Genomic DNA, 57,671 nt, shown 5'->3' with positions numbered 1-57,671 from the left:
TGGCTGGCTGTGGCGCAGGGCATTGCCGATCAGGTTGTCGAGCACCCGCTCGATCTGCAGCGGGTCGATCTGCAGTGGCGGAAGCTCGGCCAGCAGCTGGGTGCTGATGGCCACTCCCAGTTCCTCGGCCTGGGCGCTGAAGCGCTGCTGCGCCTGGCGCAGCAGGGGCTCCAGAGTCTGGCTCGACAGTTTCAGGCTCTGCAGGCCGTTCTGATAGCGCGAGAAGTCCAGCAGGTCGTTGATCAGCCGCAGCAGTCGGTGCATTTCCTCGTCGAGGGTGCTCAGCAGATCCGCTTCGCGCGAGGCCTGCGGGAAGTCCAGGCGCTCCTGCAACAGTGACAGGGCCATCAGCATGCCGGTGACCGGGGTGCGCAGTTCGTGGGAGGCGCGTAGCACGAACTCGCTGCGCACCCGATCGAACATGCGCTGTTCGGTGACATCGCGCAGCACCATCACCGCGCACATAAAGCCGCCCTCGGCGTGACTGACCGCCGACAGGCTGTAGGCCAGCAGGCGCTTTTCGCCGGCGACCTCGATCTGCAGGTCGTCCAGTTCGCCATCCAGGCTTTCGCCCTGCAAGACCTGCTGCAGTTGCGTGCTCAGCTCGGGACGCTGCAGCGCCTCGCCGAGTTCGCGGCCCAGGTACTGCGCGTCCCAGCACAGCTGCCGTCGCGCCACCGGGTTGAAGTGTTCGATGCGGCCCTGGCAGTCGAAGATCAGCAGGCCATCGTCGATGCTGTCGAGCACCGCCTGCAGGCGGTGCTGTTCGGCCTGCAAAGCCTCGACATCGCTGTTCTTGAATTCGCGCAGGGCCTCGGCCATCAGGCCGAAGCGCTGGCTCAGGGCGGACATCTCCGCCACCGGGGTGACGGGCAGGGTGACCTGAAAGTCGCCCTGGCCAATCTGGTCGGCGGCGCGCGCGAGCACCTCGATCGGCTGGCCGAAGCGCTCGGCCACGCCGTGGGCGCTGGCGAAACCGATCAGCAGCATGGCCAGGCCAATCAGCCCCAGTAGCGCGGCGATCAGCCAGGCGCGCTGGCGCGAACTGGCCTCTGCCTGCTCCACGGCGGCGACATAGCGCAGCTGCACGGCATTGATGCGTTCACTGAGGACATCCATGGCCTGGCCGAACTGATCGTTGTTGAGCAGCTCGCGGCGCACGGTCAGCGGCTTGGCCAGCAGCTCGTCGAACGGGGCGTAGGCGTGCTTGATCTGGGCAATGGCCTGGCGATCGCTGGCATCCATGGCGCTGTCGTCGGCGCGCTGCAGCCATTGGCGGAAGCGCTGGTCGGACGCCTCGAGCGCGACGCGGTCGAGGTCTTCGGCCAGCAGCAGGAGTACCTGCTTGCCCTGTTCCTGACGCAGGCCCAGGCTGGCATCGATGATCTGCAGGTTGCGTTGCATCGCCTGGCTTTGCACCTGAGTCAGCTGCAGCACGCTGAAGATCCCCAGCAACAGGCCGACCAGCGCCACCGTCAGCAGCGCGCCGCTACTCAGCAGCAGGCGATTGCGCAGGGTCACAGGCTCAGCTGCTTGCGCTTGCGGTACAGGGTCGAGGCGTCGATGCCGAGGGTTCTGGCGGCCTGATCGAGGCTCTCGCAATTGGCCAGAATGGCGCTGATATGGGCCTTTTCCAGGGTCTCCAGGCTGAACGGATCGCCGATCTGCGGCTGGCTGTGGTTGTGGGGCACGCTCAGCCCCAGATGGCTGACCTGCACCAGCGCCTCGGTGCAGATAATGCTGGCGCGCTCGATCACATTGCGCAGTTCGCGGATATTGCCCGGCCAGGGGTACTCCAGCAGCGCCGCCCGCGCTTCGTCGCTGAAGTTGCGGGCGGGGCGGGCATACTCGACCACGAAGCGGGCGAGAAACCGCTCGGCCAGGTCGGGGATGTCCTCGCGGCGCTCGCGCAGCGGTGGCAGGGTCAGGGTGATGACGTTCAGACGGTACAGCAGGTCTTCGCGAAAGCGCCCCTCGCGCACCATTTCGTCGAGGTTGAGGTTGGTGGCCGCGAGTATCCGCACGTCGGCCTGGCGGGTCACCGGGTCGCCGACGCGCTCGTAGGCCTTGTCCTGGATAAAGCGCAGCAGCTTGGGCTGCAGGATCAAGGGGAAGTCGCCGATCTCGTCGAGAAACAGGCTGCCGCCATCGGCCTGGCTGACCCGCCCCAGGGTGCTCTCGCTGGCCCCGGTAAAGGCCCCGCGGCTATGGCCGAACAATTCACTCTCGAGCAGTTCGGCGCTCAGCGATGGGCAGTTGATGGTCACGCAGGACTTCTTCGCGCGCTTGCTCCAGCGATGAATGGCCTGGGCCAGCTCGCCCTTGCCGGTGCCGGACTCGCCGAGAATCAGGATATTGGCATCGGTGTCGGCCACCTGCCGGGCGGTCTGTAGCACTGCCATCAGCGCCGGGCTCTGCGAGTCGAGGTCGGTGCCGGGCTTGTGCACATAGCCTTCCAGGCTCTCGAGGCGCTCGACCATCTGCCGCGCTTCCAGCTGCTTGGCGGCGGCCAGGCGCAGCTGCTCGGGGCTGCAGGGCTTGACCAGATAGTCGGCGGCACCGGCCTGGATGGCATCCACCGCGCTGTCCACCGCCGAATGGGCAGTGACGATCACCACCCGCATCCAGGGGGCCTGCAGGCGCATCTGCGCCAGCACTTCAAGGCCATCGTCCGCGCCCAGGCGCAGGTCGAGAAAACACAGGTCGAAGACCTGGCGCAGCAACAGGGCATAGGCCTGGGCCGCGGTGGTGGCCGTGCTGACCCGATAGCCCTGGTCCTCCAGGCAATAACGGAAAGTTCGCAGAATGGCCGACTCGTCATCGACCAGCAGAATGCGCCCGTTGTTCTGTTCCATCGCCGTTGCGTGCATGTCCTTCTCCATAACCCGAGTGCAGAGGGTTAGTCCGCGGGAAGTCGTGCAAGTTGCACGGCGCTGCCTGGGCGATCATGCAAGCTGCATGCAGGAGGTATTTGCATGAATATCTAAGTAATTGAAAATAAAGAATATATTTTGTTTAAAAGGCTGGCACGGGGCTTGCGAAGTATGGGTAACGGCTGCAGTAAGCGGCTGACTGATCGCTACTCATTGGAGCAACTGCCATGCATAAATTGAAAACTCTGGCCCTGGCCACCGCAACCGCCGGCCTGATCGGTCTGGTGCCCTTCAGTGCCTTCGCCGCCGAGGGCGATACCAGTCGTCAGCTAAACGAGGCTCGCCAGGAAGGTTCGATCTGGACCACCTTCGCGCTTAATCGTCACCTCAATCCCTTCACCATCGACGTGGACGTGGAAAACGGCAGCGCCAAGCTCACCGGCAATGTCGAAACCGCCGTCGAGCGCGACCTGGCCGAGCAACTGGCCCTGGGCATCGAAGGCGTGACCAAGGTCGACAACCAGCTCAAGGTCGACCCCAACGTGGAAAGCCAGGTCAGCAGCAAGCCGACCATGGCGCAGCGTTTCGACGACGCCACCACGGTGGCTACGGTGAAATCCAAGCTGCTGTGGAACAGCAATACCGAGGGCCTGGATATCAAGGTGCAGGCCGACAACGGCAACCTCACCCTTAGCGGTGATGCCCAGAGCCAGGCCGCCAAGGACCTGGCCGGCAGCCTGGCGAGCAACACCGATGGCGTGCGCAAGGTCGATAACCAGATCCGCGTCAGCGGCGACGCCACTGCCGCGGCTAAGACCCAGAACGCCGCCGATGATGCCGGTCAGGCCATCAGCGACGTCTGGATCACCAGCAAGGTGAAGTCGAGCTTTATCTACAGCCGCAACCTGGACGGCCTGGACATCTCGGTTACCACCAAGGATGGCCAGGTCAGCCTCGGCGGCAGCGTATCGAGCAGTGCGCAGAAGCAACTGGCCGTCGAAACCGCGCGCAATATCCGCGGCGTTCGCGGGGTCAATGCCGATGCCATGAAGGTTGCCGGCTAACTCATCCGGACAGCGGCCCCCTGGCCGCTACAACCCGCCCAATAGCGTGCAAGCCATGCACGCCCAAGGAGCTACAAGATGACCGACAAGACCGCACAACTGAACGAGCTGATCGAAATCACCCGTGACGGCCAGCAGTTTTATCAACACGCCCACGACGAAGTGAAGGATGTGCGTCTGCAGGTGCTGTTCCGCGACATGTCGCAGAGCAAGACCGAGCTGATTCGTGCGCTTTCGGTAAAGGTCGCCGCCAACCAGGAAACCCCGGCCAGCGGTGGCACTTTTATCGGCAAACTGCGTCAGGTCTATGCTGACACCAAGGCGAGCCTGACCAGCGACAAGGAAGCCACTTACGTGGCTCAGCTGGAAGAAGCCGAAGACCGCATCCTGCATGCCTTCGAGGATGCCCTGGAAAGCGCCGAGCCGGACGTGCACGCACTGCTGACGGTAGAAATGCCCAAGGTCCGTGCCAACCATGACCGCATGCGCGCCCTCAAGCACTCCCTGCAGTAACCTCTGGCGGGGCGGCCCGCCGCCCCGTTCGTCAACAGGCCATCGCGGCCAAGGAGCAAGACCATGTTAAGTTGGGCCATTACCTTTCTGATCATCGCCATCGTTGCCGCCGTATTGGGCTTCGGCGGTATCGCCGGCACGGCTACGGGTATCGCGAAGATTCTCTTCGTGGTGTTTCTGGTGCTGTTTGTCGTGTCCTTTATCATGGGCCGTCGCCCTCGGGGCTAAAGCCACGGGCCGCCAGCGGACCCGCCTATCACCGCCAAGCACGCCCGGTCCGGCCGCGCTATCATCGCGCCCATCGCATTAAGGGGGATGGGGCATGCTTAACGGCTTGTGGCTGGGCTTTTTCGTGGTCGCGGCGTTCGCCGCGCTGACGCGCTGGCTACTGGGCGACGACCCGGCGGTGTTCGCCGCCATGGTCGAAAGCCTGTTCGCCATGGCCAAGCTGTCAGTGGAAATCATGGTGGTGCTGTTCGGCACCCTGACCCTCTGGCTGGGCTTTCTGCGCATCGCTGAAAAGGCCGGCCTGGTCAATCTGCTCGGCCGCGCCCTTGGCCCGCTGTTTGCGCGGCTGATGCCGGAAGTCCCCCGCGGCCATCCGGCGCTAGGCTTTATCACCCTCAACTTCGCTGCCAACGGCCTGGGCCTGGACAATGCCGCCACCCCGATTGGCCTCAAGGCCATGCGCGCCCTGCAGGAACTCAACCCCAGCCCGAGCGTGGCAAGCAACGCGCAAATCCTCTTTCTGGTGCTCAACACCTCATCCCTGACCCTGCTGCCGGTGTCGATCTTTATGTACCGGGTGCAGCAAGGCGCGGACGATCCGACTCTGGTGTTTCTGCCGATTCTGCTGGCCACCTGCGCCTCCACCCTGGCCGGGCTGCTGGCTGTAGCCCTGGTCCAGCGCCTGCGTCTGTGGGATCCGGTGGTGCTGGCCTACCTGATTCCCGGGGCGCTGCTGCTGGGCAGCTTTATGGCGTTGCTGGCGGGGCTGTCGAGCACGGCCCTGGCGGCTCTGTCCTCGCTGCTCGGCAACCTCACCCTGTTCGGCCTGATCCTGCTGTTTCTCGTGGTCGGCGCGTGGCGTCGGGTGCCGGTCTACGAGAGCTTTATCGAAGGGGCCAAGGAAGGCTTCGATGTAGCCAAGAGCCTGCTGCCCTATCTGGTGGCCATGCTCTGCGCCATTGGCGTATTCCGCGCTTCCGGGGCCCTGGATTTCGGCCTGGACGGAGTGCGCAGCCTGGTCCAGTGGCTGGGCTGGGACACCCGCTTTATCGACGCCCTGCCCACCGCGCTGATGAAACCCTTCTCCGGCAGCGGCGCGCGGGCCATGTTGATCGAGACCATGCAGACCTTCGGTGTCGACAGCTTCCCCGCCTTGTTGGCCGCGACGGTACAGGGCAGCACCGAGACCACCTTCTACGTGCTGGCGGTGTATTTCGGCGCGGTCGGCATCCAGCGCGCTCGCCATGCCGTGGGCTGCGCGCTGCTGGCGGACTTTGCCGGGATACTCGCAGCTATTGGCGTGTGCTACTGGTTCTTCGGCTAAGCGGCGCAGCCCCGCCAGGGGCGCGCTCCGGTGCAGGCGAGACACGGGTGGGAGGGGTTTCTGCCGCGATCAAGGGCGCTGCGCGCCAACGCCGCTAAAGCGCCTCCCACGGTCACTTTGCAGTGCTCCACCTACCCGCTACTCCGCCACCTTGAAACGCAGCACGCCGATCATCTGCCCGGCCTCGGTCAGCACCTGCACCTGCCAGTTGCCCGCCGGTTCCCCGGGGAAGTTCTGCTTGTGGGTCCAGGCGCGATAGCCCTCCTTGCGCCCACCCTGGATATCCAGGGCAATCCGTTCGATCTCGCGGCCATTGTGCCGCCAGACGTGGTAGATCCGCTCGCTCAGGCCGCGCGGGGCGTTGATCGCGGTATAGGCATACAGCCCCTCGCTGCGCAGCTGGTCGACGCTGATCAGCTTGAGGCTCTGCCCCGGGGCTCGGTTCTTGTTATCCAGCTGGATGGTCACGGCCACCTCGGTCAGCCACAGGGTCGCTGGCGGCACCCAGACCCGCGCCAGCCAGCCGCCCGCCGCCAGCACCAGGGTCAGGCCGACCAGCAGCAGGCCGCGCCACCAGCGCTGCACGGTGATGATGGCGAACAGCGAGGGGAACGACAGCACCGCCGACGCCGCCAGCGCCAGCTGGTAACTCTGCGGGGTGGTCAGCTGGAAGATGATCGGCAGCGCCGTGAGCAGCACCGCGAACAGCGCCAGGCTGTGATAGGCGAGAAACAGCCAGCGCTTGGGGGCCAGCCAGCGGTAATACAGCGGGTCGATGATCGACAGCAGCGCGGCGATCCCCAGCAGGCCGGTGAACAGGGCCTGGCCGCTGTTCCAGGTGGTGGTGATAAAGAAGAACGGCAGGACGAAGAACAGACTTTCCTGGTGAATCATCTGGGTCGCATAGCGCAGCAGGGGCGGCGGCAGCTCGAAACCGAACCACTGGGCAATGCGCTCGCGCAGGATGTTTTCCAGCATCAGCCACAACCAGCTGACCAGCATCACCGCGGCCAGCACCTGGGCCAGTTCGGCATGGCGTTCGACCAGCAGAAAACTCGCCAGTCCCGAGGCAAAACCGAAGATCGCCACCAGCCCGGGGTGACGCTGAACCAGGGCGATCAGGCTTGGCAGCAGCGCTCTCCAGATCATCAGCGAGCACTCGGCATGGCGTTCGTACGGTCAACGGCTTGCCAGCGGTGCATGGCGCTACTCCTGGAACGGGCAGATAGGATGAGGCGCAAAGCATAGCGCGCTGCACCGGCAAAAGATCCAACCCCTTGGCGCAAATAGTCACGGCCACTGGCCCGGCCTGCCACTGCCGCCTGGCAGCTGTCGTTCTAGGCTGCACGGACACCCCACAAACCCACGATCAAACCAGCGCAGGACAGCGCCCGGAGTATTGCATGCGTGTCTTGATCACCGGCGCGGCCGGCTATATCGGCCAGCAACTGCTTAACCAGCTGGCCATCCAGCAGCCGCACTGGACGCTGATCGCCGCCGATATCCGCGGCCAATCCAGTGCCGCCCTGCCGGCCAATGTCGAACCGGTGCTGCTGGATATCAGCCAGACGCTGGCGGTGCAGCAGTGCGTGGCCCGCCACAAGCCCCAGGCCATCGTCCACCTGGCCTCGGTGATCACCCCGCCGCCGGGCATGAGCGAGACGCAGCTGCACGCCATCGATGTCGGCGGCACCCGGGCGATCGTGCAGGCGGCCGTGGCCCAGGGCGTCGAGCAACTGACTGTCACCAGTTCCGGGGCCGCCTACGGCTATGACCCACGCAATGCCGAATGGCTGGACGAAGACCAGCCCCTGCGCGGTCATGCCCAGTTCGCCTATGCCCGGCACAAGCTCGAAATCGAACAGTTGCTGGCGGAGGCGCGTCTGCACCAGCCGCAGCTCAAGCAGCTGGTGCTGCGGCCGGGCACCATCCTCGGCAAGCAGGTCAACAACCCGATCAGCGACCTGTTCAAGAAGCCCGCGGTGCTGGGCATTCGCGGCAGCGACAGCCGCTTCGTGTTTATCTGGGATCAGGACGTGATCGACATCATCTGCTGCGGCCTGCGCGAGCGCCGTGAGGGGATCTTCAACCTGGCCGGCGATGGTGCACTGTCGCTGCGGGAAATCGCCGCGCTGCTCGGCAAACCCTACCGCGCCCTGCCGGCCTGGCTGGTACGCGCCGCCCTGAGCCTGCTCAAGCCCCTGGGGCTGAGCCAGTACGGCCCGGAACAGCTGGATTTTCTGCGCTATCGCCCGGTGCTGAGCAATAACCGGCTGAAACAGGACTTCGGCTTTAGCCCGCGCTACAGCTCGCGGGAGGCGTTTCTGGCGTTTCTCCAGGCTCAGGGCATGGCCAGCCGCAGCTGATCCTAGTCGGGCTGTTGCCGGCTGCGATATTCCCCCGGCGTTAGCCCGGTCCATTGACGAAATGCGCGGAAAAATACGCTGGGCTCGGAGTAGCCCAGCAGCAGGGCTATTTCCGCGGCTGGCAGTTTGCCGCTGTTCAGGTGGTACTCGGCTAACTGGCGGCGGGTGTCGTTAAGCAGTTGCTGGTAATTGCAGCCCTCATCCGCCAGGCGTCGCTGCAGGGTGCGTTCGCTCAGGTGCAGGTGGCGCGCCAGCTCGGCACGATCCGGTTCGCCGCGGGCCAGCTGTTCGCCGAGCAGGGCCACCACCCGGGCGCTCAGGCCGGCGCTGGGCAGGCGTGCGAGCAGGGCTTCGGCATGCTGGCGCAGCAGGTTCTGCAACGGCGGGTTGGCCTGGATCAGCGGGGCGTCGGCCAGGTATCTGGGCAAAACCAGGCCGTAATCGGTGGCGGCAAATTGCAGCGGGCAGGCGAACACGGCTTGGTAGGCCTGCAGGTCCGCCGGCTGGGCGTGGACGAACTGCGCCCGGAGTAATTGCCACTCATTGAGCAGCGGTTGGAACATTTGCACCCAACAGGCCATCAAAGCCAGAACCCGGGTGCGAGTGGCCGGCAGGTCCGGGTGCAGGGGGCGATACAGCAGCTGCAGCTCATCGCCCTGTTCGCGCAGTTGCACTTCGCCGCCTTCGCCGACCAGACGCTGGTAACGCAGCCCGGCCGCCAGGGCATCGCCCAGGGTTGGGCTACTCTGTAGCAGGTATCCGAGCACGCTGAACGGGCCGGGGGCGAGGTTGCTGCCCAGGGCCAGCCCGGGTTCGCCGTGGGGCATGCGGCTTAAGGCCTGCCACAGGCGCTCCTGGGTGCTGAAGGGTACGCGGGCGTCGGGGTCGCTGAGCTGGTTGTCGCTGAGGCCACATTCGCTCATCAGCTGGCTGCGCACCAGGCCCATGCGGCTGGCGGCATGCAGTACGGCCAGGGTGATGCTGGCGCTGACGGAGGTGTGTTGCGAGTCGAGTGGTGAGTTTGCCATCGCCCGATTCTGCCCAAAGCTGTGGCCTGAGGGTAGTTTTTAGACGTCTAGCTGCACAGGACGTTGCACAAGCCGGCAGCAGGGCCGAGAACGGGCCATGCACGGTAACAGCTGCAGGCCGCTCAGGCGGCCGGTTAATACTCGGTAACCAGCGCGGTGCTATTACGCCGTGCAACTTCTGACCGAGCGGTTAGACTCTCGTCCCTCCGGTTGCGGCCCACAAGGTTCGACCGGTTTTGATAACAAACAGAAAAGGAGAACACCCCATGAAAGGCAAATCCCTGGCATGGGCCCTGTCCGCCGCACTCGCAGGTATCACCCTGAGCAGCGCGGCACAGGCCGAAGAGAAATTCGTGACCATCGGCACCGGCGGTCAGACCGGCGTTTATTACGTCGCTGGGCAGTCGATCTGCCGCTTCCTCAACCGTGGCGCAGCTGACCACGGCATCAAGTGCAACGCCCCCGCCAGCGGCGGCGGTGTGGCCAACGTCAACGGCATCCGCAGTGGTGAATTCAACTTCGGCATCATGCAGTCGGACCACCAGTTCAAGGCCATGAAGGGCGTCGCACCGTTCGAGAAGGAAGGCGCGATGGATGACATCCGCGCGGTGTTCTCGCTGCAGAGTGAGGTGTTCACCATCCTCGCCCGCCGTGACGCCAAGATCACCAGCTTCGATGACCTCAAGGGCAAGCGCGTCAATATCGGCAACCCGGGTTCCGGTCAGCGCGACACCCTGGAAGAGATCATGCAGGTCAAGGGCTGGGACCGTTCCGCCTTCTCCCTGGCCGCCGAGCTGAAGCCGGCCGAGCAGGCTTCTGCCCTGGGCGACAACAATATCGATGCGATGACCTACTTCGTTGGCCACCCTAACGGTGCCATCCAGGAAGCCACCACCACCACCGACGCGGTACTGGTGCCGGTGACCGGTGCGGAAATCGACAAGCTGCTGGCTGAGAAGAGCTACTACACCAAGGCCGATATCCCCGGCGGCGTGTACAAGGGCAACGACGCGCCAACCCCGTCGATCGGCGGCAAGGCGGTGCTTTCCACCTCGGCTTCGGCCAGCCCGGAAGTGGTCTATCAGCTGGTCAAGTCGGTATTCGACAACATCGACCGCTTCAAGCGTCTGCACCCTGCATTTGCCGACCTGAAGGAAGAAGACATGATCAAGGTCGGCCTCAGTGCCGAGCTGCATGAAGGCGCAGTGCGCTACTACAAGGAACGTGGCTGGATGTAAGCCCCGTATGTAGCCGGACAAGTGCCAGCGTAAGCCGGGATCGCGTTACCCGGATTGCGCCTAGGCTTATTCGGGCTACGTGACTGCCCATGCAACGGGCTAGTGTTTCCAGATAAGCAAACCCGCAGCTGCACGGCTGCGGGTTTTGCCGTTTTCCGTACTCTCGAATGCAGGTTCAACCCATGCATGACAAGCAACTGTCCACCGAAGAACTGATTGCCCAGGATGTCGGTGCCCGCCTGCCTGTGGGCCCCATGGCCCAGGCGATTGCCGGCCTGGCCCTGCTCTGGTCGCTGTTCCAGTTGTGGATCGCCTCGCCACTGCCGTTTGTCTTCGGCATCGGTGTGCTCAACGACACCGAAACCCGCTCCATCCACCTGGCGTTTGCCCTGCTGCTGGCCTTTCTCGCCTACCCGGCGTTCAAGCGCTCGCCGCGTGACCGCGTGCCCCTGATGGATATCGCCCTTGGCCTGGTGGCTGCCGCCAGCGCCGCTTACCTGTTTATCTGCTACCAGCAGCTTGCGTTACGTCCGGGCAGCCTGACCACGGCCGACCTGGTGACCGCCTGCATCGGCATCCCCTTGCTGCTGGAAGCCACCCGCCGCGCCCTCGGCCCGCCGCTGGCGATCATCGCCCTGGTGTTTCTTATCTACAGCCTGGCCGGGCCCTATATGCCGGGGATGCTGGCGCACCGTGGGGTCAGCTTCAACGCCATGGCCAACCACCAGTGGATTACCACCGAAGGGGTGTTCGGCATCGCCCTCGGCGTATCCACCAGCTTCGTCTTTCTCTTCGTGCTGTTTGGCGCATTGCTCGAACGGGCCGGCGCAGGGCATTACTTTATCCAGCTGGCGTTCAGCATGCTCGGCCACTTCCGCGGCGGCCCGGCCAAGGCGGCCGTGGTGGCCTCGGGGCTGACCGGGCTGATTTCCGGCTCGTCGATTGCCAACGTGGTGACCACCGGCACCTTCACCATTCCGATGATGAAGCGTACCGGCTTCTCGGCCGAGAAGGCCGGCGCGGTGGAAGTGGCGTCGTCGGTCAATGGCCAGATCATGCCGCCGGTGATGGGCGCTGCCGCCTTTCTGATGGTCGAATACATCGGCATGCCCTATGTCGAGATCATCAAGCACGCCTTCCTGCCAGCGGCGATCTCCTATATCGCCCTGCTGTATATCGTCCATCTTGAATCGCTGAAGCTCGGCCTGCAGCCGGTGCCCGGGCATCAGCCCAAGCCCTGGCTGCGCCGCCTGACCGGTTTCGCCTTTGGTGCGGCGCTGATCAGCGGCCTGTCGCTGGCGGTGTACTACGGCCTGGGCTGGCTCAAGCCGGCGCTGGGTGAATATGCCCTGCCGGGTATTGGCGCACTGCTGGCGCTGGTTTACCTGGGCCTGCTGAAAATTGCTGCCAGTGTGGCGGTGCTACCTGCCGAAGACCCGGACGCGCCGCTCGACAAACTGCCGCAAACCCGCGCCGTGCTGCTCTCCGGCCTGCACTTTCTGCTGCCGGTGGTGGTGCTGGTCTGGTGCCTGATGATAGAGCGTCTGTCCCCAGGCCTGTCGGCCTTCTGGGGCAGCGTGATGCTGGTGATCATCCTGCTCACCCAGCGCCCGTTGTTGAGCTGGCTGCGCACCGATGGCACGCATGCCCACGGCTCGTTTATGGACGGTGTGATCGACCTGCGTGAGGGGCTGATTGCCGGCGCACGCAATATGATCGGCATCGGCATCGCCACCGCGGCGGCCGGGATGATCGTCGGTGCGGTGTCGCAGACCGGGGTCGGTCTGGTGCTGGCCGATCTGGTCGAGCTGCTGTCGATGGGCAACCTGCTGCTGATGCTGGTGCTGACGGCGATTTTCAGCCTGGTACTGGGCATGGGCCTGCCGACCACCGCCAACTACATTGTGGTGTCCAGCCTGCTGGTGCCGGTGATCGTCACGCTTGGTCAGCAGAACGGCCTGATCGTGCCGCTGATTGCGGTGCACCTGTTCGTCTTCTACTTCGGCATCATGGCCGACGTCACCCCGCCGGTAGGCCTGGCCTCGTTCGCGGCGGCGGCGGTATCCAAGGGCGATCCGATCAGTACGGGGATTCAGGCGTTCTACTACAGCCTGCGCACGGCGGTGTTGCCGTTCCTGTTTATCTTCAACACCGACCTGCTGCTGATCGACGTGGATTTCTGGCACGGTGTGCTGATCTTTGCCATCGCCACCGTTGCCATGCTGATCTTCGCGGCCGGTACCCAGGGCTATTTCCTGGTGCGCAGCCGCTGGTACGAGAACCTGCTGCTGTTGCTGGTGGCCTTCACCCTGTTCCGTCCGGGTTTCTGGATGGACATCGTGCACGACCCTTACCGTGACATCCCGCCGGCACAGCTGACCCAGGCTCTGGGTGATGTGGCCGATGGCAGCCAGCTGCGTTTGCGCATCAAAGGTGAAGATGCGGTGGGTGATCCCCGCGAGTTCAGCCTGCTGCTGCCAGTGCCGGAAGGTGCCAGCGGCGAAGAGCGCCTGGAGAAGCTTGGCCTGCTGACCTATGAAGAGGGCGGCAAGGTGCTGGTCGACAGCGTCACCTTCGGCAGCCCGGCGGCCGAGGCGGGTCTGGAGTTCGATCAGGAAATCCTCAACGTCCGCGCCCCGACGGATCGCTGGACCAAGGAGCTGATGTGGATTCCGGGCTTTATGCTGTTTGGCCTGGTGGTCTGGCTGCAACGGCGGCGACGCGAGCCTGAGGTGAAAGCCGTACAGGCCTGAGTGGCGCGCCAGCGCGCTCCGGGGCTTTGTCCCCGGGCGCGCTGGCGGTCGATATCTTGTTTAGGCGCATATGCAGTCGCGCCCGGCCCGCTCGGGCCTCACTCGCCCCCCGTCTCCTCGGCGTTCAGGGCTCCGCTTTCCCCGGCCTCGAGCACCACATAGGCGCTTGAGCAGAACATCGAGTTAAGCCGTTTCATATCGCCGATCAGGTCCAGGTGCAGGGAGCTGGTTTCGATGCTCTGCACCACCTGGCGGTGCAGGCGGCCGACATGGGCGTGGGCCAGGCGGCGTTCCTGGGCGCGGAAGCGGCGCTTCTCGCGCAGCAGCTGGCGGGCGCTTTCCTTGTCGCCGGAGAGAAACACCGTAAGCCCCAGGCGCAGGTTGGCCAGCAACTGCGCATGCAGGCTGTTGAGTTCCTCCAGGCCGCTGTCGGAGAAAGAGTGACGCTGGGCGGTCTTCTGGTCCTGCACCTTGCCGAGCATGCGTTCGATAATGTCGCCGGCCTGCTCCAGGTTCACCGCCAGCTCGATGATCTCGGCCCAGCGCCGGCTGTCGTGTTCGCTCAGGACCTCGCGCGGGACCTGGGCCAGGTACAGCTTGACCGCGCTGTACAGCGCATCGACATCATCGTCCAGGCGACGCAGTTCCTTGCTCAAGGCCGGCTGGTTGCCCTGCAGCACCTGCAGCAGATGGCTGAGCATGGTTTCCACCAGGTCGCCGATGCGCAGCGTCTCGCGCACCGCATTGGCCAGGGCCAGGCTCGGGGTGGTCAGGGCGGTGGGGTCGAGGTGCCGTGGGCGGGCCACGCCGCCGGTCTCGGCACGATCCGGCAGCAGCCAGTTGCAGAAGCGCGCCATCAGTTCCACCGTGGGCAGCATCAGCAGGCAGCGCAGGCTGTTGTAGAGCAGGTGAAAGCCGATCACCAGCCCCTCGGGCCGCCAGTTCAGACTGTCCATCCAGTTGGCCAGTGGGTCCAGGAACGGCATTACCAGGAGCAGGCCGATCAGCTTGTACAGCAGGCTGCCCAGGGCCACACGGCGGCCGGCCGGGCTTTGCAGGCTACTGGTGAGAAAGGCCAGCACGCCGCTGCCGATATTCGCGCCGATCACCAGACCGATGGCCACCGGCAGGCTGATCAAGCCGGCACCGGTGAGCGTTGCGGTGAGCAGTACCGCGGCCAGGCTGGAATAGGAAATCAGGGCGAACAGCGCGCCAACCAGGGCATCCAGCAGCAGGTCGCCTGTCAGTGAGGCGAACAGCACGCGGATGCCCTGCTCCTGGGTGATCGGCGTGGCGGCGGCGACGATCAGCTCCAGTGCCAGCAGCATCAGGCCCAGGCCGATGGCCACCCGGCCGAGCTGGCCGGCGCGGGTCTGCTTGCGCGAGAGGAAGAAGATCACCCCGAGGAAGATCAGCAGCGGGCTCAGCCAGCTCAGGTCGAAGGTCAGCACCCGGGCCATCAGTGCGGTGCCGACATCCGCGCCGAGCATGATCGCCAGGGCCGGAGCCAGCGCCATCAGGCCCTGGGCGACGAAGGAGGTGACCAGCAGGGCGGTGGCGTTGCTGCTCTGCACCAGGGCGGTGACGCCGATGCCGGCGGCAAAGGCCAGCGGCTGCTTGCTGACGTTATGGCTGAGCACCTTGCGCAGGTGCGAGCCATACACCCGCAGGATGCCGCTACGGACGATATGGGTGCCCCAGATCAGCAGGGCAACGGCAGACAGAAGATTAAGCAGGGTGAGCATAACGGCAGCCTCCCTGGCCCGGCGATTATTGGCTGCCGGCAACGGGTGACGTCACCGGCAATATTTCTGCGCCCTTGTATTGAGCTATAGCTGCTAATCGGCGAGCTGTCAGCGCGGTGTGCGCTGAAACGGCAGTGGCCTGCTAAAAATCGCGCATCACCTTGTGCTCGTTGTCTTCCGCGCTGAAGCCGCGTTCCAGTTTGACCTTGAGGCTCAGGTCGGTGCGCGAGTCGGCGAACTTGAGTGCCTCGCTCAGGCTGATCCGCCCACTTTCCAGCAGCCGGTAGAGGTGCTGGTCGAAGGTCTGCAGGCCCTGCTCCAGGGCACGACCGGTAGCCTCGCGCAGGTCGCTGAGCTGGTCGCGCTGGATCAGATCGCGGATATAGGGGGTGCCGAGCATCAGCTCGATGGCGGCCACGCGCTTCTGCTGCAGGCCCGGCACCAGGCGCTGGCCGATCACCGCCAGAAGGTTCTGCGCCAGGTCGGCCAGCACCTGCTTGCGTGCCTCGTCGGGGAAAAAGCGCACGATCCGCTCGATGGCGTGGCTGCTACTGGTGGCGTGCAGGGTGGCCAGGCACAGGTGGCCGGTTTCCGAGTAGTGCAGGGCGTGCTGCATGGTCGCCGCGTCGCGGATTTCGCCGAGCATGATCACGTCCGGGGCCTCGCGCAGCACATTGCGCAGGGCGTCGGCAAAGCTGTGAGTATCCAGGCCCACCTCGCGCTGGTCGATGATCGACTGCTGATGGCTGTGGAGGAACTCGATAGGGTCTTCGATGCAGACGATATGCCCGCCCTTGTGGCGATTGCGAAAATCCAGCATGGCCGCCAGGGTGGTGGATTTGCCCGAACCCGCTGCGCCCACCACCAGGATCAGGCCGCGGTCCTGCATGCTGAGTTTCTCCAGCAGCCGGGGCAGGCCCAGGGCCTCGAAATTGGGGATGCTGCTCTTGATCAGGCGTACCACCATGCTCACTTCGCCGCGCTGGTAGTAGAGGTTGACCCGAAAGCGCCCGGCGTTCTGCACGCTGACCGCCAGGTTCATCTCCAGGTCGCGCTCGAACTCCATGATCTGCTTCTGGTTCATCAGCTGATAGGCCAGCTGTTGCACCTCGCCCTGCTTGAGCACGCGCTGGTCCAGGGCCTGGCTGATGCCCTCAAGCTTCATATGCGCCGGTGCGCCGACACTGAAGAACAGGTCGGAGCCGCCACGCTCGTAAAGCTGCTGCAGATAAGGGAACACATCCACCGCGCCGACTTCCTCTGTATCGCTCATCACACCTCCTGCTGGTATGCACTGAATCCTAGCAGCAAGGGCCTGTTGCCGTTTCATTCGCGGCAACGCGGCTCGCGATGAAGCGGCAACAGACCCTAAGCGCGACACCGGCTGTCGCGCCACACTGCCAGACTGGTTAACCTAGCGCTTCGCAAAGGACGCCATGCTGACCATGCTCAATCTTTATCACGCTCCCGACCTGGAAACCCTCGGCGCACTGGCCACTCGCCTGCTCGCCACGCCGATGCGCGAGCCTTTTGCGCCGGCACTGGTGGTGGTGCCGAGCCAGGGCATGGGGCGCTGGCTGACCCTGGAGCTGGCGCGCAAGCAGGGCATCGCCATGCAGCTGGAGGTGCAGCTGCCGGCCAAGTTCGTCTGGGATATGTCGCGTCTGGCCCTGGGTCAGCTGCCGGAGCAATCGGCCTTCAGCCCCAGCAGCCTGAGCTGGCGGCTGTATGACTGGCTGTGCGAGCCGGCCAACCTGGCCGAGGCATCGCGCCTGGCACATTATCTGGAAGGCGGTGATGAGCGGCGAAGGCTGTCGCTTGCCGTGAAGATCGCCGACGTATTCGACCAATACCTGCTGTATCGCGACGACTGGCTGGCCGCCTGGGAGCGCAACGAGCTGCAGGACCTCGGCCCGGACGAAGCCTGGCAGGCGCTGCTCTGGCGCGAGCTGACCCGCGACGGCCACCCGCACCGCGCCCGCCTGCTGGAGGAGTTGCTGGCCCGTCTGCATCAGCCCGAGCCCATCGCCGGTTTGCCCGAGCGGGTAGTGGTATTCGGTATCAGCTCGCTGCCACCGCACCATATGCGCGTGCTCGAAGGCCTGGCGCGGCACACCGAAGTGATCATTTTCGCCCTTAATCCCTGCCGCGAGGCCTGGGGCGAGATTCGCGACATCCGTGAGTTGGCCAGGCAGCCGCAAAGCGCAGCGGATAATCAAGAGATAAGTCAGGATGACTGGTACCTGGATGTCGGCCATCCGTTATTGGCCAGTCTGGGCAAGCAGGGCCGCGACTTCTTCGACAGCCTGTTCAGCCTGGCCTCCAGCGAAGGCAGCCAGGAAATCGGCCTGTATTCCGAGGATGCCGACCTGCACGATGCCAGCCTGTTGCAGGCACTGCAGAACGATATCCTGCGCCTGCGCACCCGCTCGGCCGATGAGCGTCTGCTGCTGCGTGAGGACGACCGCTCGCTGGAGCTGCATATCGCCCACTCGCCGCTGCGCGAGGTGGAAATCCTGCATGACCAGCTGCTCGCGCGCTTTGCCGCCGACGGGCAGCTGACCCCGGATCAGGTGGTGGTGCTGACCCCGGATATCGAGCGTTATGCGCCCTATATCGAAGCGGTGTTTGCCCCCCGCGAGGGCGTACCGCGGATTCCCTTTAGCCTGGCCGATCGCAGCCTGCGCGCGGAAATTCCCCTGATCGAGGCCTTCCTCAATCTGCTGGCGCTGCCGGACAGCCGCTTCGCCGCCGAGGAAATTCTCGCCTGGCTGGAACAGCCGGCCATCGCCCGCCGCGCTGGTATCGAAGCCGAAGATCTGCCCCTGCTGCGCGACTGGCTGCGCGAAGCCGGGGTGCGCTGGGGCCGCGATGGCGCGCACCGCGAGCAGCTGGGCCTGCCGGCCGATGCCGCCTTTACCTGGCGGCAGGGCCTGGATCGCCTGCTGCTGGGCTTTGCCGCGCCGCCGCAGCTTGCTGGCCTGGACGCACCGCTGCTGGGGGCCAGCTGGCCGCTGGATGCTCTGGAAGGCGGTCGTGCGCAACTGCTCGGTCGCCTGGCCGGCTTTGTCGAACGCCTGGCCACCCTGGCGCTGAGCCTGCAACGGCCACGGCCTTTGCGCGAATGGGCCGAGAGCCTGCAAGTGTTGGTCGACCAGCTGTTCGACGAGCGCGAGGCCGGCGACACCCTGTTGCTGCTGTCCAAGGCCTGCGCCGCGCTCAAGGAGCAGGCCGATGCGTCCGGGGTCGAGCGGCCGATCGAACTGGCGCTGATTCGTCAGCAGCTGACCGCCGCTCTGGAGCAGGGCAGCGCCGCCTCGGGTTTCCTCACCGGTGCGGTGACCTTCTGCACCATGGTGCCGATGCGCAGCCTGCCGTTTCGTCTGGTCTGCCTGCTCGGCCTGGACGACGGCGCACTGCCACGGCGCACCCCGGCCGCCGGCTTCGACCTGATCGGCCAGAAACCCCGGCGCGGCGACCGCGCCCGCCGTCTGGACGACCGCTACCTGCTGCTGGAAACCCTGCTCTCGGCCCGTGGCGGCCTGTACCTCAGCTATGTCGGCCGCGACCCGCGCAGCAACGCCGAGCTGCCGCCCTCGGTGCTGGTCAGCGAGCTGCTGGATGTGGTCGATCTCACCGCCGCGTCCATTGCCGAGCAGCCGGCCAGCGCCCATATCACCCATCACCACCCGCTGCAGCCCTTTGCCCCCGGCAACTTCGCCGGCAACCGCCATGCCGGCTTTGCCGCGCCCTGGTTCCGCGCGGCGCAGCGTTTAAGCCAGGCGGTGCAAGCCCCCGCGCCCTTTGCCAGCGCTCTGGATGCGCCAGATGCGGGCGGGCCGGGCGGCGCTCCGCTCAGCATCGAGCCAAGCCAGCTGATCCACTGCTTCAAGCACCCGGCGCGCTACCTGCTGGAACAGCGTCTCGGCCTGCGCCTGGCGCAGAGCGAGGAAACCCTGGCCGGCGACGAGCCGTTCAGCGTCGAGTGGACCAGCCAGCATGGCCTGCGCCAGCTGGCGCTGCAGGCCATCGAGCAGGGCTGGAGCGAGCGCCAGGAGCGCGCCGTGGCCGCCGCCTCCGGCTGGCTGCCGGTGGGCGAGCTGGGTCAGGCGCACTGGGGGCAGATACGCGGGCCGATCCGCGCCTTCGCCCCGACCCTGTTCGACGAACGCCCGGAGGATGCGCCGCAACCACTGCTGGTGGACCTGGAACTGGCCGGCGTACGCATCCATGGCTGGCTGGATGGCGTGACCAGCGCCGGCCTGTTCGACTATCGCCTGCGTGATCTGGGCGCCTGGGAGCTTGCGCCGTTCTGGCTGCGTCATCTGCTGCTTAACTGCGCCGCCACGCCTGGTATCAATCGCGACAGCCGACTGCTCTCGCCGAAAAGCGAATGGCGACTGGGGCCGCTGGCGGATGCCCGAGGGCTGCTGTTGCCCTGGCTGGAGGCCTACAAAAGCGCGCTGTGCGAGCCGCTGCCGCTGTTCGCCAAATGCAGCCACGGGTTTGCCCGCAAATGGCGCAACCCCGGGCGCAAGGAACCGATTGACGCCGCCCGCAGCGAAGCGCGGCTGATGTGGCAAGGCAACGACCATATGACAGGCGAAGGCCAGGACCCCTGGAATGCCCTGGCTTTCCGCGACCGCGAGGCGCTGGATGAGCGTTTCGAGTCCCTCGCCGAGCAGCTCTACGGCCCGGCCCTGGATGCCCTGCACGGCAGTGAAGAGGACGAAGCATGAGCAGCGCCAGCCTTAACCTGCTGCAGGACAGCTTCAGCGGCCGCTCGCTGATCGAGGCCAGCGCCGGTACCGGCAAGACCTGGACCCTGACCGCGCTGTACGCCCGTCTGTTGCTGGAGAAGCGGCTCAGCGTCAGCCAGATTCTGGTGGTGACCTTTACCACCGCCGCCACCGCCGAGCTGCGCGAGCGCATTCGCAAGCGCCTGGCCGAGCTGCTGGCGGTGTACGACAACGGCCCGGGCGATGATCAGTTGCTGAATGATCTGCGTGCCCAGTATCCGGATGCGGCCAGCCATCGGCGTTTGCTGCTGGCGGTGCATGGCTTCGATGAGGCGGCGATCTTCACCATTCATGGTTTCTGTCAGCGTGCCCTGCAGGATGCCGCGTTCGAGGCCGGTGGTGATTTCGACAACGAGCTGACCCATGACGATCGCGAGATCATTGATGCCCTGCTCGCCGACCTCTGGCGGCATGAGCTGGCGGCGGCCGAGCCGGAATGGGCGGCGTTTCTGGTGCAGCAGAAGATCACCCCGCAGGTTCTGCGCCAGCGTTTGCGCAATCACCTGGGCAAGCCTTATCTGCGTATCGAGCCGCAACCCGGTGCCAGCAGCGAGATGAGCACCCTGCGCGCCGCCTGGCAGCAGGCGCGCGACAGTTGGCTGAGTGAAAGCGCCGCCTGGTTGGCGCAGCTCAAGGCCTTCGACGGCTTCAAGAGCAATATGTGCAACCCGGCCAAGCTGGGCGTCTGGCAGGCTGAGCTGGATGGTTATTTCAGCGATGCGGCGGCACTGTTCAGCAAGACCGAAGCGCATCGTCGCCTGGCCCGCGAAGGCCTGAACAAGGCCAGCAAAAAGGGCTGCGAAGCCCCGGCCAATCCCCTGGCTGCCGCGTTGCAGGAACTCTGCGATGCGCTGGATGCGGCGCAGCCCGAGGCCGAGCAACGCCTGATCGACCTGCAGGTACGCCTGATCGGCCAGCTCAACGAGCAACTGCCGGCACGCAAGGCGGCCCAGCGCCTGCTGGCCTTCGACGACTTGCTCAACAAATTGCAGCAGGCGTTGCAGGGTGAGGGCGGCGAACACCTGGCTGGTACCTTGCGTACGCAGTATCCGGTGGCGCTGATCGACGAGTTTCAGGACACCGATCCGGTGCAATACCGGGTGTTTCACCGTATCTATTCAAACCCTGGCGTAGCGAGCGACTTGCTGGCAAGGAAGGCTCCGAGCGAAGGGCGAGACAGTACTGGCTGTACGGCGAGCCCTGAGCGAGGAACTGACGCAGTCAGCGAGGCGCGCAGTAGCCAGGCTGGTGATCTGTGTTTTGTCGGCGACCCCAAGCAGGCCATCTATGCCTTCCGGGGCGCGGATCTGGCGACCTACCTCAAGGCGCGCAGCGAAGCGGCGCGGCAATACAGCCTGGCCACCAACCACCGCTCCACGCCCGAGCTGATCGCCGCGCTCAACCAGCTGTTCGACCGGCCCATGCCTTTCGCCGAGAAGGGCCTGGCCTATCAGCAGGTCGGGGCCAGTCACAAGGCGCGGGCGAAGTTGGTGCTGCCGGTGGTAGAGGGCGAGGTGGACGCGCCGCTGGCGCTGGTCTGGCTGGATAACGACCATCTGGGCAAGGGTGAAGCGGGCAGCCTGGTGGCGCGAGATACCGCGCGACGTATCGCTGCGGTGCTTAGCGCCAGCACTCAGGGCCAGGCTTATTTTGAAAAAGGAAGCGACGATCAGGGTGAGCAGACTCCGCTTAAGGGCGGCGATATTGCCGTATTGGTCGCCAGTCACCGTCAGGCCAGCGAGGTAGCTGCGGAACTGGCTGCCCGTGGCGTGCCCAGCGTGCGTCGTGGCAAGGAGAATGTCTGGCACAGTGAAGAGGCCGCCGAACTGTCTGCGGTGCTCGCTGCCTATGCCGAGCCCGGCCGCGAAGGCGCGTTGCGCTATGCCCTGGCCAGCCGCCTGCTGGGCCGCAGTGCCCAGGTGCTGGCGGCCTGCGCCGAGGATGCCCAGGCCTGGGACCGCGAGCGCGAAGACGCCGAGCGCTATCACCAACTCTGGCAGCAGCAGGGCTTTATGCGCGCCTTCCGCGCCTGGCTGGATGAGCAGCAGGTTGCCCCACGACTGCTGGCGCTGGTGGATGGCGAACGCCGGTTGACCAACCTGCTGCACCTGGCCGAGCTGCTGCAGACCGAGAGCCTGCAACGCCCCGGTCTGGAACAGTTGCTCGCCTGGTTCAACGCCCAGCGCAGCGCCGAGGCCCATGGCGAGGACGCCCTGTTGCGCCTGGAAAGCGATGCCGAGCGGGTGCAGATCGTCACCATCCACACCTCCAAGGGCCTGGAGTACCCGCTGGTGTTCTGCCCCTACCTGTGGGACGGCGCGCTGCTGCGCCAGAGCGAAGACATCAGCTGCCACGCCGACGACGGCACGCCGTTGCTGGACCTGGGCGGCGAGCAGATCGACACGCACCGCGAGCGCGCCCGCCATGAGCGTTTCGCCGAGAAACTGCGCCTGACCTACGTGGCCCTGACTCGCGCCCGTGATCGTCTGTGGCTGCACTGGGGACCGGTGGACTGCAAACCGAGAAAAGACGGCACCCTCGGCGACAGTGGCCTGCACAGCAGTGCCCTGGCCTGGCTGCTGCACGGCCGCGAGTTGCCCGGTGAGGATGCCCTGGCCGAGCTTGCCGGCCATCTGCAAAGCCTCAGTCCCCAAGGTTTACGTGCAGAAATCGAGCAGCTGATCGCCAGCAGTCAGGGCCAGATGGTTATCCAGCCCCTGCGTGAAACCGAGGCCAGCGCCGCCGGGGAGCAGCGCGCGCCGGCCCCGCAGCAACTCGCCAGCCTGCAGCGCAGCCTGCACAGCGCCTGGCGCATCGGCAGCTTCTCCGGGTTAGCCGCCGGCATGCATATGGAAGCGCCGGACCGCGACGGCCTGGTGCTGCCGGATGCCAGCGAGCCGGGCAGCGGCTTCTTCGCCTTTCCCCGTGGCGCGCGGGCCGGTACCTGCCTGCATGCCATCCTCGAAGACTGGGCCAGAGGCAAGGCCGCCCTGGCCGAACTGATCGAGCCGGGGCTGAGCGGCCATGGCATCAGCAGCGACTGGAGCGCCGTGGCGCTGAGCCAGTTGCAACAGGTGATCGACGCCGATCTGGATGGCAATGGCCTGTGCCTCGCCGGTCTTGAGCCAGCGCGGCGGCTGCCCGAACTGGGCTTTACCTTCCCCCTGGCCGGGCTGGATGTGCAGCGCCTGCGGGCGATTCTCTGCGACCCGGCCCATGGCCTGGCGGCACCGATGCGTGAGGCGGCGGCGCGGCTGGAATTCGACAGCCTCAAGGGTTTTCTCAAGGGCTTTATCGACCTGACCTTCGAGCATGACGGGCGCTGGTACATCGCCGACTACAAGTCCAACTGGCTCGGCCCGGACGCCAGCTACTACGGCGGCGAGCGCCTGCTGCAGGCCCTGGCCGCCGAGCATTACTACCTGCAATACCTGATCTATCTGGTGGCCCTGCGACGCTTCCTGCGTCAGCGTCTGGATGACTTCCACAATGACCAGCTGGGCGGTGCCTATTACCTGTTTCTACGCGGCATGCCGAGCGCCGGGGTGTATTTCTCGCGGCCCAGCGATGGGCTGTTGGATGCGCTGGATAACCTGTTTGAAGGAGAAGGCTGATGGCAGCTGTTGTAGGAGCGGGCCATGCCCGCGAAAATTTGGCGGCGCAAGCGCATCGCGGGCATGGCCCGCTCCTACGGGGGTATCGCTATGCTGCCTGATCTACCCCTCGGCCCGTTGGCGCGCGTGGTGTTCGTAGGGTGCGCCGTGCGCACCATGTCCTTCACCCTTGGTGCGCACGGCGCACCCTACAGGGGTACTGCATGAACTTTGCCGACTTGCCCTTCGGCCCCCTGGAACGCGCCCTGGTCGACAGCCTGCAACGCCTTGATCCGGCGGCCTCACCCGTGGTGCTGGTTTCGGCGGCGCTGCTCTGTATGGCCTTGGACAAGGGCGACGTGTGCCTGCCCTTGGCGCGCCTGGCCGGGCAGCGCCCCTGGCCCGAACACGACTTCCGTCTGCCGCCTCAGGGCGACTGGCAGGTGCAGCTGCAAGCCTCGCCCCTGGTGGGCGGCAACGGTGATTTCACCCCGCTGATTCTCGAACACGGCCGCCTCTATCTGGCGCGCTACCAGGCCTACGAACGCCAGTTGGCCGAACAGTTGCTGCAGCGCGCCGCCGATCTGCCGGTGGTGGATGAGGCGCAGTTGAGCGAAAGCCTGGGCCGGCTATTTTCCTTTAACCAGCAGCAACCGGACTGGCAGCGTCTGGCCGCCGCGCAAGCGGTGCGACGCAAGCTGGCGGTGATCTCCGGTGGCCCCGGCACCGGCAAAACCACCACCGTGGTGCGTCTGCTCGCCGCATTGCTCGAGCAGCCGGGGGCCGCCAACCTGGCCATCGGCCTGGCCGCGCCCACGGGCAAGGCGGCGGCGCGAATGGCCGAGGCAATCCGCAATGCCAAGGCCGCGCTGCCAGTCAGCGAGGCGATCAAGGCGGCGCTGCCGGATGAAGCGCGCACCCTGCACCGTCTGCTTGGCAGCCGTGGCGACAGCCCCCAGGTACGCCATAACGCCGCTAACCCGTTGGCGCTGGATGTGCTGGTGGTGGACGAAGCCTCAATGGTCGACCTGGCGCTGATGGCCAAACTGCTCGACGCCCTGCCGCCCAGCGCACGGCTGATCCTGCTCGGCGACAAGGATCAGCTGTGCGCCGTGGAAGCCGGCGCGGTATTCGCCGAACTCTGCGAGGGCCGTGGTTTCGATGCCCAGGCTGCCCGTGAGCTGCAGCGCATTACCGGTCAGCAGGTGCCAGTCAGCGAACCCAGCTCGCAACTCGGCGATGCCGTGGTGCTGCTGACTCACAGCCACCGCTTTGCCGGCGATAGCGGCATCGGCGAGCTGGCGCGGCGGATCAATGGCGGCGATGTCAGCGGCACGCTTAACCTGCTCAAGGAAGCGCGCAGCGACCTGGCCTGGATTGCCCAGCCAACGCCCAGCGATCTGCTGGAGCGTCTGGATCAGGGCTACGCCCCCTTTATCGATGCCGCAAAAAGCGCCGACCCGGCAGCCGCTTTTGCCGCCTTCAATGCCTTCCGCGCGCTTTGCGCCCAGCGTGAAGGCGTCTGGGGCGTGGCCGGTATCAACGAGGCGCTAGAGGCGCGGATCAAACGCCGCAGCCAGGTGCCCAGCCGCGAGCGCTGGTATGTCGGCCGGCCGGTGATGGTGCGGCAGAACGACTACGCCCTCGGCCTGTTCAACGGCGATATCGGCATCTGCCTCCACACTGAGTACGGCCTGCGGGTGTTCTTTGAAGGTGAAGACGGCTACCGCCCCTTCGCCCCGGCGCGTCTGCCCAGCCACGACAGCGCCTTTGCCATGACTGTGCATAAAAGCCAGGGTTCGGAGTTCAGCGAAGTGCTGCTGGTGCTGCCCGAACAACCCAGCCCGCTGCTCAGCCGCAGCCTGTTCTACACCGGCATCACCCGCGCCAAGCAGCTGGTGGAAATCTGGGCGCTGCCGCCACGTCTGGGCGAGGCGGTGGTGACCCGCGCCGAGCGGGCGGCGGGTTTGGCTGAGCGGCTACAGGCAAAGTCGGCGCAGCCGGAGGTGCGGGCCACGGCGGTTAAAGCCCCCCCGGCCAATCAACTCGATCTATTCTGATGGCTGCAGACGTGATCGACTGGCTATCCCGCAACTCTTGCCTCTGCCTACAATCGCCAGCAGCACTGACCGGCGACGGACGGTTGCATCAATTGCCAGGCTCACCAAGAATGCTCAACGCCTGACCGGCCGTGCCTGACTGGCCGTGCCGTCAGTCATCGATGGATTGCCCGCTTACCGCAAGGAGAAACCATGTTCGCTCGTCTGACCAATATCCTCAAAGGCATGCTGTCGCTGTTTATCAAGGACATCGAGCGGCAGAACCCGGAGGCGTTGCTGGAGCTGGAGCAGGAAAATTTGCGTAAGCAGATCGCCAATTTCAACCAGGGCCTGGCCGCCCATGCGGGCCTGGCCGAGCGTTTGATGAGCCAGGTGCGCAAGCAGGAGACCGAGGAGCGCGAGCTGCATGCGCGCACCACCGCCCACCTGCGTGCCGGCAACAAGTCGGCTGCGGCGCAGAACGCCCTGCGTCTGCAGAACCTGGCCCGTGAGCTGGAAGAGAATCGTCGCCAGCTGGCCCAGGCCGAGGAAACCTACCAGAACCTGACCAAGGCCCGCGAAGTGGCGGTGGCCGCCGCGCGGAGCAAGATCGAGGCGCTCAAGGGCGCGATCAACGACCTGCGGATGAAGACTGCCATGGCCGAGATGAACGAGATGGCCGCCGGCATGGTCAGCACCATCGGCGGTTCCGGCGACACCCTCAGCCGCCTGCACGAGATGGTCGAGGAAGAGCGCACCAAGGCCGCCGGCCGCGCGCGCATGGCCCGCGATTCGATGGACATGAGCGAAGTGAACCTCAAGGAAGCCGAGATGGATGCCCTGGCCGACCAGGCCCTGGCCGATTTCGCCGCCAAGGAAGGCATCAGCCTGCCCGGCCAGGAGGCCAGCGAGGCCCCGGCGGCCAACCGCAGCATGGGCGGTGGCAATCCGCAGTCGGAAAGCCAGTAACTCATGCTCGGGCAATCGCCTGTACCCGCCTGGGTCGCCGAACTGCGCCTGGCCTATGAGAGCGCTGCCCATGGCCAGTTCGTGCTGTACGGCAATGTCGCCGACCGTTTTCCCCTGGACGGCCGCCTGGTCAGCCTGACCCGTTACCTCGACGCCAAGCTGCTCGGCACCTTCGATATCGTCTTTCTCTACGACCCGGGCAACGGCCTGAGCCTGTTGCGCGGCGGCGAGCGTTTCGCCCAGTGGCCGGCCGCGGCGCAGAGCCAGTGGCCGCTGGACCCGCGCGAGGCGGTGCAGCTGATCAGCCGCTACCTGCGTTACCGCGCCAACCTGCAGGCCCTCGGCCGCGGCGACAGCGAGCATGTGGCGGTGATCCTGCGCGGTGCCGAGCTGGTGCTGCCGGCCAGCCGTCAGGGCGATTTTGCCAGCGCAAGCCTGGCCAGCCTGGTACGCGACTGGGCCGCCGAGCCGCCGTTCGCCGATATGGCCTTCGCCAGCCTGCTGATCGCCGATAACCTCAATGACCTGCACCCGCTGGTGGCGAACAACCCGCGCATCGACCGGGTGCAGGTGCCGCTGCCGGACGCCGACAGCCTCGGTCAGTGCCTGGCGCAATTGCGCCTGGACCATCCCGCCGCCTTTGCCGACGAAGACAAGGGTGCGGTGCAGGCCCTGGCCGGGGTCAGCCTGAGCGCCCTGGCCAGCCTGGTCAAACGTCGCGCCCATGAGGGCAAGGTGCTCGGTGCTCAGGACTGGGCCGAAGCGAAGAAGGAGTTGGTGGAAAACGACAGCGCCGGCTTGGTGGAATTTATCGAATCCAAACGCACCCTGGACGACTACCACGCTCAGGAGGCGCTGAAGGTCTGGCTGCGCCAGGACATGGCGCTGTGGCAGGCCAGTGATCTGCGTGCGCTGCCCAAGGGCTATATCTTTTGCGGCCCGGTGGGCACCGGCAAGACCTACCTGGTCGAGTGCCTGGCCGGCGAGGCCGGGGTGCCGGTGGTCAAGCTGAAGAACTTCCGCGACCGCTGGGTCGGCTCCAGCGAGGGCAATCTGGAGAAGATCTTCCGCCTGATCCGCGGCCTGGGCCGTTGCATCGTGTTTATCGACGAGGCCGACCAGAGCCTCGGCAAGCGCGACGGCGGCAGCGGCGACAGCGGCCTGTCCGGACGCCTCTATTCGATGATCGCCCAGGAAATGGGCGACGCCGACAACCGCGGCAAGGTGATCTGGATTCTCGCCTCCTCGCGCCCCGATCTGATCGAAGTCGATCTCAAGCGTCCGGGCCGGGTCGACGTGAAGATCCCGCTGCTGCCGACCACCACGGTCGAGGAAAGCGCGGCGTTGCTCAAGGCCTTGCTGGGGCGCTTCGACCTCAAGCTGGAACTCAAGGCGCTGGTGAAATTGCCGCTGCCCTTGCTGCTTACCCCGGGTGCCGCCGAGGCCCTGGCGGTCAAGGTCTACCGTCAGGTGCGCACCGCGCAGATGCAGCCCCTGGCGGCGCTCAAGCATTGCCTGCTGGGCTACCAGCCGCCGGTGGCCGAGCCGGTGCTGCGCCTGCAGATGAGCATCGCCATCCGCGAGGCCACCGATATGGCCTTCGTGCCCGAATCCCTGCGCCACCTCGGCCAGGAGCCCCCACAACCATGAGCGGCCGTTATCTGTGGGCCGCCTTCAACGCCCGCCCCCTGGGCATGCCGCTGCCGCCGAACTGGTTTGGCCTGGCGGCGTTCGGCCTGCTCGGGGCCTTTGTCAGCCCGGGCTTCTGGGTGCTGGGGGCCGGCCTGGAACTGGGCTATCTGCTGCTGCTGAGCGGTAGCGCGCGCTTTCGCCGCACGGTGGACGCCCGGCAGGCGCAGCCGGCCGATCCCGCCAGCCAGCGCTACGAGGCCACAGTGGCGCTGCTCGATGCCACGCAGCGCAGCCGCCAGCAGGTGATCGAGGCCCGTGCCCGCGAGGTGTTGCAGCTGCTCGCGCGCTCGCCCTTGATGGCCTCCCATGCCGACAGCCTGGAGCAGCTGGTGTGGCTCAACCTGCGTCTGCTGGTGGCCGGCCAGGCCCTGAACGTGGTGGTGGACACCGCGGCCAAGGACAGCGCCGAGTTGCAGCAGCAGGAAGACCAGATCGATGCGCGCCTGGCCAGCAGCGAGCTGAACGACGAGCTGCGACGCAGCCTGGAGCAGCAGAAGCAGGTGATCGACGCGCGCCAGATGGCCCATGTCGAAGGCATGCGGCGCAAGGAACATGTGGATGCCGAGTTGCAGCGCATCGAGCAGCAGATCGCCCTGATCCGCGAGCAGACCCTGCTGGCCACCGACGAAGAGCAGATCGGCGTGGCGCTGAATGCCCTGACCAGCTCGTTCAACGAGGCCAGCCGCTGGCTCAACAGCCAGCGCGACCTGCTCGGGGTACTCGAACTCAACGAACACCAGGCCTTGCCGCGGTATGTCTTGCAGGGCCAGGGCGACAAGCCGACGCAGGACGAATCGCTACGCCAGTGATGGCGCGAAGCGCCGGATAAGGGCAGCGGTTCAGGCTGTGAACACTTTTGATTGGCGAGCCGCTGGCTCGCATCCGACAGGGAGAGGCGTCATGTATCTATCCACATCCGGGCAGCGTCAGCGCGGCAATGCTGCCGGCAAGCTGCTGACCATTTTGCTGGTGATCGGCCTGTTGGGGCTGGGAGCCTGGCTGGTCAGCAAGGATATGCTCGAAGAAGGCAGCGGCAGCGTGCTCAGCGGCCTGCCCGCGAGCCTCGGGGGCAGCACGGGCCCCGAGCCGATCGAGCCGGTCAGCGGCACGCCGACCCTGCAGTCGGCCGCGCCCTACGAGATGAAGAACAACATTATCGACGTCGATATGAGCGAGTACGCCGGTTATGGCGGCCTGATCGTCGCCAACGGCGGTCTCGCGCCCAACCCCGATTCCTTTTTCGCCAAGCAGTACGGCTTCCAGCTGCGCCTGAGCAAGGGCGAGAGTGAGGAATGGTCGGCGCTGAACAACGGCCAGATGGCCGCCGTGGCCACCACCGCCGACGTGCTGGCGGTGCTTGGCCGTCAGTTCGAGGTCACGGTGCCGGCGCAGATCGCCTTCTCCCGCGGGGCCGACCAGGTGGTGGTGGACAGCAGCATCGCCAGCGTCAACCAGCTCAAGGGCAAGGTGCTCGCCGCCACCCAGTTCAACGAAAGCGAGTTCTTTATCCGCTACCTGGCCAGTGAGGCCGGCGTGGCGGTCAAGGTGCTGCGCGACCTCGAGGCGCGTCCGGGGCCCAACGAGCTGGGCCTGGTGTTCTACGAGGATGCCTTTATCGCCTGCGATGCCTATGTCGCCGAACTGGCCGGCAAGCATCGGCTGAACGGCTGCGTCGGCTGGTCGCCGCGCACCGACCAGGCCGTTGCCGAATCCGCCGGGGCGGCGAAGATGCTGGTGTCCAATCGCAACCTGCTGGTGGTGGCCGATATCCTGGTGGTCAACAAGGGCTTCGCCAACGCCCATCCGCAGATCGTCAAAGGTCTGGTGCATGGCCTGCTGGAGGGCAACCGCCTGCTGCGTGACGATCCCCGGACCCATGCCGGCGTGGTCGCCCAGGCGTTCGGCTGGACCCAGGAAGAAACCCTCGACGAGCTGAGCAAGGTGCACCTGAGCAACCTGCCGGAAAACCTGGCGTTCTTCGACGGCAGCATCGATTCGGCCGGCTCCTTCCAGGGCATTTTCCAGTCCTCGGTGCTGGCCTACGGCGCGCTGATCCGCAACCCCGCCGATCCTGAACGTTTCTCCGACCTGAGCCACCTCAAGGCCCTGCAGCAGGACGGCCAGTTCCAGGGCCAGAGCATCGCCATTGCGCCGATCCGCACCAGCGGCAAGGTCGCCCTGGAAGGCGATGCGCTGTTGAGCAAGGACATCCGCTTCTTCTTCGAGGCCAACTCGGCGGCCCTGGATAACGAGGCCAAGGCCAACCAGGACTACCTGGACACCATCAAGAAGTTTCTCCAGGTCAGCCCCGGCTCCATCGTCCTGCTGCGCGGCCATGTGGATAACGCCATGGTCGCCGACTTCGAACGCCAGGGCGGTTCGGCGCTGGTACGCAGCATGGCGCTAAAGGCCATGGAGCTGTCGCGCCAGCGTACCCTGGCGGTCAAGGCGGCCTTGCTGGCCCGCCACCCGGGCATCGCCGACGACCGCATCGAACTGGTCGGGCGCGGCTGGGAAGAGCCCCTGGGCCAGGACAGCGAACAGAACCGCCGGGTCGAGGTGCAGTGGTTTACCCTCGAATAAATAACCTAGAAACCTCTGGATAGTGGCCTGATGCTACAGCGCGTGCTGGTCTGCCTGTTGTCGAGCCTGTGCCTCTGCGCCCAGGCCGATAACCTGCGTCTGGTTACCGGCGACGACTACGCGCCCTTTACCGGCCAGGCCCTGCCGGGCGGTGGCATGCTGACCCAGGTGGTAAAGGCCGTGCTGGATGAACGCAGCATCGTCCATAGCCTGGACTGGCGGCCCTGGAACCGCGGCTACCTGAAGACCCTGCAGGGCGAATACGACGCGACCTTCCCTTATGTACGCACGCCTCAGCGGGAGCAGGAATACCTGTATTCCGCCGCCCTGTTCGTGGCCGAGCAGCATATCTTCAGCCGCGCCGCCGAGCCCATCGAGCTGGATGATCCGGCCAGCCTGCAGGGCCGGCGCTTCTGTTACCCGCTGGGCTGGCAACCGCCGAAGGCTTTGCAGGAGCTGCTCGACCAGGGCGTGCTGACCCGCCATTCGCCCACTGGCCTCAAGGAATGCGCGCGCCTGTTGCTGCTCGGCCGGGATGATTTCTTTATCTCCGACCTGCGTCTGGGGGAAACCGCATTGCGCCTGACCGGTGCCGACCTGAGCCTGTTCCGCCGCTCTGTCAGGGCGATCAGCAACAGCACCCTGCACCTGATAGTGCCGCACAAGCACCCGCAGGGGCCGCAGCTGATCGAACAGTTCAACCTGGGCCTGCGCGCCCTGCAGGACAGCGGCCGCTACCAGCAGATGATCGACAGCTATCTGCAGGCCAGAGACGCGGGATTAACCGAGCAGGCGCAGCAACAGCGGCAGGCTGGCCGCCGCCAGCAGGGTCTGTAGGGTGATCAGGCCCGCCATCAGCTGGCTGTCGCCGCCCAGCTGGCGGGTCAGCACATAGGCGGTGGGGGCCGTCGGCAGGGCGAAGAACAGCACCAGCAGGGTACTTTCCATCGCCGGCAACTGCAGCCCATAGGCCACCGTCCAGGCCAGCAGCGGCATAGCCAGCAAGCGCAGCAGGCTGTTGCTGAGCAGGGCCGGAACTTCGCCGCTCAGCTGCTCGGGCTTCAATGCCGCGCCGACGCAGAGCAGGCCCAGCGGCAGACTGGCGGCGGCCAGCAGGCCGAGCAGACGCTCGCTGCCGCCGGGCAGGCCGATGCCACTGAGGTTGATCAGAGCCCCGGCCAGGCAGGCGAGAATCAGCGGGTTCTTGAGGATCGGCAGCAGCAGGCTGCGCGCACTGACGCCGCGCTCGGCGGTCAGCGACCAGACCGACAGCACGTTGACCGTGGGCACCATCAGAGCCAGCATCAATGCGGCCAGGCTCAGGCCTGGTTGGCCAAACAGGCTGCCCACTGTGGCCAGACCCAGGTAGGTATTGAAGCGCAGGGTGCCCTGGGTAAACGCCCCGAAACGCCCCGCCGGCCAGCCCCGCACCCGGCGCATCAGCAGCAGGGCCAGCCAGGCCAGACCCAAGGCCAGCATGACTGCCAGGGCCAGGCGCGGCAGCGCGGGGTTATCCAGCGGGGCCGTGGCCAGGCTGCTCAACAGCAGGGCGGGAAACAGGATGAAGTAGTTCAGCCGCTCGGCTCCGGGCCAGAACGCCTCGTTGGGAAAGGCCTGGCGGCGCAGCAGATAACCGGCGATTATCAGGGCGAACAAGGGCCATAAGGCCAGCAGCAATTCGAGCACGACAACCCTCGTTTAACAGACCGTTGAAAACTGCCGAGCAAGGCGCAAGCGCCCATCTTGAGCAGCCCGGGCGGGCGACGCAAGCATCGAACGGCGAAGGAGAGCAAGGATGAGTTTATTGCACAGCGGAGGCTGCCACTGTGGTCGCCTGCGTTATTGCTTCGACGCACCCCTGGTGGATATCGCCCACTGTCACTGTTCGGTCTGCCGGCGCAGCAGCGGCGGCATCCTGACCACCTGGATCACGGTGCCGCTGGCGAGCTTTCAGTGGCTGTCCGGCACGCCGACCGAGTACGCCTCGTCGGCTACCTGCACGCGCAGTTTCTGTCCGACCTGCGGCGCGCACCTGACCCTGTTTACCCGCCTCAGCCCGCAGACCCTGGATGTGACCGTCGCCACCCTCGACCACCCGGAGCAGGCCCCAGCGGATCGACATATCTGGGTGCAGAGCGGCTTGCCCTGGCTGCAGGTCGACCCGCAACTACCCGAGGAGCAGCAGGAGCTGATCCCCTAGAGCGGCCTGTTTCCCGGATTGCGCCAGGGCTCTGCGGTAAGGCCTGGCGCATTGCCTGTAGGCGCTTTAAAGCGCCTTTTCAAACACCTGGGAATTGCGCTGGTAGTTGTACAGCGAGGCGCGGGCGGCGGGCAGGCGGTCGACGCTGCTGGGCACGAAGCCGCGCTCGCGGAACCAGTGGGCGGTGCGGGTGGTGAGCACGAACAGGGTCTTCAGGCCCTGGGCGCGGGCGCGTTCCTCGATGCGTTCGAGCAGCTCGTCGCCGCGACCGCCATGGCGGTAGGCCGGATTGACCGCCAGGCACGCCAGCTCGCCGAAATCCGAGTCGGCAATCTGGTACAGCGCGGCGCAGGCGATGATCAGGCCTTCGCGTTCGACGATGCTGAACTGCTCGATTTCACGCTCCAGCACCTCCCGCGAACGGCGCACCAGAATGCCCTGGTCTTCCAGCGGGGTGATCAGCTCCATCAGGCCGCCGACATCTTCGATGGTCGCCTCACGCAGGGATTCGAACTGCTCCTGGGCCACCAGGGTGCCGTTGCCGGTGCGGGTAAACAGCTCGCTGAGCAGTGCACCGTCTTCGGCGTAGCTGACGATATGGCTGCGGCGTACCCCGGCCTTGCAGGCCTCGGCGGCGGCGTCGAGCAGTTCGCCCTGGTAGCTGTTGCCCAGGCGCTGCAGATGCTGCGGCACCTGCTGTGGGCGCAGCTCGCGGACCAGGCGGCCGTTCTCGTCGAGCAGGCCGCTCTCGGCCCCGAACAGCAGCAGCTTGTCGGCGTCCAGGTCGATGGCGGCGCGGGTGGCAACGTCTTCGCAGGCCAGGTTGAAGATTTCCCCGGTGGGCGAATAGCCCAGCGGCGACAGCAACACGATGCTGCGCTCATCCAGCTGACGATTGATGCCCTTGCGGTCGATGCGCCGCACTTCGCCGGTGTGGTGATAGTCGACGCCATCGACCACGCCGATCGGCCGCGCGGTGACGAAGTTGCCGCTGGTGACGCGCAGGCGCGAGCCCTGCATCGGCGAGCGTGCCATGTCCATCGACAGGCGCGCTTCGATGGCGATGCGCAGCTGGCCGACGGCGTCGATCACGCACTCCAGGGTCGGCCCGTCGGTTACCCGCAGGTCGCGGTAGAAGTGTGGGGTCAGGCCCTGATTGGCCAGGCGCGCCTCGATCTGCGGGCGCGACCCATGCACCAGCACCAGGCGCACGCCGAGGCTGTGCAGCAGCACCAGGTCGTGAACGATATTGCCGAAATTCGGGTGGGCGACGCCCTCGCCCGGCAGCATCACCACAAAGGTGCAGTCGCGGTGGGCATTGATATAGGGCGAAGCGTGGCGGAGCCAATTGACGTGGTCGTGCATTGCGGGAGGAACCTGTGGGGCAGATAGGGAACGCATGGATTGGCGCGGGTGCGCCAGACGAGGCAGCCGATAGCAGCGGGTGGTTATCGTCGCAGTTGGTGCAGCTTCACGCGTTCTCTCCTCCAGGTGGCACCGCGGTGGCGGGTTGCAGGCAGTAATGCTCGATCAGTTCGCGCAGCAGTTGCACGGTCGGTTGCAGGCGCGACATCGCCAGGTGTTCGCCGGGCTGGTGGGCGCAATCGATATCGCCGGGGCCAAGCACCAGGGTTTCGCAACCGAGCTGCTGAAGATAAGGCGCTTCGGTGGCAAATGCTACCGCGCAGGCACTGTGCCCGGTGAGGCGTTCGGCGATGCGCACCAGCTCAGTGTCGGCGCTTTGCTCGAACGGCGGCACGCTGGGGAACAGCGGCGCGTAGTCGATCTTGACCTGGTGCTGCTCGGCCAGCGGCTGCAGCTTCTGCCGGATCGCCGCGCGCAGCGCCTGCGGGTCCATGCCAGGCAGCGGGCGCAGGTCGAACTCCAGGGCGCACTGGCCGCAGATGCGGTTGGGGTTGTCGCCGCCATGGATGCAGCCCAGGTTCAGGGTCGGCACTGGCACGCTGAACTGCGGGTTGCTGAATTCGCGCTGCCACTGGCTGCGCAGGCCGCGCAGCTCGGTGATCACGTCCTGCATGGCTTCCAGGGCGCTGTGGCCGAGGCCGGGGTCGGAGGAGTGGCCGCTCTGACCGAGGATGTCGATGCGTTCCATCATGATGCCCTTGTGCAGGCGGATGGGCTTGAGGCCGGTGGGCTCGCCGATCACCGCCGCGCGCCCCAGGGGCCGTCCGGCAGCGGCCAGGGCGCGGGCTCCGGCCATCGAGCTTTCCTCGTCGCAGGTGGCGAGGATCAGCAGTGGCTGTTGAAAGCGCTGCTCCAGCAAGGGTTGCACCGCTTCGATGATCAGGGCGAAGAAGCCCTTCATATCGCAGCTGCCCAGGCCCACCCAGCGGCCGTCGATTTCGGTCAGCTTGAGCGGGTCGCTCTGCCACAGCGCGGCGTCGAACGGCACGGTGTCGCTGTGTCCGGCCAGCACCAGGCCACCGGGCCCGCTGCCATAGCTGGCGAGCAGATTGAATTTGCCGGGGGAGACTTGCTGCACATCGCAGTGGAAGCCGAGGTCGCCGAGCCAGCCCGAGAGCAACTCGATCACGGCGCGGTTGGACTGGTCCCAGTGGGGCTGGGTACAGCTCACCGAAGGCGCTGCGATCAGCGCGGCGAATTGCTCTTTTAGGGAAGGCAGGGGCATCGATGGTCTCCGCGGGCGAGGCCCATCATAGGGCCATCGCCGGCAGAGAGAAAACCGCTAACTCAGAGGAAGATGCCGCGCAGCACGTAGAAGAACACGATGGACAGCGCCGCACCCACTGGCAGGGTGATCAGCCAGGACATAAAGATCTTGCCGATCACGCCCAGGTTCAGTGCGCCGATACCACGGGCCAGGCCTACGCCCAGTACCGCACCGACCAGGGTGTGGGTGGTGGACACTGGCAGGCCGATGGCCGAGGCACCGACCACGGTGGTAGCGGTGGCCAGTTCGGCAGCGAAACCGCGGCTGGGGGTCAGCTCGGTGATTTCCTTGCCGATGGTGGCGATCACCTTGTAGCCGTAGGTAGCCAGGCCGATGACGATACCCACCGCGCCGAGCAGCAGCACCCAGGCCGGCAGCGCCGCCTTGGCCCCGACCGCCTCACCGCCGGACTGGATCACCCCGACAATGGCCGCCAGCGGGCCGACGGCGTTGGCCACGTCGTTGGAACCGTGGGCAAAGGCCATGGAACAGGCGGTGAAGATCATCAGCACGGCGAAGACCTTCTCCACGCTGGCGTAGTGGAAATCCTTGTCCGCCTCGACGTCGATCTTGATCCGGCTGAGCAGGACGATACCCAGCAGCATCACCAGGGTGCCGACGCCCAGCGAGAGCATAAAGCCCTCGGTGCTGGAGAGGTTCAGGCCGATATGCTTGAGGCCCTTGGTCAGGGTCATGATGCTGACCATAAAACCGGTGGCGAACATATACAGCGGCACGAAGCGCTTGGCGTTGAGGAAGGGCTCGTCGGTATCGATGATCAGCCGTTGCACGCTGACGAACAGGCCGAAGGCGACGATCCCGGAGAGCACCGGCGAGATTACCCAGCTGGCCACGATCGGGCCGACGCCGGCCCAGTTGACCGCGTCCATGGACACGCCAACGGCGGCGAAGCCAATTACTGCGCCGACGATGGAGTGGGTGGTGGAGACCGGCCAGCCACGGGTCGAGGCGATCAGCAGCCAGGTACCGGCCGCCAGTAGCGCCGACATCATGCCCAGCACCATCAGGTCCGGGGTGATCATCGAGGCGTCGACGATACCGCTCTTGATGGTTTCAGTGACCTGGCCGCCGGCCAGGTAGGCACCGGCAAACTCAAACACCATGGCGATCAGGATCGCCTGTTTAATGGTCAGTGCGCGCGAGCCCACCGAGGTGCCCATGGCGTTGGCCACGTCGTTGGCACCCACGCCCCAGGCCATGAAAAAGCCGAAGAGACAGGCGAGCAGCAGAAGTACGAGGCCGTAGTCCGCAATCAGAGACATAAATAATTAATCCGTAGATTCCAGAAAGGACACTGGCGCTTAGCGCGCCAGCAGTTGTTCCAGTCGGTTGCCGACGCGTTCGGCACGGTCGGCCACATCGCCGATCCACTCGATGATCTGGTAGAGGAACATCACGTCGACCGGGGGAAGATCCTTTTCCAGTTTGAACAGGGCACGACGCACGTCGATCTGCATCAGATCGGTGTCGCGTTCGATCTGCTCAAGCTCCATGACCATGGACTCGACCAGGGCAGCTTCGCGACCGCCAAAGCCGGTTTCCAGCAGCTCGTCCAGCTCGTTCATGGCCTTCAGGGCCTGGGCGCTGGCATCCACGGTGCGCTGCACAAAGGTCCGCATCAGCGGCTGCAGCGCCTGAGGAATAGACATTTCGCGGCCTAGCATCAGGCCAGCGATGTCCTTGGCGCGGTTGGCGACTTTGTCCTGTACACTCAGCAGCTCCAGCAGATCCGAGCGCGGAACCGGCAGAAACAGGCTCTTGGGCAGGTGCAGGCGCACGCTTTTCTTCAGCTTGTCGGCTTCGTCTTCCAGTCGCGCCATGTCCTGCTGCACTTGCTGCACCTGAGCCCAGTCCTCGACCATCACGGCTTCGAAAAAAGGCACCAGGTTCGCTGCGCACTCGTGAGCTTTGGCGAAATGCTTCTGCATGGGCCCGATAGGCGAGCGACCGAACAGGCTGGCAAAAGGATTGATTGGCATAGGGTGAGCCCCGGCGTTGAGAAGGCCGCAAGTATACGGATCACCTGGGACGCCCGCCAGTTCGTGTCATCGGCTGGTAATAATTTGATTGTATTGCCCCCGGCTGGGGCTGTTACACAGTAAAGGCATCCGAGGTCGCGGCATGACATTCGCCCAATTGAAACGCTACTGGCATATCGAGCTGCTCGGCGGCGCGCACAAGCGCTTTTCCTGGCGGCGCTTGCTGGCCAAGTACCGCCAGCGTTCGCGTTATCGCTACCTGTTCTGGTACCGCTTCGCGCAATTTCTTCACCAGTCCGATTCGAAGTTCTGGCGCAACCGCGCCCGCCGTCTCAGCGACCGGCTCAGTGAACGCTTCGGCATCGAGATCCCGCTGGACACGCAAATCGGCGAAGGTCTGTTTATTCCCCACCCGGTCGGTATCGTGATTACCCGCAAGGCGGTGATCGGCCGGAACTTCAGCATCTTCCAGAACTGCACCATCGGCCAGAAGCATGACGAGGGCGGCCCGATCATGATCGGCGATAACGTCAGCGTGGGGGCCAACGCCTGTATCATTGGCGACAATCTTCGCATCGGCGACGACGTCACCATCGCCGCGGCCTCGTTCGTCAATAAAGACATCCCCGACCGGCACACCCATATCAGCACCTACACGTCGAGACTGATCGAGAATAAAGCCGATTACTCGCCGATTAGTACGCCGCACTCGCGCAAGGCGCGCGACAGTTCGGCCAGCTGAATTCACGTATCCAGACCTAGAGCCCCATGAACAAAGAAACCGAGATCAAGCTGCGAGTCAGCCGTGCCACCCTGACCGCCCTGCGCGACCACCCGTTGCTGAAGAAGCGCAACAAGAGTGGCTGGGAGCAGCACGAACTGTTCAACCAGTATTTCGACACCCCCGAGCGTGACCTGGCCATGGCCAAGGTGGCTCTGCGCCTGCGCCGCGATGGCGACCAGGTGATCCAGACCCTGAAAACCCGCGGGCAGAGCGTGGCCGGTTTGTCCGAGCGTAATGAGTGGGACTGGAACCTGGCCAAGGCCAAGCTGGACCTGAAGAAGCTCGATGACAGCTGCTGGCCGGCGGCCCTGGCCGAACTGGACAAGAAGCAGCTGCAGCCCATCTTCACCACCGACTTCGTCCGCCAGCGCGCGGAAATCGCCTGGGGTCGCGGCAAGGCCCGGGTGGTGATCGAAGCGGCGCTGGACCTGGGCAAGGTGATTGCCGGCGAAGGCGAAGAAGAAATCTGCGAGCTGGAGCTGGAGCTGCGTCAGGGTGAGCCTGAAGCGCTGCTGGAGCTGGCCGCCGAACTGGCCGCCGACCTGGCACTGATGCCCTGCGATATCAGCAAGGCCGAGCGCGGTTACCGCCTGTTCGATGCGGGCAGCTACAGCCTGAGTCTGCCGGCCCCGGTGCTGAGTGGCGAAACCAGCCTGGACGACAGCGTCGCGGCGCTGGGCTGGCACCTGCTGGGCAGCAGCCAGCGCCTGGCCGAGCAGTACCGCTTCAATGGTCACTGGCGTTTGCTGGTCGAGTGGCTGGATCAGTTGATCGGCTTGCGCGCGCTGCTCGGCAGTCTTGGCCAGGCCGCACCGCGGGCCAGCAGTCATGCCCTGCGCGAACTGCTGGATGCCTTGTTGCTGGACTGGCGTCCGCGCCTGCTGGCCGGCCAGGACGATGACAGCCTGCGCAAGAACGCCCCGGCGCTGTTCGCCGCCGAACTGCAGGGCAATCGCTGGGGTCTGTTCTCGCTGAACCTGTCGCGCTGGCTGCTGGCGCGTAGCTGGACGGTGGGGCGCAACAACCGTGGCAACCGCCAGGGCGCGGCACCGCTGGGCAACTGGCTGCCGACCCTGATCGCCGATGAAGGGGCCGCCCTGCAGCTCAAGCGCTATGTGCAACAGCCGGAAGATCTGGCCGAGCAACTGCCGCGTATCGAGCGCCTGCTGGTCTGGCTGCACCTGGCTCGCGAGGTGCTTGAAGTACCGGAAGTCGACCGCCTGTATGGCGAGTTGAACAAGCTGGCGGAGCTGGCCCACCAGGCTATAGATCCCGATGGCCTGGCGGCGCGCAAGGCGCAGTTGCTGGCCATCGGCTCGCTGAAAGCCTGGCGTCAGCTGGTCAAGTAAGCCTGTGACGCCCTAGGGTGCGCCGTGCGCACCAAGGCTCTCGGATAACTATGCACCCTGCGCGGTAATCACAGGCCGTAGCCCGGATCACTTCCGGGCTCCTCTCGCATCACTCAGCTGCCATCACGAAAGCGCGCCCAGACCTCGGCCACGCTGGCGCTGTGTTTCTCCGGCACGGTTTCCAGGGCATGCAGGCGGCGTTTGGTGGCGCGGTCCGGGTACAGTCCCGGCTGATCGCGCAGGGCGGCGTCGAGAAAGTCCCTGGAGTCGGCATTGCCGTTTGGATAAAGCGTCTCGGCGGTGATCAGCGCGGCCACTTCGGGCTGCATCAGGTAGTCGATAAAACGGTGGGCCAGATCGGCGCGCCCGGCGCTTGCGGGGATCACCAGGTTGTCGATAAACAGCGTCGAACCTTCATCCGGTACCAGGAAACGCACCGGCTGCCCGGCATCGGCGGCGGCCAGGGCATCGCCGGCCCAGGCCATGGCCACGCACAGCTTGCCCTGGCTGAGGTCGTCGATATAACGCTCGCTGTCGATATAGCGCAGATGCGGGCGCAGACCGTCCAGCACCTGGCTGGAGCGCTGAATGCGGCTCGGCGCGCTGCGTGCCAGGCTGCGGCCCTGGTAGTTGAACAGCAGGCTCAGGGTTTCCTCGGGGGCGTCCAGCACGCTGATCCCGCATTCGGCCAGGCGCGCGCTCTGCTCGGCATCGAACAGCAGGCTCCAGCTGTCAGGCAGCGGGCCGCCAAAGGCCGCCTCGGCTTGCGGCGTGTTGATCGCCAGACCCACCGCGCCCCACAGGTAGGGCACGGCATGGCGGTTGCCCGGATCGAGGGCGGCCAGGGTGCTGAGCAGCTGCTTGTCGAGGTGCTTGCGGTTGGGCAGCAGGCTGAAATCCAGGGGCTGGATGCTGCCGTTGCCGATCAGGGCCGGCAGGTCGTTGTGCGAGGGCACCGCGATATCGATGGCTTCGCCGCTGGCCAGGGCCGCCGCCAGCTCTTCGGCGGTGCTGAAGGTGCGGTACTCCACGCGGATACCGGTCTCGGCCTCGAAGTCCTTGAGCACCTGGGGGGCGATATAGTCGTTCCAGTTGTACATGCGGATAACCGCATCGGACCGTTCGACTGCCGGCGCGGATTCCTGGGCCACCGTCAGGAGTGGCGTCAGCAACAGCAGTGAGGCGAGTAAGCGAAGCATGGTGGATCTCCCGGTAAGCGCTGCGCCGTCCCTTGGGGTGCGGCTTGTTGATGCGGGCGACAAGACCCGGACCTGCTGAATTTCACCCAGCCGAACGCCTGCCACGGCGCAAGGCGCGCGGCCAGGGATAAGGCTGGTTCGGCAGTTCCGGCTGGATAAAACAACGCCGGCACAAGGCCGGCGTTTGGTGTTGCGTACTTAAACGGTGTGCAGGTACCAGTTGTACTCGAGGTCGGAGATCGAGTTCTCGAACTCGGCCAGCTCGCTTTCCTTGCAGGCGACGAAGATATCGATGTATTTCGGGTCGATATAACGGGCCAGCACTTCGCTGTCGTCCAGCTCGCGCAGGGCATCGCGCAGGTTGTTCGGCAGGCTCTGCTCGTTCTGCTCGTAGGAGTTGCCTTCCACCGGTGCGCTGGGCTCGATCTTGTTGGTCAGGCCGTGGTGCACGCCCGCCAGTACCGCCGAGAGCAGCAGGTAGGGGTTGGCATCCGCGCCGGCGACGCGGTGTTCGATGCGTACGGCATCGGCACTGTCGTTCGGTACGCGCAGGGCCACGGTACGGTTGTCGATACCCCAGCATGGCGAGTTCGGCACGTAGTACTGCGCGCCGAAGCGGCGGTAGGAGTTGACGTTCGGGCAGAGGAAGGCCATCGAAGCCGGCATGGTTTCCAGCACGCCGCCGATGGCATGACGCAGGGCGTCGTTCTGCACCGGGTCTTCGCAGGCGAAGATGTTGTTGCCCTGCTTGTCGAGAATCGAGATATGCACGTGCAAGCCGTTACCCGCCTGGTTGGGGTACGGCTTGGCCATAAAGGTGGTGTCCATCTCGTGGTCGTAGGCGATGTTCTTCACCAGGCGCTTGAGCAACAGCGCGTAGTCGCAGGCCTTGATCGGGTCGGCGACGTGGTGCAGGTTGACCTCGAACTGCGCCGGGGCGCTTTCCTTGACGATGGCGTCGGCCGGGATGCCCTGTTCCTTGGCACCCTCGAGGATGTCCTGCAGACACTCGGCGTATTCGTCGAGGTCGTCGATCAGGTACACCTGGGTCGACTGCGGGCGCTTGCCCGACAGCGGCGACAACGGCGGCTGCGGGCGACCGTTCACGTTGGCCTGGTCGATCAGGTAGAACTCGAGTTCAAAGGCGGCGCAGATGGTAAGGCCCAGTTCGTCGAACTTCGCGACCACCTGGCGCAACACTTCCCGTGGGTCGGCGAAGAACGGCTCGCCTTCCATTTCATGCATGGTCATCAGCAGTTGCGCGGTCGGGCGTTTCTGCCAGGGCTCATTGCACAGGGTGTTGGGGATGGGGTAGCAGATACGGTCGGCGTCGCCGATGTCCAGGCCCAGACCGGTGCTTTCTACCGTCGAGCCATTGATATCCAGGGCGAACAACGAGGCCGGCAGGTTGATGCCACGCTCGTATACCTTGTGAAGACTGGCGCGTTCGATGCGCTTGCCGCGCACCACGCCATTCATATCGGCAATGAGAAGGTCGACGAACAGGACCTCAGGATGTTTCTTAAGGAACGCGTTCGCTTCGTTAAGCTGAACGGCACGCGGGGGTACCGACATGATGCAACACCTTTGTTGTTAAAAATATCAATCATGCAACTGCACAGGGTTGAGTCAATCCCAAACGCCTGATGCTGTCAAGAGAACTACATATTGCCCTAAAAGAGGGCTGCGTGGCCAATTTTAGGGCGTTACAGGGCAGTGCTGTATCGGCGAACCCCAGGTTTGACAGGGTGCTCAGTGGGGTGTGTTCAATTTTTTACATGGCTATTGTGAAAAAAAATGAACAAGGCTAAGCTCGGCTCAAACCCATAACAGCAATAAAACGGGTGTCTCATGTCGCGCCAGCCGATAATCGGCGTTAGTGCCTGTACCAAGCAGATCGGGCACAACATCTACCACACCGCCGGTGACAAATACCTGCAAGCCATTGTGCATGTTGCCGGGGGCATGCCATTGATAGTCCCCGCGCTCGGCGATCAGATCGATCAGACCTACCTGCTGCAACAACTCGATGGCCTGGTGTTCACCGGTTCGCCGTCGAACGTAGAACCCCATCACTATAGCGGCCCAGCCAGCGAGCCGGGCACCGCTCATGATGTTGCCCGCGACAGCACCACTCTACCTTTAATTAAAGCAGCAATTGCCGCCGGCGTTCCCGTGCTCGGCATTTGTCGCGGCTTTCAGGAAATGAACGTGGCCTTTGGCGGCACCCTGCACCAGAAGGTGCATGAGGTCGAGGGCTATATGGACCATCGCGAGCCCGGCGACATGCCGGCCGAGCAACAGTATGGCCTGCGTCATTCGCTGCACGTGCAGCCGGGCGGGCTGCTCGCCGGCATCGGCTTGCCGGACGAGATTCAAGTCAATTCCATTCATGGCCAGGGCGTTGAACGTCTGGCGCCGGGCCTCCGCGTGGAAGCACTGGCACCAGACGGGTTGATCGAAGCCTTCTCCGTCGAAGCGGTGCCAAGCTTCGCACTGGGGGTGCAATGGCACCCCGAGTGGCAGGTAAGATCCAACCCGAATTATCTCGCCATCTTCCAGGCCTTTGGTGAGGCTTGCAGGAAGAGGGCGGGGCAACGCTGAACCGACTATATATAGGTCGGCTCTCACCAACCCTGAGGTCTCTATGAGCACCAAATTAGACCAGCTTTCGAGCTGGCTCAAAGAACGCAAAATCACCGAAGTTGAATGCCTGATCAGCGATCTTACCGGCATTGCCCGTGGCAAGATTTCGCCGACCAACAAGTTTCTCGACGAGAAGGGCATGCGCCTCCCCGAGAGTGTGCTGCTGCAGACCGTAACCGGCGACTACGTCGAGGACGAAATCTATTACGACCTGCTCGACGAGGCGGACATCGACATGTTCTGCCGCCCGGATGAAAACGCCGTGTTCCTGGTGCCCTGGGCCATCGAGCCGACTGCGATGGTGATCCACGACACCTTCGACAAGCAGGGCAACCCGATCGAGCTGTCGCCGCGCAACATCCTCAAGAATGTACTCAAGCTATATGCCGACAAGGGCTGGAAGCCAATCGTCGCGCCGGAAATGGAGTTCTACCTGACCAAACGCAACAGCGACCCGGATTTCCCCCTGGTCGCGCCCATGGGCCGCTCCGGCCGCCCGGAAGTGGGCCGGCAGTCGTTCTCCATCGACGCCGCCAACGAATTCGACCCGCTGTTCGAAGATGTCTACGACTGGTGCGAAATCCAGGGACTGGACCTCGATACGCTGATCCATGAAGACGGCCCGGCGCAGATGGAAATCAACTTCCGTCACGGCGAAGCCCTGCACCTGGCCGACCAGATCACCGTGTTCAAGCGCACCATGCGTGAAGCGGCGCTCAAGCACGATGTGGCCGCCACCTTTATGGCCAAGCCGATCACCGATCAGCCGGGCAGCGCCATGCATATCCACCAGAGTGTGGTGGACATCAAGACCGGGCAGAACCTGTTCTCCAACGCCGATGGCAGCATGAGCGAACTGTTTATGCACCACATCGGCGGCCTGCAGAAATACATCCCCGAGTTGCTGCCGCTGTTCGCCCCCAACGTCAACTCGTTCCGCCGCTTCCTGCCGGATACCTCCGCGCCGGTGAACGTCGAGTGGGGCGAAGAAAACCGCACCGTGGGCCTGCGCGTACCGGAAGCCAGCCCGCAGAACCGCCGGGTGGAAAACCGCCTGGCCGGTGCCGACGCCAACCCGTATCTGGTGCTGGCCGCCTCCCTGCTGTGCGGCTATATGGGCATGGTTGGCGGTATGGAGCCCAGCGTTCCGGTCAAGGGTCGCGGCTACGAGCGGCGCAACTTGCGCCTGCCGATCACCATCGAGCACGCCCTGGAGCGCATGGAAGCATGCAAGGATGCCGAAAAGTACCTGGGCGAGAAGTTCATCCGTGGCTATGTCGCGGTCAAGCGCGCCGAACACGAGAACTACAAGCGGGTAATCAGCTCCTGGGAGCGTGAATTCCTGCTGCTTTCTGTATAACCCGGTGGCCGGTCGCAATGCGGCCGGCTCCACCTATTTCAGCGGGCTGCCAAGGGCAGTCCGGGTATCCAAGGTGTAGTGATGAACCATCCAGTGAGCAATCCGCAGACCCTCGAGTGGCAAGCCATAAGCCGCGAACATCATCTGGCTCCCTTCAGCGATTTCAAACAGCTGGCGGAAAACGGCCCGCGCATCATCACCAAGGCCGATGGTGTGTACCTGTGGGACAGCGAAGGTCACAAGATTCTCGATGGTATGGCCGGGCTCTGGTGCGTGGCCGTCGGTTACGGCCGCAAGGAGCTGGCTGAGGCAGCCTACAAGCAGATGCAGGAGCTGCCCTACTACAACATGTTCTTCCAGACCGCCACGCCGCCGGCGCTGGAGCTGGCCAAGGCGATTGCCGAGCTGGCCCCGCCAGGCATGAACCATGTGTTCTTCACCGGTTCCGGTTCGGAAGGCAACGACACCATGCTGCGCATGGTGCGCCATTACTGGGCGATCAAGGGCCAACCGAACAAGAAGGTGATCATCAGCCGGGTCAACGGCTACCACGGCTCCACCGTGGCCGGCGCGAGCCTGGGTGGCATGAAGTACATGCACGAGCAGGGCGACCTGCCAATTCCGGGCATTGTGCATATCCCGCAGCCGTATTGGTTCGGCGAGGGCGGCGAGATGAGCCCCGAAGCGTTCGGTATCTGGGCCGCCGACCAGTTGGAAGCGAAGATTCTCGAAGTCGGCGAAGAGAATGTCGCCGCCTTTATTGCCGAGCCGATCCAAGGCGCGGGTGGGGTGATCATTCCGCCGGACAGCTACTGGCCGCGCATCCGCGAAATCCTCGCCAAGTACGACATTCTGTTTGTCGCCGATGAAGTGATCTGCGGTTTCGGCCGCACCGGCGAATGGTTCGGCAGCGATTATTACGGCAACGCCCCGGACATGATGACCATCGCCAAGGGCCTGACCAGCGGCTATATCCCCATGGGCGGCCTGATCGTGCGCGACAGCGTGGTCGAGGTGCTCAACCAGGGCGGCGACTTCAACCATGGTTTCACCTACTCCGGGCACCCGGTGGCGGCGGCCGTGGCTCTGGAAAACCTGCGCATTTTGCGCGAGGAAAAGATTGTCGAGCGGGTTAAGGCAGAAACGGCACCGTACTTGCAGAAGCGTCTGCGTGAGTTGGCCGACCACCCCCTGGTGGGTGAAGTGCGTGGCCTTGGCATGCTCGGTGCCATCGAGCTGGTGCAGGACAAGGCCAGCCGCAATCGTTTCGCCGGGGATGTGGGCGTGGGCATGATCTGCCGCGGGCACTGCTTTAATAATGGTCTGATCATGCGCGCCGTGGGCGACACCATGATCATTGCGCCGCCCCTGGTGATCAGCAAGGCCGAGATCGACGAGCTGCTGGAAAAGGCTCGTCTCTGCCTGGACCTGACCGCCGCCGAGGTACTCGGCCAGGCGCAGGGCATTTAACGGTTTCAAGCTGTAATAGCGGAAAGTTGTAAAGAGTGCCGAGACCTTGCCAGACTGCACATGTGCGTTGGCCAGGCTCACCGGAGGGTGATGCGGATAGGCCGCGTCACCTGCTGGAAAAACAATACGACAACAGGAGCTGTACGCATGAACAAATTCGGCAAAACCCTTCTAGCGTTATCCCTGGCGGGCGCCACTCTTGGCGTGGCCCAGGCCGAAGAAAAAGTGCTGCACATTTACAACTGGTCGGATTACATCGCCGAGGACACCCTGGAAAACTTCCAGAAGGAAACCGGCATCAAGGTCGTCTACGACGTGTTCGACAGTAACGAAACCCTGGAAGCCAAGCTGCTCTCCGGCCGTTCCGGCTACGACATCGTGGTGCCGTCCAACCAGTTCCTGGCCAAGCAGATCAAGGCCGGCGTGTTCCAGAAGCTGGACAAATCCAAGCTGCCCAACTGGAAGAACCTCAACCCGGACCTGATGAAGGCTCTGGACAGTTCCGATCCGGGCAACCAGTACGCCTTCCCCTACCTGTGGGGCACCACCGGCATCGGCTACAACTCGGAGAAGGTCAAGGCTGCCCTGGGCACCGACACCATCGATTCCTGGGACGTGGTGTTCAAGCCGGAGAACATGGAAAAACTCAAATCCTGCGGCGTCTCCATGCTCGACGCGCCGGATGAAGTCTATGGCGCGGCGCTGCACTACCTGGGCCTGCCACCCAACCCGAGCAACGTCGAGGACGTGAAAAAGGCCGAAGACCTGCTGATGACGGTGCGCCCTTACATCACCTACTTCCACAGCTCCAAGTACATCTCCGACCTGGCCAATGGCGATATCTGCGTGGCCCTGGGTTGGTCCGGCGATATCTTCCAGGCTCAGGCCCGTGCCGAAGAAGCGAAGAACAACGTACCGGTGGGCTACACCATTCCCAAGGAAGGCGCGGCCTCCTTCTTCGACATGATGGCCATCCCGGCTGACGCCAAGAACGTCGAAGCTGCCCACGTGTTCCTCAACTATATCCTCACCCCGGAAGTGATCGCGCCGATCTCCGACTACGTGGCCTACCCCAACGGCAACAGCGCCGCCACGCCGCTGGTGTCTGAGGAAGTGCGCAACAACCCGGGCATCTACCCGACCGCAGAAGCGAGCAAGAAGCTCTACACCTTCACCGAGTTGAGCCCAAAAGTGCAGCGTGCCATTACCCGCAGCTGGACCAAGGTCAAGTCGGGCCGCTAAGCCCGCGCAGCAGTACCCTTCCGGCGGGTTCGCCCGCCGGAAACCCCCAAAACAATAAGGAAGGCGTTATGCGTCGCATCACTCTCCTGGCTGGCCTGGTTGCAGCAGCCCTGGCCGTGCCGTCCGTGCAAGCCGCGGCGCGCGAGGTCAAGGTCTACAACTGGTCTGACTATATCGGCGAAACCACCCTGGCCGATTTCAAGACGGCCACGGGCATCACCGCCCTGTACGACGTGTTCGACTCCAACGAAACCCTGGAAGGCAAACTGCTGGCCGGCCGTAGCGGCTACGACCTGGTGGTGCCGTCCAACCATTTCCTCGGCAAGCAGATCAAGGCGGGGGCGTTCCAGAAGCTCGACCGCACGCTGCTGCCGAACTGGGACAACCTCGACCCGCTGCTACTCAAGCAGCTGCAGGTCAACGATCCCGGTAACCAGTATGCGGTGCCCTATCTGTGGGGCACCAACGGCATTGGCTACAACGTGGCCAAGGTCAAGGAAGTACTCGGCATCGAGCAGATCGACTCCTGGGCCGTGCTGTTCGAGCCGGAGAACATGCAGAAGCTCGCCAGTTGCGGCGTCAGCTTTCTCGACTCGGCCGACGAGATGATTCCCTCGGTGCTCACCTATATGGGCCTCGACCCCAATAGCCATAGCGCCGAGGACCTCGCCAAGGCCGAGGCCAAGCTGCTGGCGGTGCGTCCCTACGTGACCTACTTCCACAGCTCCAAGTACATCGGCGACCTGGCCAATGGCAATATCTGCGTCGCCGCCGGTTTCTCCGGCGACGTCCTGCAGGCCGCCGACCGCGCCGAAGAGGCCGGTAAAGGCATCGAAATCGCCTACAGCATCCCCAACGAGGGGGCCAACCTGTGGTTCGACATGCTCGCCATCCCGGTGGATGCCGGCAACCCGCAGGAAGCCCATGCCCTTATCAATTTTCTGCTCGACCCCGCGGCCATTGCCGGGGTCAGCGATTACGTCGGTTACGCCAACGCCAATACCCAGGCGGGCGAGCTGATGGACCAGGACGTGCGTAACGACGAGTCGGTGTATCCGCCACAAGCGGTGCTGGACAAATTGTTTATCTCGGCGGAGTTGCCGGTGAAAGTACAACGCTTGATGACGCGCAGCTGGACCAAGGTCAAGTCGGGTCAATAATTTCCAGCGCCGGGCCATTGTGGCCAGGCGCTACTTTTGCGGGAGTTTTGGTAATGGCAGTTGCTTCCAGTGCCTATAAAAAGGTCCTTGAGGGCGATCAGAAACCGAAAGAGGTTCTGGTCAAAATCGAGCGTGTGACCAAGAAGTTCGATGAAACCATCGCGGTCGACGACGTATCCCTGACCATCAACAAGGGTGAGATCTTCGCCCTGCTCGGCGGCTCCGGCTCCGGCAAGTCGACCCTGCTGCGCATGCTCGCCGGCTTCGAACGGCCGACCGAGGGGCGCATCATCCTCGATGGTGTCGATATCACCGACATGCCGCCCTACGAGCGGCCGATCAACATGATGTTCCAGTCCTACGCCCTGTTCCCGCACATGAGCGTGGCCGACAACATCGCCTTCGGCCTCAAGCAGGACAAACTGCCTAAAGCCGAGATCGACGCCCGCGTCGAGGAGATGCTCAAGCTGGTGCACATGACCCAGTACGCCAAGCGCAAGCCGCACCAGCTCTCCGGTGGTCAGCGTCAGCGCGTGGCCCTGGCCCGTTCTCTGGCCAAGCGGCCCAAGCTGCTGCTGCTCGACGAGCCTATGGGTGCTCTGGACAAGAAGCTGCGTTCGCAGATGCAGCTTGAGCTTGTCGAGATCATCGAGCGCGTCGGCGTAACCTGCGTGATGGTGACCCACGACCAGGAAGAGGCCATGACCATGGCCCAGCGCATCGCCATCATGCACCTGGGCTGGATCGCCCAGATCGGCAGCCCGGTGGACATCTACGAAACCCCGACCAGCCGCCTGGTCTGCGAATTTATCGGCAACGTTAATCTGTTCGAAGGCCAGGTGGTGGACGATGCCGAAGGCCACGCGCTGATCGACAGCCCGGACCTGGAACGCAATATCTACGTCGGCCACGGCGTCAGCACCTCGGTGCAGGACAAGAGCATCACCTACGCCATTCGCCCGGAAAAACTGCTGGTCACCACCGAGCAGCCGAGTTTCGAATACAACTGGTCGCGCGGCACCGTGCACGACATCGCCTACCTCGGCGGTCATTCGGTGTTCCACGTCGAGTTGCCGAGCGGCAAGATCGTCCAGTCCTTCGTCGCCAACGCCGAACGGCGCGGCGCACGGCCGACCTGGGACGACGAAGTGTTCGTCTGGTGGGAGGACGATAGCGGGGTGGCATTGCGCTCATGAACATCTCAAGAAGCATTAGCCGCCGCCTGCCAACGGGCCGTCACTTCGTCATCGGGGTGCCCTTCCTCTGGCTGTTCATGTTCTTCCTGCTGCCCTTCATCATTGTGCTGAAGATCAGCTTTGCCGAAGCCGATGTCGCCATCCCGCCCTACACCGAACTCTACAGCTGGGCGGAAAACAAGCTGGCGGTCTTTATCAACCTGGGCAACTACATCTTCCTCAGCGAAGACGACCTGTACCTGGCCGCCTACCTCGGCTCGCTGCAGATGGCCGCGATCAGTACTTTGCTGTGTCTGGTGATCGGTTTTCCCATGGCCTACGCCATCGCCCGCGCCGACAAGGAAAAGCAGCTGGTCTTTCTGCTGCTGATCATGATGCCGACCTGGACCGCGATCCTGATCCGCGTCTACGCCTGGATGGGCATCCTCAGCAACAACGGCCTGCTCAACAGCGTGCTGCAGGGCATCGGCCTGATCAGCGAACCGCTGCAGATCCTCAACACCAACGTCGCGGTGTATATCGGCATCGTCTATTCGTACCTGCCGTTTATGATCCTGCCGCTGTTCGCCAACCTGGTGAAACACGACCAGAGCCTGCTGGAAGCAGCGGCAGACCTGGGTTCCAGCCGCTTCAACAGCTTCTGGAAGATCACCGTGCCGCTGGCCAAGAACGGCATCATCGCCGGTTGCATGCTGGTGTTTATCCCGGTGGTCGGCGAGTTCGTGATCCCAGAACTGCTCGGTGGCCCGGAGACCCTGATGATCGGCAAGGTGCTGTGGCAGGAGTTCTTCAACAACCGCGACTGGCCGGTAGCCTCTGCCCTGGCCGTGGTGATGCTAGCGATCCTGATCATTCCGATCATTCTGTTCAACCGTAACCAGGCCAAAGAAATGGAGGGTCGTCCATGAGTCCGTTCATCCGCATGGAGCCGATCATTCTGTTCAACCGGCTCACCCCGCACTGCCGAGCCAAAGAGATGGAGGGCCGACCATGAAGCGTTTCAGTTTCTCCACCTTTATGTTGTGGGCCGGGCTGATATTCATCTACCTGCCGATGCTGATCCTGGTCATCTACTCGTTCAACGCCTCGCGCCTGGTCACGGTCTGGGGCGGCTGGTCGCTGAAGTGGTACGTCGGCCTGCTCGACAACACCCAGCTGATGAACGCGGTGATGCGCTCCCTGGAAATCGCCACCTACACTGCGATTGCCGCGGTGGCGCTGGGCACCATGGCCGCCTTCGTGCTGACCCGGGTGACCCGCTTCAAGGGCCGCACCCTGTTCGGTGGCCTGGTCACCGCACCGCTGGTAATGCCCGAGGTGATCACCGGTCTGTCGCTGCTGCTGCTGTTCGTGGCCATGGCCCAGCTGATCGGCTGGCCTGCCGAGCGCGGTGTGCTGACCATCTGGATCGCCCACACCACCTTCTGTTCCGCCTATGTGGCGGTGGTGGTGTCGTCGCGCCTGCGTGAGCTGGACATGTCCATCGAGGAAGCGGCCATGGACCTGGGGGCCAAGCCGTGGAAGGTGTTCTTCCTGATCACCATCCCGATGATCGCGCCCTCCCTGGCCGCCGGCGGCATGATGTCCTTCGCCCTGTCGCTGGACGACCTGGTGTTGGCCAGCTTCGTCTCCGGTCCGGGCTCCACCACCCTGCCGATGGAAGTCTTCTCCGCCGTGCGTCTGGGCGTGAAGCCGGAAATCAACGCAGTGGCCAGCCTGATCCTGCTGTCGGTGTCGTTGATGACCTTTATCATCTGGGTCATTGCCCATCGCTCCGAAGAGAAGCGCAAGAAGGCCCTGCAGCAGGCCATGGATGAAAGCACCGGTGCCCACCTGCAGAACGGCCCGGACAGCCGCCGCGACCCGTCGCAGATCCACGCACCCGCGTAAAGGTTGCCTGGGTAAACGGAAAAGGGTCACTGCGGTGACCCTTTTTTCTGGGCGTGTCGGGTAGGGTGCGCCGCGCGCACCGGTCACTGCTGGCCGCCCCGGTGCAATCCGGGGTGACCAGGCTCGCGCGCCGATGCCCCGCGGACAAGTCCCCTCGCCCCCTCGGGGAGAGGGCTAGGGTGAGGGGGCCGACCTACGTCTATCCTCGCGATTGAGCCCGTGCGACTTTCTGCTATCGACTTTTAGCTGTATATCCATACAGATTAAGCTTGCCTGAGCCCGCATCACTGCGCATGCTGTGCAGCATCAGCGACAAGGAATCGATGATGGCGGCCATGCGGCTCTTCCTCTGTGAAAAACCTTCCCAGGCCAAGGACATCGCCAAGGTACTCGGGGCCACCCGGCGCGGCGACGGCTGCTGGCTGGGCAGCAACCTGACCGTGACCTGGTGCATTGGCCACCTGCTGGAAACCGCCCCGCCGGACGCCTACGACGCCCGCTACAAGCGCTGGGTGCTGGCCGACCTGCCGATCATCCCCGAGCGCTGGAAAATGCAGGTAAAGCCCAAGACCGCCGGCCAGTTCAAGGCGGTCAAACGCCTGCTCGGCGAAGCCGACGAACTGGTCATCGCCACCGACGCCGACCGCGAAGGCGAGATGATCGCCCGCGAACTGGTGGAGCATTGCCGCTATCGCGGGCCGATCCAGCGCCTGTGGCTGTCGGCCCTGGACGATGCCTCGATCCGCAAGGCCCTGGCCGCGCTCAAGCCCGGCGGTGAAACCTTCAGCCTCTACCAGTCGGCGCTGGGGCGCTCGCGCGCCGACTGGTTGATCGGCATGAACATGAGCCGGCTGTTCACCCTGCTGGGCCAGCAATCCGGCTATCAGGGCGTGTTGCCGGTGGGCCGGGTGCAGACCCCGACCCTGCGCCTGGTGGTCGATCGCGACCGCAGCATCGGCGCGTTTGTGCCGCAACCCTACTGGGCCATTGAAGTGGCGCTGCTGGTCGCCGACACTGCGTTCAGCGCCCAGTGGCGCGCCGCGCCCGAGGTCTGCGACGAACAGGGCCGCTGCCTCAATCAGGCCCTGGCACAGGAGGCGGCAACGGCCATGGACAACGCCGCCAGCGCGCGGGTGGTGCAACTGCGCACCGAGCGTATGCGTGAGCCCGCACCCCTGCCGTTCGATCTTGGCACCCTGCAGGAAGTCTGCTCGAAGAAGCTCGGCCTCGGAGCCCAGGAAACCCTGGATATCGCCCAGGCGCTCTACGAAACCCACAAGCTGATCACCTACCCGCGCAGCGACTGCGGCTACCTGCCACTCAGCCAGCACGCCGAGGCCCCGGCCATCCTTGCGGCCCTGGACCGTGCCGACCCCACCCTGGCCGGCCTGCGCGAACACCTTGAGCCGCAACGCCGTTCACGGGCCTGGAACGACGCCAAGGTCAGTGCCCACCACGGCATCATCCCTACCGCCGCCGCGCAACAGCTCGAACGCCTGAGCGGCAAGCCGCGGGCCGTCTACAGCCTGATCCGCGCGCGCTACCTGGCGCAGTTTCTGCCCAACCATGAATACGACCGTACCCAGGCCGACTTCGACTGCGCCGGCCAGGCCCTGCGCGCGGTCGGCAAGGTGATAGTCGAACCCGGCTGGCGGCGTGCCTTGCCCGAAGCCCTGACGCCGGCCAAAGGCCGCGAAGCGCCGCCTGCCCAAGCTCTGCCAGCCCTGCGCGAAGGGCAGGACTGCAGAGTGACGGGCGCGACCCTCAAGGACCTCTGGACCCAGCCGCCCAAGCCCTTCACCGAGGGCGACCTGATCAAGGCGATGAAGAACGTCGCCAAGCTGGTCGACGACCCGCGGCTTAAACAGAAACTCAAGGACACCACTGGCATCGGCACCGAGGCGACCCGTGCCGGCATCATCCAGGGCCTGCTCGACCGCGGCTACCTGCTCAAACAGGGCAAGGCCCTGGCCGCCACTCCGGCCGCATTCAGCCTGATCGACGCCGTACCCCGCGCCATCGCCGACCCCGGCACCACGGCGATCTGGGAACAGGCGCTGGACATGGTGCAGAGCGGCGAAATGAGCCTGGACGAGTTCGTCGCCAAGCAGTCGGCCTGGATGAGCAAGCAGGTGCAGCGCTGCGCCGGCCTGAGCCTGGCCATCAGCGGCCCCGCCAGCCCGGCCGGCGCACCCTGGAAGGGCAAGCGCAAACCCGGTAAACGCAAGGCCGCGGCGAGCAAACGCGGCGGCCAGCCAGCTTCAGGTCGCGCGGCCAAGGCCTGAGGGCACCCATAACTCGCACGAGCCAGACGCTTTTGTATGAGCGGGCTTGCCCGCGAGCCTTTACCCGAGCCGCACTCGGATAGACAGCACAAGGAATAGGGCGGAGATACCCATGTAGGCAGGCTGTTACGTCGTCTTCAGCGTCACAGTAGGGATGGCGTCGGTATTCTTGATCACGGGGCGTTGCGGCAGGTAATTAAGCAGCAGCTCGGTTTCCTTCTTGACCACGCTGTAGCATTCACAGCTCAGCGCTTCAAGTTTCGGACGGTCGAGCACCTTGATTAGCCCGCGCGAATAGGAGATCACCCCCAGCTGCTGCAATTTCGACGCCGCATGGGTCACGCCTTCGCGGCGCACGCCGAGCATATTGGCGATAAATTCCTGGGTCATGGTCAAGTGCCCGTGGGACAGGCGATCCATGGACAGCAGCAGCCAGCGGCACAGCTGCTGGTCGATCGAATGGTGGCGGTTGCAGACGGCAGTCTGAGAGACCTGGGTGATCAGGGCCTGGGTGTAGCGCAGCATCAGTATCAGCAACTGACCGTGCCGGTTGAACTCCTCCTTCACCCGCACCCTGGGAAGTCGATAGGCATACCCGGCGCTCTGTACCATCGAGCGGCTATGCGTACTCTCGCCGCCCAGAAACAGCGTAATGCCGAGCAACCCTTCGTTGCCCACCACGGAAATCGCCGTCGATGCGCCGTTTTGCATCACGTACTGCAGCGAGACGATGGAGTCGGTGGGGAAGTAAACGTGACGCATGGGGCGGCGGGACTCATACAGCAGCGCGCGCAACGGCAGTTGTACCAGCTCCAGGTGCGGAAACAAACGGGTTTGCACCTCGGGCGACAGTGCGGCCAGAAGATGATTCTGCTGAGGCTCGGGTTTGGGCGGAGAGTTGGCGGACACTTTGGCGCTCTTGGAGCTGATAAGTAGTCAGAGACTACGCGATCACAGCCCTTTGAGCGCACTTATTATTTCGCCTAGATGCGGCATTCTGAGCTGCAGGCAACCAGCGCTCCGAGCCCCTTTGAGCCCCCAGTGCATCGCGTTCTAGCGGAATCAATCTGAACCAGTAGCGCATGGTCGAGTGCGGACCACCGTTTGGCCAGGGCGGTAAAGCCCACAACAGGCCGGATATACGAATGCAACCGCGCTGACGACAGATGCAAAAGAAAAGCTTTGCTCACTACTTGTGGGGAGAGTCCATATACAGTTGTTAGCGGTGATACCACGTGGCTTTTTTGATTTTTTCTGCCGGGGTATATTTTTTAAAAAATTCAGCCATTTCCGATAAATTTTCATACCCTTCAAAGCGTAGATTGCTGAAAGATTTTGTGGTTAGCAGTAAAGATTTAACATTGCCTTTAATGCTCTGAATCCGGAGGCTTTCTATATCCGATAACGCTATGCTCACAACAGAGCCCTTGTGCGATATTTCAATCTTCTGTTGGGGTTCAAGAATTTCTACATCTGGGTATGAAGTATCTTTGTTCTTGAAGCTTCGATACGCTTGCGGTAAATGTTTAGCGAGAAAGAATATACCGATTGCAGCGATTATCTTGTTCGATAATACGTCGCTGTTAGTTAGCATAAATATAAATCCTGCTATTAAAGCAAGCACAAATATTGCGGCGTAAATCGTCTTCCGCTTTTCTTGTTTATTGTATTTTTCAGATATTATAAATTTCATTTGTTACCGCTAACGTTTGGTTAAGGGGCGGGCTTTAGCCCGTGCCAGTGAGCGAAGCGAACGATTTGAACCACATGTTAGGAGACAACGCTGCGGTTACGTTTGTAGCGAAGTACACAATAGACTAGGCACAAGGATAGCGCTGATAAAGGAAAGTAGAATATCCACGCTAAGCCGGATTCTCTCGGTGGCACAGCAAACCAAACCCATGCTTGGAAGATAAATAGCACTATATTTAGTGCCGCCAGTGAAATAATTAAGGTGTGGCGCTTTAGCGGGATGGCAAAAAAAGATACAAGAGTTAAGTGGTGTGGTGCGGCCATGTACATGAAGTTTCCAACTAGCCATTTTTCTAGATAGGCAAGCGTAAGGTCGCCATGGCGTAAGATGCTTGTGCAGTAAATTAGCGCTGGAAAAAGCATCAGCACTATGGTTTTGATTGTGAAAATAACTGTGCCCATTCCTTGGTTCCTAACGTTTGGTTAAGGGGCGGGCTTTAGCCCGTCCCGAGTGAGTGAAGCGAACGGCTTGAATGCTGTAATGGACTCTCCCCGCGCCACAGTTCTATACCAAGAACGGTGGTGACTGAAATTGGGAGTGTCGTGATGAAGCGAATAGCAGTTGATCTGGCCAAATCCGTTTACCAAGTTGCCGAGAGTGTCCGTTCTGGCCAGGTGGTGCAGCGCAAGCGGCTGAACCGAGAGGCGTTTAGGCGATATATACAGGAGCAAGCCGAGCCGGTCGAGTGGGTGATGGAGGCCTGTGGCACGGCCCACTACTGGGGGCGCGTAGCGCAATCCTTGGGGCATCGGGTGACGCTGATTCATGCGCGCTATGTGCGTCCCTATCGCCGGCGCAACAAGACCGACCGTAACGACTGTGATGCGATGCTGGAAGCGGCGCGCTGCAAGGATATTTATCCGGTGCCGGTGAAAACCCACGAGCAGCAGCTGCTGCAGCAACTGCACGGGCTGCGCGAGACCTGGAAGAAGAGCCGCACCCAGCGCATCAACCTGTTGCGCGGCATCCTGCGCGAGGCGGGTATCGAAGCCCCAGCGTCCACCGCTGCGTTTATCTGCACCGCCCACGAGTTGGTCGATCGAGCAGAACTGGCACCCTTGAGCCATCAACTGCATATCGTTCTGGCAGAAATAAACCTTTACGAACAATGCATGGCCGAGTGCGAACAGCAGCTCAAGCGCTGGCACGCTGACGATGAAGTGGTGCGCAAACTCGATGAAGTCAGTGGTATTGGCCTGCTGACGGCCAGCGACCTGACAACGGCGGTCGGCAAACCTGAGCGCTTTGCCAGCGGCCGCCAGCTGAGCGCCTGGCTGGGCATGACCCCGAACGAATGCAGCAGTGGCGAACGCCGACGGCTTGGGCGGATTAGCTACAAGGGCAATATCTATGTGCGCACGCTATTTATCCACGGTTCGCGAGCGGCCTTGCTGGCGGCTCAGCGCTGCCAGGCACGCACGCCGGAGAAACTGACCCAGTTACAGCGCTGGGCCGTCGAGACAGCTGCGCGAATTGGCCACAACAAAGCGGCTGTGGCGTTGGCCAACAAACTGATACGGATCTGCTGGGCGGTGTGGTGCCACGAGCGGCGGTTCAATGGCAATTGGCAGAGCACAAAGCCCGCCTGACGGCGGGGGTAATCAGGAAGGCGTGATGGTTTTCTTGTGGTTGTGGTGA

General features: G+C 64.0%; 43 protein-coding genes (1 of these 43 running past the window's edge). 28 read left to right on the top strand and 15 right to left on the bottom strand.

Going from position 1 to position 57,671, the window contains the following annotated elements:
- Positions 1-1,521 carry the 5' portion of an ATP-binding protein gene (locus WMW70_RS18085; protein ID WP_341438851.1) on the bottom strand. 294 nt of this gene lie to the left of the window's left edge, so 1,521 of the gene's 1,815 nt are visible here — the first part of the coding sequence; its start codon is at positions 1,519-1,521; its stop codon lies off the left edge, out of view.
- Complete coding sequence (algB, locus tag WMW70_RS18080) at positions 1,518-2,855, bottom strand: sigma-54-dependent response regulator transcription factor AlgB (protein ID WP_445942167.1); 1,338 nt, start codon at positions 2,853-2,855, stop codon at positions 1,518-1,520. The genes WMW70_RS18085 and algB overlap by 4 nt, the downstream gene beginning before the upstream one ends.
- Before the next feature lie 245 nt (positions 2,856-3,100).
- Here algB and WMW70_RS18075 point away from each other — a divergent pair, with 245 nt between their 5' ends.
- From WMW70_RS18075 to WMW70_RS18060, 4 genes are all read left to right on the top strand, one after another.
- Complete coding sequence (locus WMW70_RS18075; RefSeq protein ID WP_341438849.1) at positions 3,101-3,937, top strand: BON domain-containing protein; 837 nt, start codon at positions 3,101-3,103, stop codon at positions 3,935-3,937.
- A gap of 78 nt (positions 3,938-4,015) precedes the next feature.
- Positions 4,016-4,450 carry a ferritin-like domain-containing protein gene (locus WMW70_RS18070; RefSeq protein WP_341438848.1) on the top strand — a complete coding sequence of 145 codons (435 nt, stop codon included), beginning with the start codon at positions 4,016-4,018 and terminating at the stop codon, positions 4,448-4,450.
- A gap of 63 nt (positions 4,451-4,513) precedes the next feature.
- Positions 4,514-4,678 (top strand): DUF1328 domain-containing protein, encoded by a 165-nt coding sequence (locus WMW70_RS18065; protein ID WP_325508869.1) that lies wholly within the window; start codon positions 4,514-4,516, stop codon positions 4,676-4,678.
- A gap of 94 nt (positions 4,679-4,772) precedes the next feature.
- On the top strand, positions 4,773-6,002 hold the full coding sequence (locus WMW70_RS18060) for a nucleoside recognition domain-containing protein (RefSeq protein ID WP_341438847.1): 1,230 nt from the start codon (positions 4,773-4,775) through the stop codon (positions 6,000-6,002).
- A gap of 138 nt (positions 6,003-6,140) precedes the next feature.
- On the opposite strand, the gene WMW70_RS18055 is transcribed toward WMW70_RS18060, so the two are convergent.
- Positions 6,141-7,151, bottom strand: a complete 1,011-nt coding sequence (locus tag WMW70_RS18055; protein ID WP_341438846.1) for a DUF5924 family protein — start codon at positions 7,149-7,151, stop codon at positions 6,141-6,143.
- Between the two features lie 254 nt (positions 7,152-7,405).
- Between WMW70_RS18055 and WMW70_RS18050 the strand changes: the two genes are divergently transcribed.
- The gene (locus WMW70_RS18050; RefSeq protein ID WP_341438845.1) at positions 7,406-8,368 is read left to right on the top strand and encodes an SDR family oxidoreductase; all 963 of its coding nucleotides are present in this window, start codon (positions 7,406-7,408) and stop codon (positions 8,366-8,368) included.
- A gap of 2 nt (positions 8,369-8,370) precedes the next feature.
- On the opposite strand, the gene WMW70_RS18045 is transcribed toward WMW70_RS18050, so the two are convergent.
- Positions 8,371-9,396: an AraC family transcriptional regulator gene (locus WMW70_RS18045; protein WP_341438844.1), complete on the bottom strand. Its 1,026-nt coding sequence runs from the start codon at positions 9,394-9,396 to the stop codon at positions 8,371-8,373.
- Between the two features lie 266 nt (positions 9,397-9,662).
- On the opposite strand from WMW70_RS18045, the gene WMW70_RS18040 reads away from it, so the two are divergent.
- Both WMW70_RS18040 and WMW70_RS18035 read left to right on the top strand, forming a co-directional pair.
- Positions 9,663-10,634: a TAXI family TRAP transporter solute-binding subunit gene (locus WMW70_RS18040; RefSeq protein WP_341438843.1), complete on the top strand. Its 972-nt coding sequence runs from the start codon at positions 9,663-9,665 to the stop codon at positions 10,632-10,634.
- Positions 10,635-10,816: 182 nt separating this feature from the next.
- Positions 10,817-13,387 (top strand): TRAP transporter permease, encoded by a 2,571-nt coding sequence (locus tag WMW70_RS18035; RefSeq protein WP_341438842.1) that lies wholly within the window; start codon positions 10,817-10,819, stop codon positions 13,385-13,387.
- A gap of 98 nt (positions 13,388-13,485) precedes the next feature.
- Here the strand turns inward: WMW70_RS18035 and WMW70_RS18030 are convergent, their stop codons facing one another.
- Together WMW70_RS18030 and WMW70_RS18025 are read right to left on the bottom strand one after the other, a co-directional pair.
- Positions 13,486-15,132, bottom strand: a complete 1,647-nt coding sequence (locus WMW70_RS18030) for a Na/Pi cotransporter family protein (RefSeq protein WP_341438841.1) — start codon at positions 15,130-15,132, stop codon at positions 13,486-13,488.
- 142 nt (positions 15,133-15,274) lie between these two features.
- Positions 15,275-16,405 carry a PilT/PilU family type 4a pilus ATPase gene (locus WMW70_RS18025; protein ID WP_341438840.1) on the bottom strand — a complete coding sequence of 377 codons (1,131 nt, stop codon included), beginning with the start codon at positions 16,403-16,405 and terminating at the stop codon, positions 15,275-15,277.
- A gap of 172 nt (positions 16,406-16,577) precedes the next feature.
- On the opposite strand from WMW70_RS18025, the gene recC reads away from it, so the two are divergent.
- The 8 genes from recC to WMW70_RS17985 all read left to right on the top strand — a co-directional run bounded on the left by recC (position 16,578) and on the right by WMW70_RS17985 (position 31,644).
- Positions 16,578-19,871 carry an exodeoxyribonuclease V subunit gamma gene (gene recC, locus WMW70_RS18020; RefSeq protein ID WP_341438839.1) on the top strand — a complete coding sequence of 1,098 codons (3,294 nt, stop codon included), beginning with the start codon at positions 16,578-16,580 and terminating at the stop codon, positions 19,869-19,871.
- Positions 19,868-23,545 carry a UvrD-helicase domain-containing protein gene (locus WMW70_RS18015; protein WP_341438838.1) on the top strand — a complete coding sequence of 1,226 codons (3,678 nt, stop codon included), beginning with the start codon at positions 19,868-19,870 and terminating at the stop codon, positions 23,543-23,545. Before recC ends, WMW70_RS18015 begins: the two co-directional genes overlap by 4 nt.
- A 203-nt stretch (positions 23,546-23,748) precedes the next feature.
- A complete protein-coding gene (gene recD / locus WMW70_RS18010; protein ID WP_341438837.1) occupies positions 23,749-25,584 on the top strand; it encodes an exodeoxyribonuclease V subunit alpha in 1,836 nt (611 codons plus the stop codon).
- A gap of 192 nt (positions 25,585-25,776) precedes the next feature.
- Positions 25,777-26,532 carry a PspA/IM30 family protein gene (locus tag WMW70_RS18005; protein ID WP_341438836.1) on the top strand — a complete coding sequence of 252 codons (756 nt, stop codon included), beginning with the start codon at positions 25,777-25,779 and terminating at the stop codon, positions 26,530-26,532.
- Between the two features lie 3 nt (positions 26,533-26,535).
- Positions 26,536-28,182: an AAA family ATPase gene (locus tag WMW70_RS18000; RefSeq protein ID WP_341438835.1), complete on the top strand. Its 1,647-nt coding sequence runs from the start codon at positions 26,536-26,538 to the stop codon at positions 28,180-28,182.
- On the top strand, positions 28,179-29,033 hold the full coding sequence (locus tag WMW70_RS17995; protein ID WP_341438834.1) for a hypothetical protein: 855 nt from the start codon (positions 28,179-28,181) through the stop codon (positions 29,031-29,033). Before WMW70_RS18000 ends, WMW70_RS17995 begins: the two co-directional genes overlap by 4 nt.
- Positions 29,034-29,124: 91 nt before the next feature.
- The gene (locus WMW70_RS17990) at positions 29,125-30,807 is read left to right on the top strand and encodes a phosphate ABC transporter substrate-binding/OmpA family protein (protein WP_341438833.1); all 1,683 of its coding nucleotides are present in this window, start codon (positions 29,125-29,127) and stop codon (positions 30,805-30,807) included.
- Between the two features lie 30 nt (positions 30,808-30,837).
- Entirely contained in the window at positions 30,838-31,644 is an 807-nt protein-coding gene (locus tag WMW70_RS17985; RefSeq protein WP_341438832.1) for a substrate-binding periplasmic protein, read from the top strand.
- Here WMW70_RS17985 and WMW70_RS17980 read toward each other — a convergent pair.
- Positions 31,588-32,493, bottom strand: coding sequence for an AEC family transporter (locus WMW70_RS17980; protein WP_341438831.1), 906 nt, complete (start codon positions 32,491-32,493; stop codon positions 31,588-31,590). The genes WMW70_RS17985 and WMW70_RS17980 overlap by 57 nt on opposite strands.
- A 109-nt stretch (positions 32,494-32,602) precedes the next feature.
- Between WMW70_RS17980 and WMW70_RS17975 the strand changes: the two genes are divergently transcribed.
- A complete protein-coding gene (locus tag WMW70_RS17975) occupies positions 32,603-33,007 on the top strand; it encodes a GFA family protein (RefSeq protein WP_341438830.1) in 405 nt (134 codons plus the stop codon).
- Positions 33,008-33,073: 66 nt separating this feature from the next.
- Here the strand turns inward: WMW70_RS17975 and argA are convergent, their stop codons facing one another.
- The 4 genes from argA to WMW70_RS17955 form a co-directional block, all read right to left on the bottom strand.
- The gene (argA, locus tag WMW70_RS17970) at positions 33,074-34,372 is read right to left on the bottom strand and encodes an amino-acid N-acetyltransferase (RefSeq protein WP_341438829.1); all 1,299 of its coding nucleotides are present in this window, start codon (positions 34,370-34,372) and stop codon (positions 33,074-33,076) included.
- Positions 34,373-34,478: 106 nt separating this feature from the next.
- Positions 34,479-35,657 carry an acetylornithine deacetylase gene (gene argE / locus WMW70_RS17965; RefSeq protein ID WP_341438828.1) on the bottom strand — a complete coding sequence of 393 codons (1,179 nt, stop codon included), beginning with the start codon at positions 35,655-35,657 and terminating at the stop codon, positions 34,479-34,481.
- Positions 35,658-35,719: 62 nt separating this feature from the next.
- Positions 35,720-36,982: an inorganic phosphate transporter gene (locus WMW70_RS17960; protein ID WP_341438827.1), complete on the bottom strand. Its 1,263-nt coding sequence runs from the start codon at positions 36,980-36,982 to the stop codon at positions 35,720-35,722.
- Positions 36,983-37,021: 39 nt separating this feature from the next.
- Complete coding sequence (locus WMW70_RS17955; protein ID WP_341438826.1) at positions 37,022-37,699, bottom strand: TIGR00153 family protein; 678 nt, start codon at positions 37,697-37,699, stop codon at positions 37,022-37,024.
- A gap of 142 nt (positions 37,700-37,841) precedes the next feature.
- On the opposite strand from WMW70_RS17955, the gene WMW70_RS17950 reads away from it, so the two are divergent.
- Positions 37,842-38,441, top strand: coding sequence for a serine O-acetyltransferase (locus WMW70_RS17950; protein ID WP_341438825.1), 600 nt, complete (start codon positions 37,842-37,844; stop codon positions 38,439-38,441).
- Positions 38,442-38,467: 26 nt separating this feature from the next.
- A complete protein-coding gene (locus WMW70_RS17945; RefSeq protein ID WP_341438824.1) occupies positions 38,468-39,832 on the top strand; it encodes a CYTH domain-containing protein in 1,365 nt (454 codons plus the stop codon).
- A 113-nt stretch (positions 39,833-39,945) separates the two neighbouring features.
- Here WMW70_RS17945 and WMW70_RS17940 read toward each other — a convergent pair whose 3' ends face one another.
- Entirely contained in the window at positions 39,946-41,031 is a 1,086-nt protein-coding gene (locus WMW70_RS17940; RefSeq protein ID WP_341438823.1) for an extracellular solute-binding protein, read from the bottom strand.
- A gap of 198 nt (positions 41,032-41,229) precedes the next feature.
- A complete protein-coding gene (locus WMW70_RS17935) occupies positions 41,230-42,606 on the bottom strand; it encodes a glutamine synthetase family protein (protein ID WP_341438822.1) in 1,377 nt (458 codons plus the stop codon).
- Between the two features lie 276 nt (positions 42,607-42,882).
- Between WMW70_RS17935 and WMW70_RS17930 the strand changes: the two genes are divergently transcribed.
- The 9 genes from WMW70_RS17930 to WMW70_RS17890 all read left to right on the top strand — a co-directional run bounded on the left by WMW70_RS17930 (position 42,883) and on the right by WMW70_RS17890 (position 54,280).
- Positions 42,883-43,635, top strand: coding sequence for a gamma-glutamyl-gamma-aminobutyrate hydrolase family protein (locus WMW70_RS17930; RefSeq protein WP_341438821.1), 753 nt, complete (start codon positions 42,883-42,885; stop codon positions 43,633-43,635).
- Between the two features lie 43 nt (positions 43,636-43,678).
- On the top strand, positions 43,679-45,037 hold the full coding sequence (locus WMW70_RS17925) for a glutamine synthetase family protein (protein WP_341438820.1): 1,359 nt from the start codon (positions 43,679-43,681) through the stop codon (positions 45,035-45,037).
- An 81-nt stretch (positions 45,038-45,118) separates the two neighbouring features.
- Positions 45,119-46,507, top strand: a complete 1,389-nt coding sequence (locus WMW70_RS17920; protein WP_341438819.1) for an aspartate aminotransferase family protein — start codon at positions 45,119-45,121, stop codon at positions 46,505-46,507.
- A gap of 147 nt (positions 46,508-46,654) precedes the next feature.
- Positions 46,655-47,749 carry a polyamine ABC transporter substrate-binding protein gene (locus WMW70_RS17915; RefSeq protein WP_341438818.1) on the top strand — a complete coding sequence of 365 codons (1,095 nt, stop codon included), beginning with the start codon at positions 46,655-46,657 and terminating at the stop codon, positions 47,747-47,749.
- A gap of 68 nt (positions 47,750-47,817) precedes the next feature.
- Positions 47,818-48,909 carry a polyamine ABC transporter substrate-binding protein gene (locus WMW70_RS17910; protein WP_341438817.1) on the top strand — a complete coding sequence of 364 codons (1,092 nt, stop codon included), beginning with the start codon at positions 47,818-47,820 and terminating at the stop codon, positions 48,907-48,909.
- Positions 48,910-48,962: 53 nt separating this feature from the next.
- On the top strand, positions 48,963-50,105 hold the full coding sequence (potA, locus tag WMW70_RS17905) for a polyamine ABC transporter ATP-binding protein (protein ID WP_341438816.1): 1,143 nt from the start codon (positions 48,963-48,965) through the stop codon (positions 50,103-50,105).
- A 26-nt stretch (positions 50,106-50,131) separates the two neighbouring features.
- Positions 50,132-51,013: an ABC transporter permease subunit gene (locus tag WMW70_RS17900; RefSeq protein WP_341439082.1), complete on the top strand. Its 882-nt coding sequence runs from the start codon at positions 50,132-50,134 to the stop codon at positions 51,011-51,013.
- An 82-nt stretch (positions 51,014-51,095) separates the two neighbouring features.
- Positions 51,096-51,995 (top strand): ABC transporter permease subunit, encoded by a 900-nt coding sequence (locus tag WMW70_RS17895; protein ID WP_341438815.1) that lies wholly within the window; start codon positions 51,096-51,098, stop codon positions 51,993-51,995.
- 335 nt (positions 51,996-52,330) lie between these two features.
- Positions 52,331-54,280, top strand: coding sequence for a DNA topoisomerase III (locus WMW70_RS17890; RefSeq protein ID WP_341439081.1), 1,950 nt, complete (start codon positions 52,331-52,333; stop codon positions 54,278-54,280).
- Positions 54,281-54,406: 126 nt separating this feature from the next.
- On the opposite strand, the gene WMW70_RS17885 is transcribed toward WMW70_RS17890, so the two are convergent.
- The gene (locus tag WMW70_RS17885) at positions 54,407-55,189 is read right to left on the bottom strand and encodes a Crp/Fnr family transcriptional regulator (RefSeq protein WP_341438814.1); all 783 of its coding nucleotides are present in this window, start codon (positions 55,187-55,189) and stop codon (positions 54,407-54,409) included.
- Positions 55,190-55,499: 310 nt separating this feature from the next.
- Positions 55,500-55,973 (bottom strand): hypothetical protein, encoded by a 474-nt coding sequence (locus tag WMW70_RS17880; RefSeq protein ID WP_341438813.1) that lies wholly within the window; start codon positions 55,971-55,973, stop codon positions 55,500-55,502.
- Positions 55,974-56,578: 605 nt separating this feature from the next.
- Here WMW70_RS17880 and WMW70_RS17875 point away from each other — a divergent pair.
- Positions 56,579-57,622 carry an IS110 family transposase gene (locus WMW70_RS17875; RefSeq protein ID WP_341438812.1) on the top strand — a complete coding sequence of 348 codons (1,044 nt, stop codon included), beginning with the start codon at positions 56,579-56,581 and terminating at the stop codon, positions 57,620-57,622.
- Positions 57,623-57,671 lie beyond the last annotated feature (49 nt).

Source organism: Pseudomonas sp. XK-1 (genome assembly GCF_038069885.1).
Classification (GTDB): domain Bacteria; phylum Pseudomonadota; class Gammaproteobacteria; order Pseudomonadales; family Pseudomonadaceae; genus Aquipseudomonas.
This window is presented reverse-complemented; position numbering and strand designations above follow the sequence as displayed.

Bases quoted from the DNA above. Each gene is read 5' to 3' on its own strand.
- algB (WP_445942167.1), bottom strand. From the start codon at position 2,855: ATGGAACAGAACAACGGGCGCATTCTGCTGGTCGATGACGAGTCGGCC.
- WMW70_RS18075 (WP_341438849.1), top strand. From the start codon at position 3,101: ATGCATAAATTGAAAACTCTGGCCCTGGCCACCGCAACCGCCGGCCTG.
- WMW70_RS18070 (WP_341438848.1), top strand. From the start codon at position 4,016: ATGACCGACAAGACCGCACAACTGAACGAGCTGATCGAAATCACCCGT.
- WMW70_RS18065 (WP_325508869.1), top strand. From the start codon at position 4,514: ATGTTAAGTTGGGCCATTACCTTTCTGATCATCGCCATCGTTGCCGCC.
- WMW70_RS18060 (WP_341438847.1), top strand. From the start codon at position 4,773: ATGCTTAACGGCTTGTGGCTGGGCTTTTTCGTGGTCGCGGCGTTCGCC.
- WMW70_RS18055 (WP_341438846.1), bottom strand. From the start codon at position 7,151: ATGATCTGGAGAGCGCTGCTGCCAAGCCTGATCGCCCTGGTTCAGCGT.
- WMW70_RS18050 (WP_341438845.1), top strand. From the start codon at position 7,406: ATGCGTGTCTTGATCACCGGCGCGGCCGGCTATATCGGCCAGCAACTG.
- WMW70_RS18045 (WP_341438844.1), bottom strand. From the start codon at position 9,396: ATGGCAAACTCACCACTCGACTCGCAACACACCTCCGTCAGCGCCAGC.
- WMW70_RS18040 (WP_341438843.1), top strand. From the start codon at position 9,663: ATGAAAGGCAAATCCCTGGCATGGGCCCTGTCCGCCGCACTCGCAGGT.
- WMW70_RS18035 (WP_341438842.1), top strand. From the start codon at position 10,817: ATGCATGACAAGCAACTGTCCACCGAAGAACTGATTGCCCAGGATGTC.
- WMW70_RS18030 (WP_341438841.1), bottom strand. From the start codon at position 15,132: ATGCTCACCCTGCTTAATCTTCTGTCTGCCGTTGCCCTGCTGATCTGG.
- WMW70_RS18025 (WP_341438840.1), bottom strand. From the start codon at position 16,405: ATGAGCGATACAGAGGAAGTCGGCGCGGTGGATGTGTTCCCTTATCTG.
- recC (WP_341438839.1), top strand. From the start codon at position 16,578: ATGCTCAATCTTTATCACGCTCCCGACCTGGAAACCCTCGGCGCACTG.
- WMW70_RS18015 (WP_341438838.1), top strand. From the start codon at position 19,868: ATGAGCAGCGCCAGCCTTAACCTGCTGCAGGACAGCTTCAGCGGCCGC.
- recD (WP_341438837.1), top strand. From the start codon at position 23,749: ATGAACTTTGCCGACTTGCCCTTCGGCCCCCTGGAACGCGCCCTGGTC.
- WMW70_RS18005 (WP_341438836.1), top strand. From the start codon at position 25,777: ATGTTCGCTCGTCTGACCAATATCCTCAAAGGCATGCTGTCGCTGTTT.
- WMW70_RS18000 (WP_341438835.1), top strand. From the start codon at position 26,536: ATGCTCGGGCAATCGCCTGTACCCGCCTGGGTCGCCGAACTGCGCCTG.
- WMW70_RS17995 (WP_341438834.1), top strand. From the start codon at position 28,179: ATGAGCGGCCGTTATCTGTGGGCCGCCTTCAACGCCCGCCCCCTGGGC.
- WMW70_RS17990 (WP_341438833.1), top strand. From the start codon at position 29,125: ATGTATCTATCCACATCCGGGCAGCGTCAGCGCGGCAATGCTGCCGGC.
- WMW70_RS17985 (WP_341438832.1), top strand. From the start codon at position 30,838: ATGCTACAGCGCGTGCTGGTCTGCCTGTTGTCGAGCCTGTGCCTCTGC.
- WMW70_RS17975 (WP_341438830.1), top strand. From the start codon at position 32,603: ATGAGTTTATTGCACAGCGGAGGCTGCCACTGTGGTCGCCTGCGTTAT.
- argA (WP_341438829.1), bottom strand. From the start codon at position 34,372: ATGCACGACCACGTCAATTGGCTCCGCCACGCTTCGCCCTATATCAAT.
- argE (WP_341438828.1), bottom strand. From the start codon at position 35,657: ATGCCCCTGCCTTCCCTAAAAGAGCAATTCGCCGCGCTGATCGCAGCG.
- WMW70_RS17960 (WP_341438827.1), bottom strand. From the start codon at position 36,982: ATGTCTCTGATTGCGGACTACGGCCTCGTACTTCTGCTGCTCGCCTGT.
- WMW70_RS17955 (WP_341438826.1), bottom strand. From the start codon at position 37,699: ATGCCAATCAATCCTTTTGCCAGCCTGTTCGGTCGCTCGCCTATCGGG.
- WMW70_RS17950 (WP_341438825.1), top strand. From the start codon at position 37,842: ATGACATTCGCCCAATTGAAACGCTACTGGCATATCGAGCTGCTCGGC.
- WMW70_RS17945 (WP_341438824.1), top strand. From the start codon at position 38,468: ATGAACAAAGAAACCGAGATCAAGCTGCGAGTCAGCCGTGCCACCCTG.
- WMW70_RS17940 (WP_341438823.1), bottom strand. From the start codon at position 41,031: ATGCTTCGCTTACTCGCCTCACTGCTGTTGCTGACGCCACTCCTGACG.
- WMW70_RS17935 (WP_341438822.1), bottom strand. From the start codon at position 42,606: ATGTCGGTACCCCCGCGTGCCGTTCAGCTTAACGAAGCGAACGCGTTC.
- WMW70_RS17930 (WP_341438821.1), top strand. From the start codon at position 42,883: ATGTCGCGCCAGCCGATAATCGGCGTTAGTGCCTGTACCAAGCAGATC.
- WMW70_RS17925 (WP_341438820.1), top strand. From the start codon at position 43,679: ATGAGCACCAAATTAGACCAGCTTTCGAGCTGGCTCAAAGAACGCAAA.
- WMW70_RS17920 (WP_341438819.1), top strand. From the start codon at position 45,119: ATGAACCATCCAGTGAGCAATCCGCAGACCCTCGAGTGGCAAGCCATA.
- WMW70_RS17915 (WP_341438818.1), top strand. From the start codon at position 46,655: ATGAACAAATTCGGCAAAACCCTTCTAGCGTTATCCCTGGCGGGCGCC.
- WMW70_RS17910 (WP_341438817.1), top strand. From the start codon at position 47,818: ATGCGTCGCATCACTCTCCTGGCTGGCCTGGTTGCAGCAGCCCTGGCC.
- potA (WP_341438816.1), top strand. From the start codon at position 48,963: ATGGCAGTTGCTTCCAGTGCCTATAAAAAGGTCCTTGAGGGCGATCAG.
- WMW70_RS17895 (WP_341438815.1), top strand. From the start codon at position 51,096: ATGAAGCGTTTCAGTTTCTCCACCTTTATGTTGTGGGCCGGGCTGATA.
- WMW70_RS17890 (WP_341439081.1), top strand. From the start codon at position 52,331: ATGCGGCTCTTCCTCTGTGAAAAACCTTCCCAGGCCAAGGACATCGCC.
- WMW70_RS17880 (WP_341438813.1), bottom strand. From the start codon at position 55,973: ATGAAATTTATAATATCTGAAAAATACAATAAACAAGAAAAGCGGAAG.
- WMW70_RS17875 (WP_341438812.1), top strand. From the start codon at position 56,579: ATGAAGCGAATAGCAGTTGATCTGGCCAAATCCGTTTACCAAGTTGCC.